This is a genomic window from Mitsuokella sp. AF21-1AC (assembly GCF_003458855.1).
Classification (GTDB): Bacteria; Bacillota; Negativicutes; order Selenomonadales; family Selenomonadaceae; genus Mitsuokella.
Window position 1 is genome coordinate 1 of the sequence record NZ_QRVW01000024.1, and the last position, 44,820, is coordinate 44,820.

36 protein-coding genes and 1 tRNA gene are annotated in these 44,820 nt (G+C 55.2%); 34 read left to right on the forward strand and 3 right to left on the reverse strand.

All coding sequences use genetic code 11. The annotated features are described in order from the left end of the window. Positions 1–170 precede the first annotated feature (170 nt). The 16 genes from DWX75_RS09030 (at position 171) to DWX75_RS09105 (ending at position 16,059) form a co-directional block, all read left to right on the forward strand. Entirely contained in the window at positions 171–2,198 is a 2,028-nt protein-coding gene (locus tag DWX75_RS09030; RefSeq protein WP_118016000.1) for a GGDEF domain-containing phosphodiesterase, read from the forward strand. Positions 2,199–2,272: 74 nt separating this feature from the next. Next, positions 2,273–2,950, forward strand: coding sequence for a response regulator transcription factor (locus DWX75_RS09035; protein WP_118016001.1), 678 nt, complete (start codon positions 2,273–2,275; stop codon positions 2,948–2,950). Next, positions 2,950–4,257 carry a cell wall metabolism sensor histidine kinase WalK gene (locus tag DWX75_RS09040; RefSeq protein WP_199497578.1) on the forward strand — a complete coding sequence of 436 codons (1,308 nt, stop codon included), beginning with the start codon at positions 2,950–2,952 and terminating at the stop codon, positions 4,255–4,257. The genes DWX75_RS09035 and DWX75_RS09040 overlap by 1 nt, the downstream gene beginning before the upstream one ends. A gap of 112 nt (positions 4,258–4,369) precedes the next feature. After that, positions 4,370–6,418, forward strand: a complete 2,049-nt coding sequence (locus tag DWX75_RS09045) for a BglG family transcription antiterminator (RefSeq protein WP_233519554.1) — start codon at positions 4,370–4,372, stop codon at positions 6,416–6,418. A 227-nt stretch (positions 6,419–6,645) separates the two neighbouring features. Next, on the forward strand, positions 6,646–7,116 hold the full coding sequence (locus DWX75_RS09050; protein ID WP_118016004.1) for a PTS sugar transporter subunit IIA: 471 nt from the start codon (positions 6,646–6,648) through the stop codon (positions 7,114–7,116). 79 nt (positions 7,117–7,195) lie between these two features. Continuing rightward, positions 7,196–7,480, forward strand: a complete 285-nt coding sequence (locus DWX75_RS09055) for a PTS sugar transporter subunit IIB (protein ID WP_118016005.1) — start codon at positions 7,196–7,198, stop codon at positions 7,478–7,480. Between the two features lie 48 nt (positions 7,481–7,528). Then, complete coding sequence (locus tag DWX75_RS09060; protein ID WP_118016006.1) at positions 7,529–8,791, forward strand: PTS galactitol transporter subunit IIC; 1,263 nt, start codon at positions 7,529–7,531, stop codon at positions 8,789–8,791. A 100-nt stretch (positions 8,792–8,891) separates the two neighbouring features. Next, positions 8,892–9,932 carry a galactitol-1-phosphate 5-dehydrogenase gene (locus DWX75_RS09065; protein ID WP_118016007.1) on the forward strand — a complete coding sequence of 347 codons (1,041 nt, stop codon included), beginning with the start codon at positions 8,892–8,894 and terminating at the stop codon, positions 9,930–9,932. A gap of 12 nt (positions 9,933–9,944) precedes the next feature. After that, entirely contained in the window at positions 9,945–10,982 is a 1,038-nt protein-coding gene (locus DWX75_RS09070; RefSeq protein ID WP_118016008.1) for a zinc-binding dehydrogenase, read from the forward strand. Positions 10,983–10,994: 12 nt separating this feature from the next. Then, positions 10,995–11,453 carry a ribose 5-phosphate isomerase B gene (gene rpiB / locus DWX75_RS09075; protein ID WP_118016009.1) on the forward strand — a complete coding sequence of 153 codons (459 nt, stop codon included), beginning with the start codon at positions 10,995–10,997 and terminating at the stop codon, positions 11,451–11,453. A gap of 3 nt (positions 11,454–11,456) precedes the next feature. After that, positions 11,457–12,149, forward strand: a complete 693-nt coding sequence (locus DWX75_RS09080; RefSeq protein ID WP_118016010.1) for a ribulose-phosphate 3-epimerase — start codon at positions 11,457–11,459, stop codon at positions 12,147–12,149. A 19-nt stretch (positions 12,150–12,168) separates the two neighbouring features. Continuing rightward, positions 12,169–12,990 carry a transketolase gene (locus DWX75_RS09085; RefSeq protein WP_118016011.1) on the forward strand — a complete coding sequence of 274 codons (822 nt, stop codon included), beginning with the start codon at positions 12,169–12,171 and terminating at the stop codon, positions 12,988–12,990. After that, positions 12,990–13,907 (forward strand): transketolase family protein, encoded by a 918-nt coding sequence (locus DWX75_RS09090; protein WP_118016012.1) that lies wholly within the window; start codon positions 12,990–12,992, stop codon positions 13,905–13,907. The genes DWX75_RS09085 and DWX75_RS09090 overlap by 1 nt, the downstream gene beginning before the upstream one ends. Before the next feature lie 86 nt (positions 13,908–13,993). Continuing rightward, complete coding sequence (locus DWX75_RS09095; protein ID WP_118016035.1) at positions 13,994–14,671, forward strand: transaldolase family protein; 678 nt, start codon at positions 13,994–13,996, stop codon at positions 14,669–14,671. 36 nt (positions 14,672–14,707) lie between these two features. Beyond that, the gene (rpe, locus tag DWX75_RS09100) at positions 14,708–15,352 is read left to right on the forward strand and encodes a ribulose-phosphate 3-epimerase (protein WP_118016013.1); all 645 of its coding nucleotides are present in this window, start codon (positions 14,708–14,710) and stop codon (positions 15,350–15,352) included. A gap of 284 nt (positions 15,353–15,636) precedes the next feature. Further along, on the forward strand, positions 15,637–16,059 hold the full coding sequence (locus tag DWX75_RS09105; protein WP_118016014.1) for a hypothetical protein: 423 nt from the start codon (positions 15,637–15,639) through the stop codon (positions 16,057–16,059). A gap of 102 nt (positions 16,060–16,161) precedes the next feature. On the opposite strand, the gene DWX75_RS09110 is transcribed toward DWX75_RS09105, so the two are convergent. Next, on the reverse strand, positions 16,162–17,328 hold the full coding sequence (locus DWX75_RS09110) for an FprA family A-type flavoprotein (protein WP_118016015.1): 1,167 nt from the start codon (positions 17,326–17,328) through the stop codon (positions 16,162–16,164). Between the two features lie 232 nt (positions 17,329–17,560). On the opposite strand from DWX75_RS09110, the gene DWX75_RS09115 reads away from it, so the two are divergent. From DWX75_RS09115 to nifJ, 5 genes are all read left to right on the forward strand, one after another. After that, a complete protein-coding gene (locus tag DWX75_RS09115; RefSeq protein WP_118016016.1) occupies positions 17,561–18,829 on the forward strand; it encodes an efflux RND transporter periplasmic adaptor subunit in 1,269 nt (422 codons plus the stop codon). Continuing rightward, positions 18,826–21,903, forward strand: a complete 3,078-nt coding sequence (locus DWX75_RS09120) for an efflux RND transporter permease subunit (RefSeq protein ID WP_118016017.1) — start codon at positions 18,826–18,828, stop codon at positions 21,901–21,903. Before DWX75_RS09115 ends, DWX75_RS09120 begins: the two co-directional genes overlap by 4 nt. Positions 21,904–21,974: 71 nt before the next feature. After that, positions 21,975–22,051 (forward strand) — tRNA-Pro (locus DWX75_RS09125). A 254-nt stretch (positions 22,052–22,305) separates the two neighbouring features. Further along, a complete protein-coding gene (locus DWX75_RS09130) occupies positions 22,306–23,688 on the forward strand; it encodes an amino acid permease (protein ID WP_118016018.1) in 1,383 nt (460 codons plus the stop codon). Positions 23,689–23,886: 198 nt separating this feature from the next. Then, positions 23,887–27,411: a pyruvate:ferredoxin (flavodoxin) oxidoreductase gene (nifJ, locus tag DWX75_RS09135; protein ID WP_118016019.1), complete on the forward strand. Its 3,525-nt coding sequence runs from the start codon at positions 23,887–23,889 to the stop codon at positions 27,409–27,411. A 71-nt stretch (positions 27,412–27,482) separates the two neighbouring features. Here nifJ and DWX75_RS09140 read toward each other — a convergent pair whose 3' ends face one another. Next, complete coding sequence (locus tag DWX75_RS09140) at positions 27,483–28,265, reverse strand: ZIP family metal transporter (protein ID WP_118016020.1); 783 nt, start codon at positions 28,263–28,265, stop codon at positions 27,483–27,485. A gap of 134 nt (positions 28,266–28,399) precedes the next feature. Here DWX75_RS09140 and DWX75_RS09145 point away from each other — a divergent pair, with 134 nt between their 5' ends. The 6 genes from DWX75_RS09145 (at position 28,400) to DWX75_RS09170 (ending at position 35,184) form a co-directional block, all read left to right on the forward strand. Then, positions 28,400–28,828: an EamA family transporter gene (locus DWX75_RS09145; protein WP_118016021.1), complete on the forward strand. Its 429-nt coding sequence runs from the start codon at positions 28,400–28,402 to the stop codon at positions 28,826–28,828. A gap of 17 nt (positions 28,829–28,845) precedes the next feature. Next, entirely contained in the window at positions 28,846–31,761 is a 2,916-nt protein-coding gene (locus DWX75_RS09150) for an insulinase family protein (RefSeq protein WP_118016022.1), read from the forward strand. 136 nt (positions 31,762–31,897) lie between these two features. Continuing rightward, positions 31,898–32,785 (forward strand): 4-hydroxy-tetrahydrodipicolinate synthase, encoded by an 888-nt coding sequence (dapA, locus tag DWX75_RS09155; protein WP_118016023.1) that lies wholly within the window; start codon positions 31,898–31,900, stop codon positions 32,783–32,785. Between the two features lie 154 nt (positions 32,786–32,939). Then, positions 32,940–33,602, forward strand: coding sequence for an L-serine ammonia-lyase, iron-sulfur-dependent subunit beta (gene sdaAB, locus DWX75_RS09160; protein ID WP_118016024.1), 663 nt, complete (start codon positions 32,940–32,942; stop codon positions 33,600–33,602). A 22-nt stretch (positions 33,603–33,624) separates the two neighbouring features. After that, entirely contained in the window at positions 33,625–34,509 is an 885-nt protein-coding gene (gene sdaAA / locus DWX75_RS09165; RefSeq protein WP_118016025.1) for an L-serine ammonia-lyase, iron-sulfur-dependent, subunit alpha, read from the forward strand. Positions 34,510–34,617: 108 nt separating this feature from the next. After that, positions 34,618–35,184: a coenzyme F(420) biosynthesis enzyme gene (locus tag DWX75_RS09170; RefSeq protein ID WP_118016026.1), complete on the forward strand. Its 567-nt coding sequence runs from the start codon at positions 34,618–34,620 to the stop codon at positions 35,182–35,184. 52 nt (positions 35,185–35,236) lie between these two features. On the opposite strand, the gene DWX75_RS09175 is transcribed toward DWX75_RS09170, so the two are convergent. After that, positions 35,237–36,064 carry a transglycosylase domain-containing protein gene (locus DWX75_RS09175; protein WP_118016027.1) on the reverse strand — a complete coding sequence of 276 codons (828 nt, stop codon included), beginning with the start codon at positions 36,062–36,064 and terminating at the stop codon, positions 35,237–35,239. Between the two features lie 221 nt (positions 36,065–36,285). Between DWX75_RS09175 and argC the strand changes: the two genes are divergently transcribed. The 7 genes from argC to argH all read left to right on the forward strand — a co-directional run bounded on the left by argC (position 36,286) and on the right by argH (position 44,662). Beyond that, positions 36,286–37,320, forward strand: a complete 1,035-nt coding sequence (argC, locus tag DWX75_RS09180; RefSeq protein WP_118016028.1) for an N-acetyl-gamma-glutamyl-phosphate reductase — start codon at positions 36,286–36,288, stop codon at positions 37,318–37,320. Positions 37,321–37,361: 41 nt separating this feature from the next. Beyond that, positions 37,362–38,576: a bifunctional glutamate N-acetyltransferase/amino-acid acetyltransferase ArgJ gene (argJ, locus tag DWX75_RS09185; protein ID WP_118016029.1), complete on the forward strand. Its 1,215-nt coding sequence runs from the start codon at positions 37,362–37,364 to the stop codon at positions 38,574–38,576. A gap of 65 nt (positions 38,577–38,641) precedes the next feature. Continuing rightward, positions 38,642–39,526 carry an acetylglutamate kinase gene (gene argB / locus DWX75_RS09190; protein WP_118016030.1) on the forward strand — a complete coding sequence of 295 codons (885 nt, stop codon included), beginning with the start codon at positions 38,642–38,644 and terminating at the stop codon, positions 39,524–39,526. A 110-nt stretch (positions 39,527–39,636) separates the two neighbouring features. Continuing rightward, a complete protein-coding gene (locus tag DWX75_RS09195; protein ID WP_118016031.1) occupies positions 39,637–40,845 on the forward strand; it encodes an acetylornithine transaminase in 1,209 nt (402 codons plus the stop codon). Positions 40,846–41,000: 155 nt separating this feature from the next. Beyond that, entirely contained in the window at positions 41,001–41,933 is a 933-nt protein-coding gene (gene argF, locus DWX75_RS09200; protein ID WP_118016032.1) for an ornithine carbamoyltransferase, read from the forward strand. Positions 41,934–42,026: 93 nt separating this feature from the next. Further along, complete coding sequence (locus DWX75_RS09205) at positions 42,027–43,238, forward strand: argininosuccinate synthase (RefSeq protein WP_118016033.1); 1,212 nt, start codon at positions 42,027–42,029, stop codon at positions 43,236–43,238. Then, the gene (gene argH, locus DWX75_RS09210) at positions 43,235–44,662 is read left to right on the forward strand and encodes an argininosuccinate lyase (RefSeq protein ID WP_118016034.1); all 1,428 of its coding nucleotides are present in this window, start codon (positions 43,235–43,237) and stop codon (positions 44,660–44,662) included. Before DWX75_RS09205 ends, argH begins: the two co-directional genes overlap by 4 nt. The last annotated feature ends 158 nt before the right edge of the window (positions 44,663–44,820 follow it).

Sequence of the window (44,820 nt, forward strand, 5' to 3'; positions counted from 1 at the left end):
GGGCCAGAGCAAACCACCAGTTTAACTGGTGGTTTTGATTTGCCGCTTTTCCGTCTGGGAAGGATTCTGGTTTCGCATAGCGAAATTATTTAAGATAGAATATGCGAGTATTTGTGAGGAAGAATTGCGTGACAGGAAGCATCTTTCCTGCTGGGAAAGGCTGATCGAACATGGTTATGAAAACACCAATCAGGAGCCAGGAAGTGGGACACATCCTGGCGGAATTATCCAAGCGGTATGATCTGGTACGCATGGTGAATCCGGAAGAATGCCACACCTTCCGCATGAACGATGAGGGGAAGATGACGTATGGGCCCGCCTGCTATTCGGTCTGGCACAGCACAAACCGCTGCCGTGACTGTACGAGCCTGCGGGCGTTGAAGACGGGAGTCGAACTTCATAAAACGGAAATCAAGGATGGCGATCTTTACGAAGTCACGTCGCGCCCCGTGGAAATCCTGCGCGATGATGAACTGATTTATCCGTGCGTCATCGAGATGATACGTATCCGGAGGGGGAAGGGCATGAAGCAGGATCATCATCATGCCGTGCTGCACGAGAAATACAAGCCGGAACGATTTGCCGAGCTCCTGCAGAAGGCCATGCAGGATTTTCCGTACGGCATGGTCTGGTTCGATAAGGAAGGCCGCTGCCTTTATGCCAACAGTGAGGCGTTCCGGCTGTTCCGCGTTGCGGATGATCTGCAAAAACTTGCCGGCATCCTGAAAAATTGGATTCAGCAGGATATGCTGGCCGGCTGTCAGGCGGCATCCTGGATTCAGTCGTATGAAACGGGGGTGGAGAACAAGGCGATTTCCATCAGCCGTTATCCGCTGCATGATCCCGATGGCGGCGTGGTCGGCAATTATTTCCTGCTGCGCGACTGCACGCAGGCACAGAAGAATATCGACCTGGAGCATTTTGGCACGCTGCATGACAGTTTGACGGGGATCTGCAACCGTTATGGCTTTTATCGGCAGGCGCGTCATTGTCTGGAATCGTATCCAGAAGAAACATATTGCCTGGCCGGCTTGAATTTCTGCGATTTCAAGCTCATCAACAATTTCTACGGACTCACGAAGGGGAATGAACTCCTGTCCCGCATTGGCACGATGCTGCGCCGGCATTATGAGGGCGATGATGAGGTGGCCTATGGACGCATCCAGGATGACCGCTTTGCGCTGCTGATTCCCATAAGGCGGTTTCGTCCCGAGGAATTCCTGCACGATGTGGAACAGATCATGCAGAGCCTCCGGCCAAGCAATCTCGTCCTGCAGGTGACGGTGGGAATCTGTCGTGTGGAGGATGCGGAGACGCCAATCTCCATCCTCTGTGACCGGGCATTCCTCGCGGCCGGTTCTCTTGAGAAACGGGAAAGCAGCGGCTTTGTCTGGTATCAGGAGGATATGCTGGCCGATAAATTGCATGATCAGGCCATCCTGGCCCGTTTTGCCGAAGCAATACAGAACCAGGAAATGAAGATTTTCCTGCAGGCGCAGGTGGATGCCAGGAGCGGACGCGTGATCGGAGCGGAGGCCCTGTCGCGCTGGCGCCGCGATGACGGCTCAATCATCCCGCCCGCGCTCTTCGTGCCGGTATTGGAGCAGCATGGCAAGATCTGGCAGCTCGATCACTGGGTCTGGGAACAGTCCTGCAGTCTGCTGCGCAAATGGCAGGGGACGCCTCTCGAGGACTGCACGCTGTCGGTGAATATTTCCGTCAAGGACATGTATTATCTGGATCTCTATGAGGTGTTCACGCAGCTGGCGCAGCAGTACGGCATCAACCCGGCCAAGCTGGAACTTGAGATCACCGAGACAGTTTTCATGGATAAGCCGCGCGAGGCCATGGCACTCATCCGACGCCTGCAGTCGTATGGCTTCCGGATTGCCATCGATGATTTTGGCAGCGGCTATTCGAGCCTGCGCCTGCTCAAGGACATCCAGGCGGATATCCTCAAAATCGATATGGAATTCTTGCAGAAGACCGCGCATCATCGGCGCAGCCGCATCATCCTGCAGGCCATCATTTCCCTGGCACAGGCGCTCTCGATGCCGACGGTCGTGGAGGGCGTGGAAACGAAGGAGCAGGTGGAATACCTGCGCGGTATCGGCTGCACGACGTTCCAGGGGTTCTATTTCTCGCAGCCGATTCCCGTGACGGATTTTGAAAAACATATGCATGAGGACTGGGCATAAGAGGGGCTGCTTCAGCCTTTTTTCACGCAGGACGTGTATATATAGAAACAGATTTTGATTTTAGGAGTGATAGTATGCGGGTTTTGCTGGCAGAAGACGATAAGAGGCTCGGCAAGCTGATCCAGTATATGCTGGAGCAGAACGATATCCAGGTGGAATGGGTGACGAATGGCAGTGACATTTATGAATACGCCATGTATACGGACTACGATATCCTGATCCTTGACTGGATGATGCCGGGCGAGACGGGCGTGGAGGCCTGCAGCCGCCTGCGCAAGGACGGTTATGAGAAGGCTATCCTGATGCTGACAGCCAGGGATTCGGTCGAGGACCGTGTGACGGGGCTCGATGCCGGTGCGGACGATTACCTTGTCAAGCCGTTTGAATTCGCCGAGCTCATGGCACGCCTGCGGGCTCTCGGGCGCCGCAGCACGCAGAAAATCCAGCAGGATGTGGTGGAAGTGGGCGAGTTCACGCTGAACCGTACGGCCAAGGTCCTCAAGAAGAAGGATCAGGTCATCCAGCTTTCTCCGCGCGAATTCCAGATTTTCGACCTTCTGGCGCAGAACATCGGCATTGTCGTGCCGCGTGACATCATCCTGGACCGCATCTGGGGCCTTGAATCCGATGTCAGCTCTAACAACATCGATTCGTATATGAAGATCCTTCGCAAGAAGCTGGATCTCGGGGATGGCGGCACGGTCATCAAGACGGTACGCGGCGTCGGCTACAAGCTGGAGGCTAAGAGCTGATGGCCAAGAACCTTTTTGGCAGCAGCCGCCGCAAGCTGACTCTTTTGTATTCTGTTGTCATGATCGTCTTTCTCGCCGTGCTGATTTTTGTCATGCACAAGACGATGGAATGGGCCATCACCTCGGAACAGGCGCGGGAGCTCATGGATACGGCCAGCAATGTTGTAGAGGCCGAGGAATACTTCAATCAGCATCCGGAGCTGGCTCTTGACGACAGCGTTGCCTACAAGAGCACGAATGATCGCCTGTTTTTCTACGTTTTCGATGATGACGGACGCCTCTTGAACTTTGCCCGTGCTTCGTTCCGCATCGAGCCGTTCATCCTCGATACCATCCGCAAGCGCAACGTGGCAGAAGGCGAGGTCGTGGTGCTCAGCAAGCCGGGCAGTGACGGCTCCTCGAAGGCACGCATCATGATGACGGCACAGCGCGTCAAGAACGATGACGGCAGTGCTTCGCAGACGGTCTATGTCGGCAAGGATGTCACGGCTATGTACAACGGCATGGAGAAGGCGACGTATGCCCTGGCCTTCCTGGGTTTCCTGGCCCTGATTGTCGCGGCCATGGTCGGCCATATCCTGTCCGGCCGGGCGATGGTCCCGCTGAAGCAGGCGTATGAAAAGCAGCGCCAGTTCGCAGCCGATGCCTCGCATGAGCTGCGAACGCCGCTGGCGGTCGTCATGGCCTCGGCAGAGCTCCTGCAGAATGATCCTTCCATTCAGTCCCCCTTCCTCAAGCAGGTCATCGAGGATGTGCGCGATGAAGTCAAGAAGATGACGAAGCTCGTCAGCGACCTCCTCGTGGTCGCGCGCAGCGACAACAAGGTGCTAAAGATGCGGCCGCAGAATTTCAACCTGTCTTCGCTGATCGAGCAGACGGCGCGCCTCATGCAACCTCTGGCTGACCAGAAGCACATTGAGGTCAAGGCCGCAGGACTGCCGAAAGTCGAGATCCAGGCCGATGAGCAGAAAATCCGTCAGCTTGTCCTGATTCTCGTCGACAATGCCGTCAAGTATACGCCTGAAGGCGGCAGGGTTTCCGTGGAGTATCGTCCGGCCGAGAAGGGGAAGGTGCGCTTTGCCGTCATCGATACGGGCATCGGCATCGCAAAGGAAGACCAGGCGAAGGTCTTTGATCGCTTCTATCGCGTCGATAAGGCACGTTCCCGCGAGATGGGCGGCAACGGCCTGGGCCTGGCTATCGCACAAGAAATCGTACACTTGCACAAGGGCCGGATTTCCATCCAGAGTGAACTCGGCAAGGGGACCACGTTCCTCGTTGAACTGCGCACTAAGATGAAACCGTAAAGATGAAAACGTGATATTGCAGAAAAATCCTGCTGGAATGACGAGTTTTGGCAGGATTTTTTTATGATTGTCTTGAATATATATAAGATTATATAAGCATGTCAGCTTCGTAGTGAGAGCAATCTGTGCTATCGTAACAATCTTGCGGGAATCATGTCGCTGTAATATTTTGTGCCACAGATGCTTCTGGCTGAAGCGGGGATGCAATCTGTCGCAAGGCAGAAGGGAGATTGGGGTGTCTATGCGGAAACAGGAAAGAGAAAAGAAAATCATGGAAATGCTCCTGGAAAAGAGCAATGGCCTCACTGGAGATGAGATTGCAAAACAACTGGGATGTTCTTCACGTACGGTGCGTTCGGATATCAAGGCAATTACGGAAAAACTGGCCCCGTTTGGCAGTCATATCATTGCTGCGCCCAATAAAGGGTATCGCCTGATCCAGATGGATCAGGAAGAAGATCTCCTGCATGCTGTCACAGAAGAAGAGCATGGCATTGGCCATGAGAGCGTCAAAGAACAGCAGAATTATATCATCAGTCGTTTCCTGATTTGCTGCCTGCAGGATAAGTCTATTACGCAGATGAATCTTGCAGATGATATGTATCTGGGAATTTCTACCATCAAGAAATATCTGGGCGAGGTGAGAGGACGCTTCCAAGAATACGCCCTGTCCATCGAGCAATATCGCACCGATGGCTTGCGGTTGGCTGGTGATGAAGGCAATATCCGTACGTTTTTTGTTGATTTCCTGCAAAATGTACGCGATACGGCAATCTTGACGATTCTCTTCGACAAGGTCAGCCAGAAAGATATGGAGAATATCCTGATGGGGATCCCGAGCCTGCGCAAGTTGCAGCTCACTGACACGGCACGCCAGAGCCTGATCGTCCAGTCGGCCCTTTCCATCTATCGCTCGGAACACGGGCATCTCCTGGAATGCCCGGCCAGTTTGGCCCAGAAGCTGGAGAATACCTTTGAATACGTTTGTGCCAAGGATGTAGCCAATGAACTCTTCCGCTATATCGGTGTGGACCTTTCCTATAGTGAGGTCTTCTACTTGACCAGGTGCCTGCTGACGAGTAAGAAACTCTTGGACATCGGCGATTCCATCAACGATGAACATATGGAGCAGCTCGTCGAGAAAGTATTGACTGCCGTAGATGACCAGTTCGGCTATGATTTCCGTTCGGATGATTATCTGAAAGATGGTTTGATTCTTCATTTGCGCATCGCCATTGCCCGTGTTAACTTCCGGGTAGCCATACGGAATGAGATGCTGGAGACGGTCAAGCAGGACTATCCGCTGGCGTTTCAGATTGCCGTATATGCGGCGCAGGTCATGCGGGATATTGAAGGCATCGTCTTCAATGAAAATGAAATTGGGTATATCGCGCTCCACTTTGGTGCGTCCATGAGCCGCCGGGGGATGGAAGAGGAAGCGAAGCCCAAGCGGGTTTATATTGTCTGTTCGGCAGGCCTGGGCGTTTCTATCATGCTGAGAGCAAAAATCCAGGAATACTTCCACTCGGATATCCATGTCCTGGGCGTACTGCCCGCGTACAAACTGACAGATGAGATGATTGAGGAAGCGGATTATATTTTCTCGACCGTACAGGTCCCATTTCCTTCGCCTAAAATCATACGCGTTAATCATATGTTGCGCAAAGAAGATATTGCCCGTATCCAGCGGGTGGTATTCCACCGCAATGCCGATGTACAGGCTAAGGAAATTCAGGAGTTTTTCCATGCTTCTTCTTTTTTTGCCAATAAGGATTTCAAGACGCGCGATGAATGCCTGGATTTCTTGACAGATCAGGCGATGCAGTCGGGGTATCTGGATCAGAAGGGCAAAGTTTCTGTCTTTGAACGTGAGAAGATGAGTTCTACGGCCATCGGCGATTTGGCAGCCATCCCGCATGCGTTCAATACGGCAAAAGCGGTTTCCAATATTTCCGTATTGCTCCTGCAATCTCCAATCGATTGGGGCGGCATGCCGGTACAGGTCGTCTTTTTATTGAGCATCGAACAGCGGAAAGCCGCGGTCTGGGAAAAGGTTTTCCTGAAGCTGTATGACTTCATCAAAGAGGGCCACGGCATTGAACGATTGCTGAAATATCGTTCTTATGACAAGTTTATAGCGGATTTTGAAGCGGTTTTATGACCGCTTTTTTATATTAGGGAAATACGGAAAAATAGCGGAAAATCCTTGTATTCCAAAGCGTTGTCTCAGTTTTCTAAATATGGAAAACAAGAAAAGATTTTTAAATTTCCGCAATAGCGGAAAGAGGTGCAACTATGCGGAACTGGATTGTTTTGTTATACTAAAGACAATTCAAGAGCAATCGAGAATAAAAAATAAAATCAAGATGAAGAAAGGGGGCAAGACATATGAGTATTTCAATCGAAGAAGATCTCGTCCTGCTGGATGTCTCAGCAAAAGACAAGTTCGACTTGCTGAGCCAGGTGGCAGATCGTCTTTTTGAAAAGGGATATGTCAAGTCAAGTTATAAAGATGCAGTAATCGCTCGTGAAAAGATTTTCGCGACGGGCCTGCCGACCGTTCTGGGGGGGGTGGCAATCCCACACACGGATGTCGAGCATGTTGTCAGCCCTGCCATCTGCATGGCTCGCCTGACTTCGCCAGTTGATTTCGTCATCATGGGCGATGATAAAGAAACGGTTTCCGTTGATTTCGTCTTCATGCTGGCCATGAAGGAAGCACATGCTCAGATTGAGCTGCTGCAGAATCTGATGGGGATTTTGCAGGATGAAGAAGCCCTGCGCTTTGTAAAAACAGAAAAGTCGGCAGCTAAGATTGCCGCTTTCGTAAAAAAGCGTCTGGATGGCACGGCAGAATGATGATTCATCCCAGATGATTCCGTAAGCTATCATTTAAATCTATCATAATCATATTTCGTTTATCAAAGGAGTGTTTATCATGTCGAAGAAACAGGTACTCGTAGCGTGTGGCACTGGCATTGCAACCTCCACAGTTGTGTGCAAGAGAGTGGAGAAGCTCTTAAAGGATAATGGCATCGATGCGGACGTCATTCAGTGCAAAGTGGCAGAAGTCGGGGGATATGAGGATACGGCAGATCTCCTGGTAACGACGACGATTCCGCCGCGTGAGTACAAGATGCCGGTTGTAAAAGCTGTCAACTATCTTACCGGTATGATGACGGAAAAGACCGATAAACAGATTCTGGATGTCTTGAAGAAATAAGTTGCGTTTCATTAATTCTATTATTTATTTATAGATTGGAGGACTATCATGGTATTAGAAGTCGTACAATTTATTTTGGGCCTCGGACCAACGGTCATGCTGCCAATCGTCATCACGATTATCGGCATGTGCTTCGGTCAGGGATTCAAAAAGGCATTCCGCTCTGGTGTCACCATTGGTGTTGGCTTCGTCGGTATCAACCTCGTTATCGGCCTTCTGACGACGAACCTCGGTGATGCAACGCATCAAATGGTTACGCGTTATGGCCTTGAGCTTTCCATCATCGACGTCGGCTGGCCGGCAGCCGCTGCAATGACTTGGGCATCTCCGGTGGCAGCCTTCATGATTCCAATCTGCATGTTCGTCAACATCGCAATGCTGGTAACGAAGCTCACGAACGTTGTCGATATCGATATTTGGAATTATTGGCACTTTGCAGCAGCATCTGCTACGGTTTTCGTTCTGACTCAGGGCAACTGGATTTTGGCAATTATTGCAGGTATTTTGTATGAGATGGCCGTCTTGAAGATTGCAGACTGGACGTCTCCGATGGTTCGCGATTATTTCGGCATGGAAGGCCTTTCCTTCCCGACAGGTTCTACTTGCGCACAGGGCTTGATTGGTATTCCTATTGTTAAAGTTATTTCTAAGATTCCGGTTATCAAAGATCTCAAGGCTGATCCAGAGGCCATTCAGAAACGCTTCGGTATCTTCGGTGAGCCGCTTATGATGGGCTTGTTCCTCGGTGTTCTCCTCGGCATCCTCGCTGGTTATCCTCTGGCAAAAGTTCTTCAGCTTGGTGTTATCATGGCAGGCGTCATGTTCCTGATGCCGCGCATGGTTAAGATCCTCATGGAAGGTCTGATTCCGGTTTCCGAGTCCGTCAAGGAGTTCCTCCAGAAGAGAGATCTTGGCAAGGGCAGAGAGCTTACCATCGGTCTTGATGCTGCTGTCGCAGTTGGTCATCCGGCCGTTATCGCTACGGCACTCGTGCTGGTACCGTGCACGCTGTTCCTCTCCGTTGTCATTCCTGGCAACCACGTTCTGCCGTTCGGCGATTTGGCTACGATTTGCTTCTATGTCGCCTTTATCGTCGGTGCTGCAAAAGGCAATATCGTTCATTCCGTACTCGCTGGCATGATCGTAATGGGCCTTGCACTCCTCATGGCTACGAACATCGCAGAATTCCATACGGGCATGGCCATTCAGGCAAACTTCCAGATGCCTGCTAACACGACTGAGATTTCCAGCTTGGATCTCGGCGGTAACTTCCTCAACTGGATTGTTATCAAGATCTTCCAGTTCTTCTAATGTAAATTCTCTATATGTGGGCGTCAGCTTAGCTGGCGCCTTGCATATTGAAGGGATAAAAGTAGAGGTTTTATCTTGAAAATAAGGAGGCAATGATTTTATGAAAGCTGGCGTTTTCTACAAAGAAGGAGACATTCGCTTCGATGATTTCGCTGATCCTGTATGCGGCGATGATGATGTCATTATTAAAGTCAAGGCTTGTGGTATCTGTGGTTCCGATCCTCCGCGTATCCTGAATCTTTGGAAGTATCCGCGTCCGCAGGTTCCTGGCCATGAGTTTGCCGGCACGATTGCGGAAGTTGGCAAGAATGTAAAGAACTTTAAGCTCGATGATACGGTCGCAGCTCAGCCGTTGATTCCCTGCCGCAAATGCGAGAATTGCGAAGAAGGCCATTTCTCCATGTGCAACGACATGCAGATGCTTGGTGCGGACCTGCCGGGCGGTTTTGCCCAGTATGTGCGTGTTCCGGCTACGAACATCCAGCATGTTGAATGCGAGAATTTGGAAGAGGCTGCTCTCCTTGAGCCTTGCGCCGTTGCGCTGTATGGTGTTCTCGGCATTCGCCCGGAGATTGGTGATACGGTAGCCATCCTGGGATGCGGCACGATTGGACAGCTCGTCCTTCAGTGGTTCCGTCTTGCCGGTGTTCATCGCATCATCGCGGTGGATATCTCGAAGAAAAAGCTCGAAGAAGCCAAAGCTCTCGGTGCGGATATCTGCATCAATGGCATGGAACAAGATACGGTGGAAGCTGTCCTGGAGGCAACGCATGGCAAGGGCGTAGACATCGCCATGGAAACGGCTGGTTCGAAGATCACGCAGGAACAGTGCCTGCTGGTCACGAAGAAGCGCGGCCGCATCGGTTATCTCGGCATTGCCCGCTCGGATATCCTGCTGAAGGAGAAATCCTTTGAGAGCATCTTCCGTCATGAACTGACGCTGCGCGGCTTCTGGAATTCGTACGGCAGCCCGTTCCCGGGACCGGCCTGGATGAAGAGTATCCGTGCCCTGGAAGATGGCAAGATTAAGTTCAAGCCTTTGATTTCGCATCGTTTCCCGCTGGAAAAGGTAAGCGATGCCTTCAAGATGATCAAAGATCGTAAGGAAGAATATAACAAGATTTTGTTTGTTATGGACTAAGGAGGTTTACTCATGAAAGCACTTGTAAAAATGGAGCCGGGCGCAGGCCATTGGGAAGTTATTGATAAACCGGAGCCAGTTCCAGGTGAAGGCCAGGTCAAGATTAAAGTTGAATACATCGGTATCTGCGGCAGTGATCTGCATACGTATGAAGGACATTACAATGTTAATGCAAAGGGCCTGACGATTGGTCATGAGTTTGCAGGCGTTGTTGCTGAAGTTGGTCCTGGCGTCACGAATGTCAAGGTCGGGGATCGTGTAACGAGTGAAACGACCTTTACGGTTTGCGGTAAATGCCGTTACTGCAAGGAAGGCCTTTATAACCTTTGCCCGACGCGCAAAGGCCTGGGTACGCAGCAGGATGGTGCCATGGCGCAGTACGTACTGGCACGTGCCAAGAGCTGCCATATTCTGCCGGAGAATGTGACGACGCGTCAGGCCAGCATCACGGAAGCTGCCTGCTGCGCACATCACGGTGTAGCAAAAGCCAAGATTAACCCGGGCGACATCGTCCTGGTACTTGGCCCTGGACCAATCGGCCTTCTGACGGCACAGTGTGTTATGGCCAAAGGCGGCCGTGTCGTCATGACGGGACTTACGCAGGATGCCGGACGTCTTCAGATTGCCAAAGAGAAATTTGGCGTAGAATATATCGTTGATGTTCAGAAGGATGATGTCAAAGCACTGGTCAATAAACTGACGGATGGCTATGGTGCCGATGTTTGCTACGACTGCACGGGTGCTGTTCCGTCCATGCAGCTCGGCATGGATCTCCTGCGCAAACAGGGTCAGTACGTTCAGATTGGCCTCTTTGCAAGAGATGTCGTGGAAGTCGATTTCTCGAAGATCATTCAGAAAGAGCTGGTCGTTTCCGGCAGCCGCAGCCAGAATACGCATGACTGGGAGCCGACGCTCAAGCTCATGAGTGAGGGCAAGATTAATGCAGACAAGATGATCACGCATGAGGTCGGCATCGATGAGTGGGATAAAGCATATCACCTGCTCAAGAGCGGTCAGGCAACGAAGATTGTCATGCATCCGATCGGTTGAGGAGGCTGTATCATGAAACCTGTCATTGTTATGGCATCGGATCATGCCGGCTTCCACATGAAAGAGTTTGTGAAAAAGCAGCTTGAAGATGCCGGTTATACGGTAGAAGATTACGGTACGCATAGTGAAGAATCCGTTGATACAGCTCCATACGCTTTTCGCGTCGGTGAAGAGGTCGCAGCGCATCCGGATGAAAAGAAGGGCATCCTGATTTGTGGAACAGGCCTTGGCATGTCGATTGCTGCCAATAAGGTAAAGGGCGTTCGTGCTCCGCTGGTCCATGATCTTTTCTCAGCCAAGATGACGGTCGAACACAATCATGCCAACGTTCTTTGTATGGGAGCCCGTGTCATTGCACCGAATATGGCTTGGGAAATCACGAAAGTCTGGCTGGCAGCGAAACCGTTATGCGGCGGTAAGTATGAACGCCGTGTCCAGCAGATCACAGATTACGACAATAAGCGAGGCTGAAGTATGGGCAGAAAAGCAGGATTTTCTGTTGATACTCCCAATCTTTCGGCGTCGGTATCGTGCATGGATCTCGGTCACATTGCTGATGAGATTGAGTATGTGGAAGCAGCTCCTGTACGGTTCTGGCATTATGACATCGTGGATGGGAAGTTCAACCGTTGCCTGATCCTTGGCGATCAGCTCTATGGATATCTGGCTGCCCATTCGGACCTGCCCATCGAACTACACATTGCAGCGTATGATCCCTTGCGGTACGTTGAACTGTTTTCGCGGTTCCGCCTGGATTATGTGGCTGTCCATGCGGAGGCAATGGATGAACCGAATCACGTTTTTGAAAAAATCCGCGAGTTCGGTGCAGAACCGGTGCTGGCCTATCGCGCCGAGACACCTCCGGGTGCTGATTTTGAAGCGTTGGCTTCGCAGTGTGCATGGATCTTGAAACTCACCGTGAATCCGGGATTTTCCGGTCAGACGATGCAGGAGTCGGCTTTGAAGCACATCCGTATGATGCGGAAGCGCTTAAAGGCGGCGCATTTGACTCAGCCAATCCAAGCCGATGGCAGTGTAAATCTGAAGATGATTCGCAAAATGCACGAAGCAGGAGCAAATTTGTTCACAGGAGGGACTAGCGGCCTCTTCCGCCAAGGAAAGACGGTTCGTGAAAATGCAGAAGCTCTCTTGTGTGCTGCAGAATGAAAATGAAGGAGAAGATAGCATGGCAAATGAAGAAGCGATAAAGCGCGCTCGTCACCTGCGTGCCAATATCGTCCGCATGCTTACAAAAGCGGGCTCAGGGCATCCGGGTGGATCCCTTTCGATTATCGACATCTTGAATGTCCTTTATTTCGAAGAAATGAACATTGATCCGAAGAATCCGAAAATGGAGGATCGCGATCGCTTTGTTCTCTCCAAAGGACATGCTGCACCGGCACTTTATGCCGTACTGGCAGAAAAAGGTTATTTCCCGGAAGAAGAACTCTGGAAGCTCAGAAAGACGGGCGCAATCCTCCAGGGGCATCCGGACATGAAGAAGATTCCGGGCGTGGATATGTCAACGGGTTCGCTGGGGCAGGGCCTTTCGGCTGCTAACGGCATGGCTATTGCGGCCAAGCTGAATAATAAATCTTACCGTGTTTATGCTGCTGCCGGTGACGGTGAGATCCAGGAAGGACAGATTTGGGAAGCGGCTATGAGTGCAGCTCATTACAAGCTTGACAATCTGATCCTGTTTGTGGATTGGAATGGACTCCAGATCGACGGACCGAATGACGAAGTTATGACGGTGGCTCCGATTGATGCAAAATTCCGTGCTTTCGGCTGGAATGTCATCTCCATCAACGGTCATGATTACGATGCTATCCGTGGCGCCATCGCTGCCGCAAAGAGCGTGAAAGGCAAACCGACGGCAATCGTTGCGGCGACGGTCAAAGGTAAGGGTGTATCCTTTATGGAGAATCAGGTTGGCTGGCATGGCAAGGCTCCGAATGAAGAGCAGTGCCAGGAGGCTCTCAAGGAACTGGAAGGAGGCGAGGCGTAATGGCAACAGCAACACGCGCAGCTTACGGCAAGTTGCTTGAAACGGAATTGTATCAGAACAAAGATATCGTCGTTTTGGATGCGGATCTTGGCAATGCAACGAAATCGATTGCCTTCAAGAAGGTTGCGCCGGAACGTTATTTGGATATGGGTATTTCGGAAGCAGATATGATGGGAACGGCAGCAGGTCTGGCGACTTGCGGCAAGATTCCTATCGCCAGCACGTTCGCAATCTTTGCAGCTGGCCGTGCTTTCGAGCAGATCCGCAACTCCATCTGCTACCCGCGTCTCAACGTCAAGATTGCTGCAACGCATGCAGGTCTTACAGTAGGTGAAGATGGCGGCAGCCATCAGGCAATCGAAGATATCTCCCTGATGCGCAGTCTGCCGAATATGACGGTCATCAATCCGGCGGATGCCAAGGAAGCGGAAGAAGCTATCAAGGCAGCCATCCAGTATTATGGTCCGGTTTATATCCGTCTGGGACGTGCCGCTGTTCCGGATATCCATGATGAGCATTATCAGTTCAATTGGGGCAAGGGCGAAGTCCTCTCCGAAGGTGATGATGTTGCTCTCGTGGCAACGGGCATCATGGTTGCTAAAGCGATGGAAGCTGCTAAAGAATTGGCAAAAGATGGCATTCATGCCCGCGTAATCAATATCCACACGATCAAACCTCTGGATGAGGAGCTGATTATTGAGACGGCCAAGAAGACGGGCCACATCGTGACGTGCGAAGAACACAGCGTCATTGGCGGTCTGGGTTCTGCCGTGGCAGAAGTGCTGGCAAGGAATTGCCCGACGCATCAGGATTTCATTGGCGTTCAGGATGCTTTTGGTCAGTCCGGCAAGCCGGCTGAGCTCCTGGAGAAGTATGGTTTGACGGTGGAAGCAATCGTTAAAGCGGCGAAAAAATAAGTGAAGCGGTGCCTCTTGTTTTCGTTTGATTGCGAAAGCAAGAGGCATTCTTTTCCTTAGCAATCAGGATGGGGGGATACACGAACATGAAGTTAGTGATTGATGATGCGGATATTCCAAAAATTAAACATATCTGGGAATATTATCCTTGTGCTGGTGTTACGACCAATCCTAGTATTTTGGCAAAAGCCGGCAGACCGCCATTTGAAGTGTTGCGGGAGATCCGCTCAATCATTGGTCAGAAAGCGGAACTCCATGCACAGGTCATTGCCAGCGATGCAGACGGAATGTTGCGTGATGCGGAGCGCATTCGCAAGGAACTTGGCGAACATACTTTTGTCAAGGTGCCGGCTGTACCGGAAGGCTTCAAAGCCATGAAGGCGATTCACAAGGCGGGAATTCAGATTACAGCGACAGCTATTTATACGCCGATGCAGGCATATCTGGCCGGTATGGCAGGTGCTTCCTATGCAGCCCCATATATCAATCGCATTGACAATATGGGATACGATGGTATTCACGTTGCTTGCGAGATTCAAGATATCTTTATAAAAAATGAAATACCATGCCAGATCCTGGCTGCAAGTTTCAAGAACAGCCAGCAGGTTCTGGCTCTTTGCAAAGAAGGTATTGGTGCTGCCACGGTTGCTTGTGATGTCATTGAGAGTTTTGTCAAGAACGCGGCAATTGATGCAGCGGTAAAGGCATTCCAAGATGATTTTGCGGGTCTGGTCGGATCTGCAAAAACGATGGCTTCATGCTGAACATGCCGATAGGAAATAAAGAAAGGGGAATTTGATATGATTAAAGTCGCGCCGTCTATTTTGTCGGCTGATTTTGCTGCATTAGGAGCAGAGGTCCAGAGAGCCGATCAGGCAGGAGCCGATTATATTCATATTGATGTCATGGATGGGACATTCGTGCCCAATATTACATTGGGATCTCCTGTAGTAAAAGCGCTTCGTAAAGTGACGAAAAAGCCTTTTGATGTTCATTTGATGGTTGAACATCCGGAGACTCAGATTGATGCCTTTGCTGATGCTGGCGCGGATCTCATTTCGTTTCATGTTGAAGCGGCAAAACACAGCCATCGCATTGTACAGCAGATTAAGTCATATGGCATCAAAGCTGCTGCCGTATTGAATCCTGGTACGAGTCTGGCTAGTATCGAGGAAATCCTGGGGGACCTGGATATGGTGCTTCTCATGACGGTTAACCCAGGCTTTGGCGGTCAAAAATTCATTGAGAGTCAGCTGGAGAAGATACATCGCCTTCGTCACACGATTGATGAGATGCAATATGATTGCGATATTGAGGTTGATGGCGGGATTAATATAGTAACAGCAGAACAGGTACGAGAGGCTGGAGCTAATGTGTTGGTCGCAGGATCTGCTATTTATGGTGCAACAGATATGAAAAAAGCGATTGATGGCATTCGTGGATGATATAAATATCGGTATTATTTATTTAAAATGAAAAAATGATAATAAGTAATATTTGATACAGAATGAATCGAAAAAAATCCTGTTGAATTTTCCAGATTCAGCAGGATTTTTCTATTGTTGTGACGAAAATGTAATTGTTAAATAGCGAAAGTTTCCAGGCAAGGATTTCAGTACAGTACAGATAGAGCAGGCGCATTGCAGAAGAAACAGACCAGACAAGTGAGCAAGGTGGATGGTTAGTATCGTATAATACTCGGCTAGGTACGGCTGCCAGGAGGTCGGTCATGAAAAAGGTTGGTTTTGATGAACGGTTGGATGACATCATGGTCTGTGCCGCAATCCGCTTGCAGAAGCGGATGACGATGGCGTCTTCTTTCCGGAGTCTCGTGAGCTATCTGACGCGCGTCGGACTCTGGGAGGATATGGGCGTGCAGAGGATCCAGGGGATGAGCCGCACGGAGCTGGAGGATCGTGCGGTCATGGCTCTGGCGAGACGCTTGCGCCGGGCGCGCAAGTCCGGCACGTTGCGTGCGGCACTGCAGCAGCTCAACATGCAGGAGCTGCTGCAGCCGCGCGCAAAGGAACGCGCGCGCCAGCAGAGGACGCCGGCTGCGCTGCGTCTTATCGTGGGGGAAGCTCCGTATCACGGGGGCCTGTCCGTCCGGAAAGCGAGGTGTCCCCAAAGAGCCTTGCGCCTCGTCCGCTGAGCAGGAAGCGGTGCGAAAACAGCAGGAAACAAAATAAATGCCGTGCTGGCGATGAAACCGGCACGGCATTTTTTCGTGACAGATTTTTGGTGGGAAGAGTCTTTACTTGCAGATTGCCTGCACGGCAGCCATGAGCTTCTGCAAATCTTCGGCCGAGGGAACGTTGGCCTGGCGCTGCTTTTCGAGTACGATCTCGCAGCCGGCAGCCTTGAGCTCTTCTTCGACGAGACCGATGCTCTGTCCGCCCCAGCCGTAGGAACCGAAGGCAAAGGCCTTGCGTCCCTTCGGTGCGAGGCCCTTCAGGTAACAGAGGAAGCTGGCGATCGTCGGCATCATCTGATTGTTGATCGTCGGCGAGCCGACGGCAAGGTATTTGCTCGTGAGGATTTCCGTCAGGATATCGGAGAGCGCGTTTTCCTTGACATCGTAGAATATGGCCGGGATGCCCTTCTGCTGGAAGGCTTCGGTGATGGCACGTGCCATCATCTCCGTGGAATGCCACATGGTGTCGAAGACGACGACGGCGCGGTCCTCGAGCTTACCGGTAGACCACTCCTGATAAAGATGAAGGATTTCCTTGACGTGGCTGCGCCAGATGAGGCCATGACCCGTCGCGATCATGCTGATATCGAGATCATGCAGGGCCTTGAGGGCTGCCTGTGCCTGACGGCCGTAGAGCATGAGGATATTCGCATAATACTTCTTGGCTTCAAAGAAGAGAGTCGGCAGGTCGTTGTCGTCGTCGTAACGGCAGCCCGAGGCAAGGTGCTGGCCGAAGGCATCATTCGAGAACAGGATGGTTTCTTCCGGACAGTAGGTGACCATGCTGTCCGGCCAGTGCAGCATCGGCGTCGGGATGAACTGCAGCGTGCGCTGGCCGATGGAGAGCGTGTCGCCGGCCTTGACGCCGATGTAGGGCAGTTCGCCGTAATGGGCCTTGAGGCCCTTGAGACCGTTCGGCAGGCTCGTGATGATCTTGGCATTCGGGCAGTGCTGCATCATGAAGGGGATGGCACCGGAATGATCGGGCTCGACGTGGCTCGAGACGATGTAATCGATCTTGGCCGGATCGATGACGGACGCGATGCGCTCGAGGAGCTCTTCCTTGAACGGTTCTTTGACGGTATCGATGAGGGTGATCTTTTCATCGAGGATCAGATAAGCGTTATAGCTGGAGCCACGGCTGGTCTCGTACCCGTGGAAGCTGCGCATGGACCAATCAATCGCGCCAACCCAATAGATGTCTTTGCGGATTTCAACTGCTTGCATAATGTACCCTCTTTCCTTTATCTTCTTCTATCGAATCAATAAACGGCAGATATTCGTTACGCATCTTATTTTATATCGACTGCTTTGCTCTTGTAAACATGCAAATTATGAAAATAACGGCCAGATAACGAAAACGTTTCGAAAAATTTATTTGTCAGCAGACATTAAATGCGGTAGGCTAAAGGCAGTAGTAAGAAGGACAGGAGAGACAGGAAAGGCAGGATCGTACGATATGCGGCATAAGATCACACAACTCAATCGCAGGAAGGCAATCCTTTCCGGGTTGGCGTGTCTGCTGGTGCTGGTACTGGCACTTTACGGATTTCTCGGGCAGAGCAGGAATCAGAAGGTGAAAATCGCTCATGGAAAACCGCTCGTCAAGGTCGTGACCGTGAACCGAGCGGATATGATGCGCCATATCAATTTATCGGGGCAGACCGTGGCAGATGCCAATATACCACTGGCGCCCAAGTACACGGGGCGTGTCACGGAGGTTCGCGCCAGACTCGGTGACGAAGTCCGGGCAGGCGATGTATTGATGGTCCAGGATACCGGTGACCTCGACATCTCAATTGCCGAGAACGATGCGGCGGCCGGAGCGGCGCAGGCCGATGCACGCGAAGCCGTGGCATCCTATGATGCCAATTACCTCAAGGCACGCAATGACCTGGAGCTCGAGACGAGCAAATACGAACGCAATCAGTATCTCTTCTCCATCGGGGCCATCTCGCAGGATACACTCGACAGCGTCAAGCAGGAATACCTCGCCTCGCAGGCAGCCTTCAATGTGCTGGCAGACCAGGTGCAGAACGGAGATGCAGCGAGCGTCCAGTCCAAGCAGTACACGGCGGAGAAGGCGGAGCGCGCTACGGATGCCCTGCGCCGTCAGCGTGAGGACATGTATCTGCGAGCCCCGCGCGATGGTGTCATCGGCTACCGCAATGTGGAAGCCGGCGCCATTGTCTCGGCGGGCACGAAGGTGTTTTCCCTGGTCGACAACAGCCATATCAATGTAGACTGCACGCTGTCGGAGAGCGATGCGGCCATCCTCAAGACCGGTATGGTCGTGCAGGTGACGATCGATGCACTTGGCACGGACTACCCGGGGCGCATCGTTTACGTCAGCCCGGCCATGGACGATACGAGCAAGACGTATCAGGTGCGCATCGAGCTTGAGGCGGCTGCCGATGATATGAAGGCCGGTCTTTTCGCGCATACAGACATCGACATCCTGCAGCGTCCGCAGACCCTTTTCGTGCCGAAGGAAGCCGTGCTTTCGCGCAACGGGCAGCAGATCCTGTACGTCCTGAAACCGGACAGGAAAGTTGAGGAGCGCGCGGTGCGCATCGGTCTCATGAATGATGAAGCAGAGGAAATCATCGAAGGACTCGAGGATGGCGAGGTTGTCGTCGTGACGAATCAGGACAAGCTCAAGGACGGCACGGCCGTCGATGCGATGCCGTATGACGGCACGGACGATACGGCGGGGGATGCATCATGAACATCACGCGCCTTTCCATCAAACGCCCTGTTGGCATCTCGATGATTGTCGCCTTTTTCGTCGTGCTGGGACTTTACAGCTACTACCGCCTGGGCGTGGAACTCCTGCCGGCGCTCAATACGCCGTATGTCACCATTTCGGTCAAGTATCCGGGCGCCAGTGCAGAGTCCGTTGAGCAGGAAGTCGTCAAGCCCGTGGAAGATGCCGTATCATCCGTCTCGGGCGTCAAGAAAATCACGTCAACGGCCAGCTACGAACAGGCGCGCGTCAGCCTGGAGCTTGAGTTTGATACAAATGCCGATACGGCGGCCATCGATGCCAGCAAGAAGGTCGAGGCCATCAAGAACAAGCTGCCCGATGAGGCGGATTCGCCTGTCGTCGTCAAGCGTGACCTCAATGCGAAGCCTGTCGTGGAGCTGGCCGTTCTTTCCAACAAGAGTTTGGCGGAGACGTATACGGAAACGGAAAACGTCTTTTCGGAAATCATCCAGCAGGCAGGCGGCGTTTCGGAAGTACAGCTGCACGGCGGACGCGACCGCGAGGTGGCCATCGAGGTCAACCGCGACAAGATGGCTGCCTACAAGCTGACGCTGACGCAGATCGCTTCTGCCATCCGCAACGAGAATCAGCTGCTGCCGTCGGGCTCGGTCTACACCGAGACGACGAAATCCGATGTGCGCGTCATCGCTCAGTTCAAGAAGGCATCGGATATCGAGAAGGTACAGGTCACGAATACGGCGGGAGAGAAGATCCCGCTGACGTCGGTGGCAACCGTCAAGGAACAGGATGCCCGTGCTGACCGTTACGGCAGGCTCAACGGCGAGGATGCCATCAATGTGCTGATCTACAAGAACAGCGATGCCAATGTCGTGGAAACGGCCAACAACATACTCAAGAGCGTGGAGAAACTCCGCCAGTCGTATCCGGATTACCAGTTTGTCATCGTCTCGAACGATGCGGATTACGTCAATGCCTCGCTGCACAGCACGATGGGCACGCTTATCGAGGGCCTCATCACGACGGGGCTCGTGCTGTTCTTCTTCCTGCGCGGCTGGCGCTCGACGGCTGCCGTCATGATTGCCATCCCGACGTCGCTGATCTCGACGTTCTTCGTCATGTACCTGTTCGGCTTCACGTTCAACATGATGTCGCTCATGGGCATGACGCTCTGTGTCGGCATTCTCGTCGACGACTCCATTGTCGTGCTCGAGAATATCGTGCGGCATCTGCAGCTCGGCGAACCGCCGGATGAGGCTGCCGAGAACGGCCGTACCGAGATCGGCATGGCAGCCATCGCCATCACGCTGTGTGATGCGGCGGTCTTCATGCCAATCGCGTTCATGCAGGGCATGACCGGGCAGTATTTCCGCCAGTTCGGCCTGACCATTGTCTTCGCGGGACTCTTTTCGCTGTTCGTCTCCTTTACGTTGACGCCGATGCTGGCCTCGCGCTTCTTCCGCGGCGGCTATCATCCGCCGGCATCGCGTGCCTTTGCATTCATGGACCGCATCGAGGATTGGGCCGTTTCCCGCTATGACCATATCCTGCAATGGAGCCTGGCTCATGAGAAGAAACTGCTGCTTTCCATCCTATCCATCTTTGTGGCCGTCATTTCTCTCGTGCCGCTTGGCTTTGTGGGCATGGAATACATGCCGCAGACGGATGAATCGAGCTTCACTGTCAGCATCCAGGCGCCGACGGGCTCTTCGCCGGCTGAAACGAACCGCGTGGCGGAAAAGATTGAAGCCAAGCTGGCCACGATTCCTGAGATCAAGTACTACATGACGCAGGCGGGCGGCTCTACGGCTTATGAAGGGCGCATCAAGGTGCAGCTCGTCGACCGCAGGGAACGCGATCGCACGGTCTGGCAGGTGGCCAATGAGGTGCGCCAGCTGGCGGGAGAGATCAAGGAAGCCGATGTGCGCGTCGCGGAAACGCAGACGAATGTCGCCGGCACGACGAGCGGCGGCGGGGCCAAGGGCGGCAGCGGCGCCCTGCAGATCGAGTTGCGCAGCAATGACAATGCGGCGCTTGACGCCGCGACCGAGAAGGCCATGAGCATCCTCAAGACGCAGGTGTCCGGCGTCACCGATGTCAATTCGTCGTACACGGAGGGCATGCCGGAACTCCAGCTCACGGTCAACCGCGAGAAACTAAAGGCATACGGCACTTCGCTGGCCGATGTCGATACGGCCTTTGCCTCGGCCATCTCGGGGCTCTCGGCCGGCGAGCTCAAGAATGATGTGACGAATGGCGGGCAGGACACGAGCATCAAGGTGCGGTTCAGCAATGCGGACAGCTACAAGGCATCCGATGTATCGCGCGTGCCGCTCTCAGCCTCCGGCAAGCTCATCTATCTCGGCGATGTGGCCGATATCCACAATGGCCGCGGGCCTGTGAGCATCCGCCGCGTCGACAAGCAGCGCTCGGTCGCCATCGGTGCGAATCTCAGCGGCCGCCCCGTCGGCGATGTCATGAAGGATGTCCAGGCTGCCTTCCAGAAGGAGGGGCTGGGCGAAGGCGTGACGTATCAATTCAAGGGACAGGCCACGAATATGAATGAAACGTTCTCGGAACTCTTGTCGGCGCTGTTTTTGGCACTCGTGCTCATCTACATGCTGCTCGCGGTGCTCTATGAATCCGTCATCACGCCGTTCATCCGCATGTTCTCTCTGCCGCTCGGACTCATCGGCTCCATCCTGCTGCTGTTCCTCACGCACAACACGCTGAATCTCTTCTCGCTCATCGGCATACTCGTGATGGATGGCATCGTCGCCAAGAACGGCACGCTGCTCATCGATTACACGCTGACGCTGATGGACAGGGGGCGTTCGGCGCGTGAGGCCGTGATCGAAGCCGGGCGGGTGCGCCTCAAGCCAATCTTCATGACAACGATCACGATGATGGTGGGCATGACGCCGATGGCGCTCGCGATGACGCCGGGATCGGAGTCGCGCTCATCGATGGCCTGGGTCATCATCGGCGGCCTGCTGACCTCGACGGTTTTCACGCTGATTGTCATCCCCATCATCTTCCTGTTCTTTGCCGAACACACGAAGAAAAAGCGTCTTTAAAAATTTTTGGCAGAAATTTTATTTTAGGGGTTGCATTCGCCTGCGTTCCGTTATATAATAGTCTACGTTGTCGGGATGTGGCACAGTTTGGTAGCGCGCATCGTTCGGGACGATGAGGCCGCAGGTTCGAATCCTGTCATCCCGACCATTTTTAGAACGTAAGACCAGTCTGCAGAGGCTGGTCTTTTTTGTGTATAAAAAACATGCATAGGCAGCTACATGAAGCCGCTCATCGAGCACGGCCATGTCTGGTCTTTTTTGTGTATAAAAAACATGCATAGGCAGGGCAGGAAGACGGTGCATGGTGTTTTGACAGGCTGCAAAATGACATAAGGAGTGGTCAGACGTTTGCTCATTATGTTATAATGTATACCTGTAAATAAAGGTAAGGAGTTGTTTCATTTGAGAATCTTCCGTACAAAGAGCATCGCTGCGTACAAGCAGGATGCCTCGCGGTCGCACCTGCGGCGGGCCATGGGCTCGCTCGATGTCACGCTGCTCGGCATCGGCGTCATTGTCGGCACGGGCATTTTCGTGCTGACGGGTGTAGCGGCTGCCAAATATGCAGGACCGGCACTCATGCTGTCCTTCCTGATCGCCAGCATCGCCTGCGGTTTCGTCAGCATGGCGTATTCCGAGCTGGCTTCGATGGTGCCGGTGGCGGGCTCCGCCTATGCCTACGCCTATACGTCGGTCGGCGAGTTCTTTGCGTGGCTTGTCGGCTGGAACCTCGTACTTGAGTATTCCGTGGGGGCGAGTGCTGTCGCGGGCGGCTGGTCTGCTTATGTCGTCGGCCTGCTGAAGACGGCTGGCGTGGAACTGCCGGCCGCCTGGACCACGGTGCCGGCCGATGGCGGCGTGATTAACCTGCCAGCCGTTCTCATCACCTTGTTCCTGACGTTCTTGCTTGTGCGCGGCGTACGCGAGAGCGTCACGGTCAACAAGGTACTCGTCGGTGTCAAGCTGGCGGCGATTTTCCTGTTCCTGTTTCTCGCGGCGCCTTCCGTCGATCCGGTGAACTGGGAGCCCTTCATGCCGTTTGGCTTCTCGGGGGTCTCGGCTGGTGCCGCTGTCATCGTCTTCGCATATCTCGGCGTCGATTCGATTGCGACAGCGGCAGAGGAGACGAAGAACCCGGCTCACGATATGCCGACGGGCATCATCGCGTCGCTGCTCATCTGCACCGTGCTCTACATCGCGGTGACCGCTGTCATGACGGGCAATGTCCCGTATACGGAGCTCGACAATGCAGAGCCCGTGGCCTTCGTGCTGCGCCAGCTCGGCTACCGTTTCGGCTCGGCACTTGTCGGCACAGGAGCGATTGCCGGCCTCACGACGGTGCTGCTCGTCATGATGTATGCGCAGACGCGCGCCTTCTTCGCGATGAGCCGCGACGGCCTCATTCCGCAGGCGGTCTGCAAGGTCCATCCGCGCTATGCGACGCCGCATCGCATCACGATCATCGTCGGCATTGCCGTCGCCGTCATCAGCGGTTTCACGCCCATCAATGTCATCGCCGAGATGTGCAGCGTCGGCACGCTTTTCGCGTTTATCGTTTCGTCGGCCGGTGTGATGCTCATGCGCAGGAAGTATCCGGATCTGCCGCGTCCGTTCCGCTGCCCCGCCATTTATGTCGTCGGCACGCTCGCAATCGTGAGCTGTGCGTACATCATGTACAACCTTTCGTCCATGACGTGGGAACGCTTCTGGATTTGGAGCGCGCTTGGCATCGTGATTTATTTCGCCTACGGCTATCGTCACAGCCGCCAGAATCGTGCTGACTAAGAAAAATTTAAGAATCACTTTCCATGCGGATTATTGTTTACAAGTTTTTGTATAGAAGGTATAATGAAGCTTGATGGATGACCATCAAGTTCATTAAGTTTTTCTATTGTCGATTATCGAATGCTATCGCTTTGTTCGATAAACAGCGATAGTAGCGATAAAGGTAAAATCTTCATCAAGAGGGGAGCAATCACAAACATGAGCAAAAAGATGAAAACCATGGACGGCAACACAGCTGCCGCCTACATCTCCTATGCCTTCACGGACGTAGCGGCCATCTACCCGATCACGCCGTCTTCGCCTATGGCTGAGCATGTGGATGAAATGGCTGCCAGGGGTGCGAAAAACCTGTTCGGCCAGAAGGTTCGCGTCATCGAGCTGCAGTCCGAGGCTGGTGCGGCTGGTGCCGTTCATGGTTCGCTGCAGGCCGGTGCACTCACGACGACGTATACGGCCTCTCAGGGCCTCCTGCTGATGATCCCGAACCTCTATAAAGTTGCCGGCGAGCTGCTGCCGGGTGTGTTCCACGTCAGTGCCCGCGCTTTGGCGGCCAATTCGCTGAACATCTTCGGCGATCATCAGGATGTCATGGCAGCGCGCCAGACGGGCTGCGCCATGCTGGCAGAAGCCAGCGTCCAGGAGGTCATGGATCTCTCCGCCGTTGCCCATCTCGTGGCCATCAAGGGCCGTGTACCATTCATCAACTTCTTCGATGGCTTCCGTACCTCTCATGAGATCCAGAAGATCGAAGTCGTTGATTATGAAGATCTCGGCAAGCTGCTCGACTGGGATGCCGTCAAGGCCTTCCGCCGCCGTGCGCTGAACCCGGATCATCCGGTCATCCGTGGTTCGGCTACGAACCCGGATGTCTACTTCCAGTCCCGTGAAGCTGCCAACAGCTATTATGCGGCACTGCCGCAGCTCGTGGAAGAGGCCATGGCTGACATTGCCAAGATCACGGGCCGCGAGCATCACCTCTTCGACTACTATGGTGCTGAGGATGCCGAGCGCATCATCGTGGCCATGGGCTCCGTCTGCCAGGCAGTCGAAGAGACGGTTGACTATCTCAATGCACATGGCGAGAAGGTCGGCCTGCTGAACGTACATCTCTACCGTCCGTTCTCGATTGAGCACTTCTTCAAGTTCCTGCCGAAGACGGTCAAGAAAGTCGCTGTCCTCGATCACACGAAGGAACCGGGTTCCCTCGGCGAGCCGCTTTACCTCGATGTCAAGGCTGCATTCTATGCATCGGATCTGCATCCTGTCATCGTCGGCGGCCGTTTCGGCCTCGGCGGCAAGGACACGACGCCGGACCAGATCTTCGCCGTATTTGAAGAGCTCAAGAAGGATGCGCCGAAGAATGGCTTCACGATTGGCATCGAGGATGATGTGACGAACACGAGCCTCGCACCGGTCATGAGCGATGTTGACCTGACGCCTGAGGGCACGACGGCCTGCAAGTTCTGGGGCCTCGGCTCCGATGGTACGGTCGGTGCCAACAAGAGCGCCATCAAGATCATCGGCGACAAGACGGACATGTATGCTCAGGCTTACTTCGCCTATGACTCCAAGAAATCGGGCGGCATCACGATGTCCCATCTGCGTTTCGGCAAATCGCCGATCACGAGCCCGTATCTCATCAACAAGGCAGACTTCATCTCCTGCTCGCAGCAGTCCTACGTTTACAAATATGACTTGCTGGCCGGACTCAAGAAGGGCGGCAAGTTCCTCCTGAATACGGTATGGAGTGATGAGGAGCTCACGAAGCACCTGCCGGCCTACATGAAGCGCTACATCGCGAAGAACGGCATTGAGTTCTACACGGTCAATGCCGTTGAGATCGCGAAGGAGCTCGGCCTCGGCGGCCGCTTCAACATGGTCATGCAGTCCGCGTTCTTCAAGCTGGCTGCAATCATCCCCATCGATACGGCTGTCAAGTACCTCAAGGATGCCGTCGTCACGTCGTACGGCAAGAAGGGTCAGAAAGTCGTCGATATGAACAACGGTGCCATCGACAAGGGTATCGAGGCTCTGCATCGCGTCGAGGTCCCGGCCTCCTGGGCTGAGGCTGAGGATGCACCGGCTGAGAAGCATGATGTACCGGCTTTCATCACAGACGTACAGAATGTCATGAACCGCCAGGAAGGCGACAAGCTGCCGGTATCGAAATTCCATGGCGATATGGCTGACGGCACGTACCCGGTCGGCGGCGCTGCCTATGAGAAGCGCGGCACGGCCATCAACGTTCCGGTCTGGAACACGGAGAAGTGCATTGGCTGCAACAAGTGCTCCTATGTCTGCCCGCATGCTTCCATTCGTCCGGTCCTCACGACGGATGCCGAGCGCGACGCTGCTCCGGCAGGTTTCCCGTCGAAGGATCTCCGTACGGTCAAGGATTACCACTTCACGGTGGCTGTCTCCACGATGGACTGCCTCGGCTGCGGCAACTGCGCACAGGTCTGCCCGGTCAAGGCTCTCGATATGACGCCGCTTGACGATGAGCTCAAGGCAAAACAGGCTTACTTCGATTACGGTGTCGATGCAACGAAGGTTGCTCCGAAGAAGAACCCGATGAAGAAAGAGACGGTCATCGGTTCGCAGTTCGAGCAGCCGCTGCTCGAGTTCTCCGGTGCCTGCGCCGGCTGCGGCGAGACGCCGTATGCAAAACTCATCACGCAGCTCTTCGGCGACCGCATGATGATTGCCAATGCCACGGGCTGCACGTCCATCTGGGGCGGCAGTGCTCCGGCTATGCCGTACACGAAGAACGTCAAGGGCCATGGCCCGGCTTGGGCAAACTCCCTGTTCGAGGATAATGCGGAGTTCGGCCTCGGCATGTTCCTCGGCACGCAGTCGGTCCGCAACGGCCTTGCCGATGATGCCAAGAAGGCCATCGAAGCTGGCCTCGGCAGCGAGGACCTGCAGGCGGCCCTCAAGGATTGGGTGGAGAACCTCGAGAACGGCAATGGCACGCGCGACCGTGCTGACCGCCTCGAAGCTCTGCTCGCAGCCGAGAAAGGCGAGGATGAACTCCTCAACAAGCTCTACGAGAACCGCGACTACTTCGTCAAGCGTTCCCAGTGGATCTTCGGCGGCGACGGCTGGGCTTACGATATCGGCTACGGCGGTGTCGACCACGTCCTCGCTTCCGGCCAGGATGTCAACGTCTTCGTCTTCGATACGGAGGTTTATTCCAACACGGGCGGCCAGGCTTCCAAGGCCACGCCGGCTGCCGCCATCGCACAGTTCGCTGCTACGGGCAAGAAGACCCGCAAGAAGGATCTCGGCATGATGGCGCGCACGTATGGTTACGTCTATGTCGCTCAGGTCGCCATGGGTGCTGACCAGAATCAGCTGCTCAAGGCCATCACGGAGGCAGAGGCTTACCATGGTCCGTCCCTCATCATCGCGTATGCACCGTGCATCAACCACGGTATCCGCAAGGGCATGGGCTGCAGCCAGCTCGAGGAGAAGCTTGCTGTCGAGTGCGGTTACTGGGCAAATTATCGCTACAACCCGCAGCTCGTCGGCACGGACAAGAATCCGTTCAGCCTCGATTCGAAGGAGCCGGATTTCTCGAAGTTCCAGGACTTCCTCATGGGCGAGAACCGCTACATCAACCTCAAGCGTTCCTTCCCGGAGGCAGCCGATGCGCTGTTCGAGAAGACGCAGCATGATGCGCAGATCCGTTACAACAACTACAAGACGCTCGCAGGCAAATAATCTTTGCCGGTCATAATAGAAGGGCCATCCAGTCACAACGGCTGGATGGCCCTTTTTCGTATCGTATTGGATCACCCCAGGATGGTATCGAGTGCCATCATGAGCGTGAAGCCGGCAGTGAAGGTGATGACGCCGACGTTGGAATGCTCGCCGGCACTCATCTCGGGGATGAGCTCCTCGACGACGACGTACATCATGGCACCGGCGGCGAAGGCCAGCAGGTAGGGCAGTACCGGCACGACGAAGCTTGCGGCGAGTATCGTCAGCGCGCCGCCAATCGGCTCGACGACGCCGGAGAGCACGCCGCTCATGAAAGCCTTGCCGCGGCTTGCGCCGCCGGCTGCGAGCGGCATCGAGATGATGGCGCCTTCCGGGAAATTCTGGATGGCGATGCCGATGGAGAGCGCGAGCGCTGCAGAAAGGGATACGCCGGCGCTGTCGGTGAGCCAGCCGGCCAGCACCACGCCGACGGCCATGCCCTCCGGGATGTTGTGAAGCGTGACGGCGAGCACCATCATGGCATTTTTGGAAAGCGAGCTTCTGGGACCCTCAGGGTCTTCGGCGTTCATGTGAAGATGGGGGATGATGTGGTCGAGAGCCAGAAGGAAGAGCGTGCCGAACCAGAAGCCGGCGATGGCTGGCAGGCTGGCATAGGGGCCGAGTTCCTGGCTTTCCTCGATGGCTGGCATCAGAAGGCTCCAGATGGAAGCGGCTACCATGATGCCAGAGGCAAAGCCCGTGAGTCCCTTCTGCACGTGCGGCCGCATGGCCCCGCGCATGAAGAAGACGCAGGCTGCGCCGAGCGTCGTGCCGAGAAAAGGGATGGCCAGTCCCTGCAGGATTTCAAGTTGCATAAAAACCTCCTTTTTTTATAAAACAATACCTCTTTGCTATTATTATACCGGAGCAGGCAGGATTTGACGATGGCTGGAGAGAATAATTCTGTTTATGGTATACTAGGGAAAGACATCTTTCAGGAGGGATATGTATGGAGTCTTGGCTTTTTTATGCGCTGCTTTCCGCCATCAGCGCAGCCTTCGTTTCAATTTTTGGCAAGGTCGGCTTGTCCGGCGTGGACAGCAACGTGGCTACGGCTATCCGTGCCATCATCATGGCACTGTTCCTGGTGGGCGTGGTGGCCGCACAGGGCAATCTCACGCATCTATCGGATGCGTTCTCAGATAAGCGGGGACTTTTGTTCATCGCACTCAGCGGCATCGCCGGTGCGACCTCCTGGCTTTTCTACTTCATGGCGCTCAAGACGGGCAATGTTTCCCAGGTAGCGCCCATCGATAAACTCAGCGTGGTCTTTGCCGTCATCCTGGCCGTCCTGATTTTCGGTGAGAAAGTCAGCTTGGTCCACGGCCTTGCCATTGGCATGATTGCCGTCGGCGGCCTGATCCTCGCGATATTTTGAAAGGAGTCGTTCATTTTATGACCAACGGTACACTTATACATGGTTTCCAGCTGCTGCACAAGATCTTTGTCAAGGAGGCCGATTCGACGGCCTATACCTTTGAGCACGTCAAGAGCGGTGCCCGCGTCTTCATCCTGCAGAATGAGGATGACAACAAGGTCTTTTCTATTTCCTTCCGCACGCCGCCGACGGATGATACGGGCGTCGCGCATATCGTGGAGCATTCGACGCTCTGCGGCTCGCACAAGTATCCGCTCAAGGAACCGTTCGTCGAGCTCGTCAAGGGCTCGCTCAACACCTTCCTCAACGCGATGACGTATCCGGACAAGACGATGTATCCGGTGGCCAGCCGCAATGACAAGGATTTCCGGAACCTCATGGATGTCTATCTCGACGCCGTCTTTTATCCATCCATGTGCCAGAATCCGCAGGTGCTCATGCAGGAGGGCTGGCATTATGAGATCGAGAAGCCGGAGGAGCCCCTGCGCTACAGCGGCGTGGTCTATAATGAGATGAAGGGGGCGCTGTCGGCCCCCGATGATCTGCTCGAAAGCCGCATCATGCATTCCCTTTATCCCGATACGACGTATGGCCATGAATCGGGCGGCGATCCCGAGGCCATCCCGGACCTCACGCAGGAAAAGTTCGTCGCATTCCACAGCCGTTATTACCATCCGTCCAACAGCTACATCTATCTGTACGGCGATATCGATATCGAAGAAAAGCTGGCCTATCTCGATGAAGAATACCTGTCGCATTTTGACCGCATTCCGGTGCCTTCGCGCATTGACCGCGAGCCGGCTTTTGCAGCTTTCCGCCGCATCGATACGACGTATCCCGTCAGCGAGGAGGACGGGACGGCGGAAAAGACGTTCCTCGCGCTCAACTGGTCGGTGGGTGAATCGCTCGACCCCAAGACCATGATGGGGCTCGAGATCCTGGAGCATGCGCTGCTGCGCACGCAGGCGGCCCCCCTGCGCAAGGTGCTCATCGACGCCAAGCTCGGCAAGGATGTCGACTCCCTCTTTGAGGATGATATGCTGCAGCCGTTCTTCAGCATTGTCGTCAACAATGCGGAGGCGGAGCGTGCGGAAACGTTCCGCGCGCTGACGCTTGAGGCCATGCAGAAGCTCGTGCACGACGGCATCGATAAAGAACTCCTTGAGGCGTCCATCAATCTTCTCGAATTCCGCCTGCGCGAATCGGACTTCGGTTCGGCACCGAAGGGACTCATCTACGGCATCCGCATCATGAAGAGCTGGCTCTACGATGGTCAGCCGGAGACGTATCTTTATTACGAGGATCTGCTGCGCGAGATGAAGGCGGGCCTTGCAAGCGGCTACTTTGAGCAGCTGCTCGAAACGTATTTCCTGAAGAACAGCCATCAGACGCTGCTCGTCATGGCCCCAGATACAAAGCTTGCCGCCCGCCGCGAGGCCGAGCAGGAAAAGATCCTGGCTGAAAAAAAGGCCGCGATGAGCGCAGAGGAGATCGATCAGGTCATCGCCGCCACGCGCGCGCTCAAGGAACGCCAGCAGAGTCCGGAGACGGAGGAAGCTTTAAAGAGCATTCCCGTACTGAAGCTCTCGGATATCCGCAGGCAGACGGACCGCCTGCCCTTGGCCGTGCGTGCCGCTAAAGGAGCGGAGGTTCTGTTCAGCGATATCGAGACGAATGGCATCGCCTATCTGAATTTCTACTTTGATGCCAGCGCGGTGCCGCAGCAGGAAATCCCGTATCTGTATCTCCTGGCCGGCTTCCTTGGCATGGTCGACACGGAGGAGCATACGTATGCGGAACTGGCCAATTTGCGCAATCTGCATACGGGCGGCATCACGGCGGATGTCATCGCGTATACAAAGAAGGATCAGCCGGATTCGCTCATGCCTAGGCTGCGCGTCCGCGCCAAGGTACTCGTTGAGAAGCTGCCGAAGCTCATGGAGATCCTTACGGAAACGCTCACGCGCAGCAAGTTCGTGGACGGCAAGCGCGTCAAGGAAATCCTGGAGCAGGGACAGGCTGGCATCGAACTCGATCTGCAGCGTTCGGCCAACCAGATCATCATCGCGCGCATCGCATCGTATCTTTCTGCAGCCGGCTGCTACTCGGAGGAGGGCGGCCTCAAGATGTATCCGTTCCTCAAGCAACTGCAGCAGGATTTTGACGCAGGTCTCACGAACATCCAGCAGGCCTTTGCCGACATCATCCCGCGCGTCTTCAACCGCCGGAACCTGACGATTAGCGTCACGATGAAGGAAGCGGATTACGGATGCTTCACAAAGGCCTTTGGCACTCTGTGGCAGTCCCTGTCGGCAAATGCATACGAGCCGCAGGCATACCACTGGGATATCGAGCCGCGCAACGAGGGGCTGACTTCTTCGAGCCGTGTGCAGTACGTCGGCAAGGGTGCGAACTTCCTGCGCCTCGGCTACCGGTATACGGGCAGCATGGCCGTGCTCGAAACGCTTCTGCGCTACGATTACTTCTGGACGAAGATTCGCGTCCAGGGCGGTGCCTACGGTGCGTTCACGGGCTTCAACCGCAACGGCTTCATGTATTTCGGCTCGTACCGCGACCCGAATCTTCGGGAAACGCTCGAGGTATTTGACGGCACGGCTGATTACGTGCGCCATTTCACGGCATCGGAGCGCGAGATGAACAAATTCATCATCGGCACGATGAGCGGCATCGATGCGCCGCTGACGCCGATGATGAAGGGCGATATGGCGGCGACCTGCTATCTGCGCGGCATCACGCAGGAGGACCGCCAGCGCCGCCGCGATGAGGTGCTCGGCGCCCGCCAGGAGGATATCCGCGCACTGGCCCCGCTGATTGACAGCTGTATGAAGGAAAATGTGTATTGTGTCTTTGGCAATGAGGAGAAGATTCGCGAGGAGCAGGACCTCTTCGGTACAGTAAAACCGGCACTTTGAGGCCTTTTTAGGGGACATTTGTACATACAGGGCAGCGTTGACTTTCTCAGGTGGACATGGGATAATAAGTAGAACGACACGAAATCAGTCAAGGTACTGCGGCTTGGTTCCGCAGATAGACGAGGAGGCTTTTTGGATGAAACAGACAATTTTCCAGGGCGCAGGTGTAGCCATCATCACGCCGTTCACGGAAGATGGCATCAACTTTGAAGAGCTGGGCCGCATCATCGAAGACCAGATTGCAGGTGGCACGGATGCCATCGTCATCACGGGCACGAGCGGCGAGTCCGCCACGATGACGGACGAAGAGCACAAGGCTGCCATCAAGTATGCCGTCGATAAAGTCAAGGGCCGCATCCCCGTCATCGCGGGCACGGGCTCCAATGAGACGTCGTATGCCATTCAGCTTTCCCAGTATGCGGAGAAGGCCGGCGCCGACGCCCTGCTCGTCGTCACGCCGTATTACAACAAATGCACGCAGAAGGGCCTCGTCGCACATTACAGGGCCATCGCCGAGAGCGTCAGCATCCCGATCATCCTCTACGATGTGCCGTCGCGCACGGGCGTTGGCATCCAGATCCCGACGTATGTCGAGCTCGCCAAGATCCCGAACATCGTGGCCGTCAAGGAAGCCAACGGCGACCTTTCGAAGATCCTGCGCCTGCGCGCAGCCTGCGGCGACAGCCTCACGGTCTATTCGGGCAATGACGACCAGATCATCCCGATTCTTTCGCTCGGCGGCAAGGGCGTCATCTCCGTCCTGTCGAATGTCGCACCGCGCGACACGCACAACATGTGCCAGTACTATTTTGACGGCAAGGTCGAAGAGGCTGCCAAGCTCCAGATCGAGTACACGGACCTCATCGATGCGCTGTTCTGCGAGGTCAACCCGATTCCGGTGAAGGTTGCCATGCGCAAGCTCGGCTACGCGGCAGGTCCGCTGCGCATGCCTCTTTCCGAGATGGAGCCGGCTCATGAGAAGCAGCTGGAGGACGCGCTGCGCAATCATGGCCTGATCAAATAAGCATGTCATTTGTGCGGCAGGAGTTTCTGCTGCTCTAAGAAAAGCCTTCGGAGAGGAACGCTGCCCTTCTGGTGTACTGCTTCTCCGCAAGGCTTTCTTTTATGCCCTGTTTACTGGCCGTTCCTCGTTCAGCGGGGGCGGAGGAGGTTTTTTTATGCATGGTGTATTCGATATCGTCGGCCCGGTGATGATCGGGCCGTCGAGTTCCCATACGGCCGGTGCCGTGCGGCTCGGGCTCATGGCCCGCAAGATCCTTGGCGAGCCTGCGGTGCGCGCCGATATCAACCTGCACGGTTCGTTTGCCCAGACGTATCGTGGTCACGGCACGGACAAGGCGCTAGTCGCCGGCATCCTGGGGTTTTCCCCTGACGATGAGCGCATCCGCGAGGCCTTGTCGCTCGCGAAAGAACAGGGGCTTTCCTACAAGTTCCAGAAGGTCAACCTCGAGCAGGCGCATCCGAATACGGCCGTCATCCATCTGACGGGCGTTTCGGGGCGCACGGCGCGCGTTCGCGGTTCGTCGGTGGGCGGTGGCAATATCCGCATTACGAATATCGATGGCTACGAGGTCGAGCTCACGGGCACGTATCCGGCGCTCATCACGATTCATCGCGACCGCCCGGGCGTCATCACGAAGGTCACGCAGGTACTGGCGCGCTACGAGGTCAACATCGCCTTCATGCGCGTTTCGCGCCACAGCCGCGGCGAGATGGCGATGATGATCCTCGAGCTTGACGAGCCACTGGCCGATGAGGTACTCGAGGAATGCCGTGAGGTCTATGAGGTGGAGCACGCCTTCGGCATTCCGGCCATCTGATGATTTTTAGCGGAGAGAAGATATGATACAATTCAATTTCAATACGATTGCCGAGCTCATGGATCTCGCGGAGAGCCAGCAGGTGCCCGTCCATGAGATCGTGCTGGTCCGCGAGATGCACGATTCCCAGCGCACGCGTGAAGCCGTCCTGCAGGAAATGGCGCGGAACTGGCAGGTCATGCAGGATTCCATCGAGCGCGGCATACGCAATACGGAACGCTCGGTCAGCGGCATGACGGGCGGCGATGCCAGGAAGCTCTACGCGTACCGGCAGAAGGGCTATATGGGCAAGGCTGTCCTGTCAGCGGCGGCTTATGCCGTGGGCATCAGTGAGGTCAACGCCGTCATGGGCCGCATCGTGGCCTGTCCGACGGCTGGTTCCTGCGGCATCGTGCCCGCTGCGCTCTACGCCGCCAAGAAGGAAAGCGACCTGAAGGACGACGACATCGTGCTGGCTCTCCTGACGGCTGCCGGCATCGGCATGGTCGTCGACCAGAATGCCTCGATTGCCGGCGCTGCCGGCGGCTGCCAGGCGGAATGCGGCACGGCGGCAGGCATGGCGGCGGCCGCGCTTGTCGAGCTGGCGGGCGGCACGCCTGCGATGATTGGCAATGCGACGGCACTGGCCATCAAGAATCTCCTGGGGCTTGTCTGCGATCCCGTCGCGGGCCTTGTCGAAGTCCCCTGCGTCAAGCGCAACGGCTTCGCTGCCGTCACGGCCATGCTCGCGGCCGATATGACGATGGCGGGCGTCACGTCAGTCATCCCCGTCGATGAAGTCATTGCGGCCATGAATGAGATCGGCCGTGCCCTGCCGAAGTCCCTGCGCGAAACGAGCGAAGCGGGCCTTGCCGTCACGCCGACTGCGAAAAAGATCGAAGCGAGAATCTATCCGGTGCAGGGCTGACGATGCTCTCCTGGCTGAGGAAAGTCTTGCGTATCTTGCCCGGGCAGTGTAAAATGAGGATAACACTGCGAGATGATTCGCAAGATTATGTGCAAGGAGAGATATGATATGAGAAAAATCGTCCAGATGCTGCTCATCGCCTGCCTGGTCGTGCTTGGCACGCAAGTGGCTTTTGCAAATTCGGATAAGGTCACGGTCCAGGAGGGAGCAGATCTCGCTTCCATCCATCGCCTGGCCATCGGCTCCCCGCTGTATCAGCAGGTCGATCCGAAATCCCCGAACAAGGAGATGCTGACGCAGATCGTTTATGATTCGAGCCACGTTGCCCGCTGCTACGTCATCTCGTACGATACGATTGCCCAGAACATCAAGCAGAATCACAACATCGACCTCAAGGCTCTGGATCGCCGCACGGCAGCCAAGAGCTTCAAGGAGTATGTCGGCAATTATGCCGATGCCTACGTCATCCTGACGGTAGCCAACGACAGCCGCACGACCTTCTTCTTCGATGTCTACAAGGCCGGTACGAACCAGCTGCTCTACACGTATGAGATTCAGGCCAACCGCAGCGAAGCCGATACGGTTGCTACGTACACGAATCTTTCCGAGCAGTTCTACAAGCATTTTGAGCGTTCCGCCGTGGAGCAGCAGAAGGACAACAGCAAAAAGCAGTAAGAAAAAAGACAAGATGCCTTTGTGCACCTTGTCTTTTTTTAGATTGTTCTGCTCAGTGAGCCAGATAAATCGGCTTGATCTTGGCGTCTTCCGCGATGGTCTTGTCGATATAGCCGGCGCGGACCATCGCATCGAGGACGACGAACTGGCGTTTTTTTGCCATCATGAAGTCCACGTAGGGGGAGTACAGGGACGGCGCGTTGGGCAGCCCCGCCAGCATGGCGGCTTCCGGCAGCTGCAGTTCACTCGGACGCTTGCCGAAGTAGCCTTCGGCGGCCTCCTCGATGCCGTAAAAATTCGAGCCGTAGTAAATGGTATTGAGGTACATCTCGAGGATTTCATCCTTGGAATAATTGAATTCCATGGCAAGCGAGAGCAGGAATTCTTCTGCCTTGCGGCCAAATGACCGTTCATGCGTCAGGAAGAGGTTCTTGACGAGCTGCTGGGTGATTGTGCTGGCTCCTTCATCGATCTCTCCCTGCTGCAGGTTGACGAGCGTCGCGCGCATGATGCCTTCGATATCGAAGCCGTGATGGTCGTAGAAGCGCTTGTCCTCAACGGCGACGACGGCCTGCTGCATCGAGGTGGGGATCTCGTCGATCCTGGTATAGTGGCTGCGGTCAAGCCGGCTGTTCACGGCCCGCTTGAGGAAGACGATGCGCGAGAGACGCTCACTTATCGTATCGTCGCTGTCATCCGTCAGAGTATTGGAGGGCGGGTGCTGTTCGGGACGGGGCAGGAAATCGCCTGCAGCCTGCCAGGTATGTGCGGAGAAGATGGCCAAGCCGCCGGAAAGGAAGTACGCGCCCAGGAAGACGCAGAGCAACAAAAAAAGAAAGCGGACCAGCCGCTTTGGCGAACGTCTTCTTCGTTTTTTCATCGTTTCGGGTTCACTCCTTTGCTTCTATAACATTATAGCACCCGTTTTGCATTTCGTCAGCAGGGAAAGAGAGGGCACCTGACAGGTGTGAAGGAAACGCTGACGAAATTTATTTGTAAATGTGTAAAATAGGGGTTGAAAAAATATACATGAAAGATGTATAATTATAAACATCAACTCAAGGGGAGGCAGGTGGCCGCCCCGGAAGGAGGACGAAGGTCATGAAAGTCAGTGTTCTAGGCGCGACCGGCTATGCCGGCGCGGAACTGCTGCGCATCTTATACAGCCATCCGGAGGCAGAGGTGGTGCATATCACATCGGAGAGCCATACGGGAGAGCCCATTGCATCGCTCTACCCGCATCTGCGAGGCCTGTACGACATGAAGCTGGAAAGCATGAAGGACATCGAGGCCATCGGCAGGGACAGTGATTTCGTATTCATCGGTCTGCCGCATGGCCATGCGATGGCCGTCGGCAAGGCCCTCAAGGATCTGCCCGTGCGCATCATCGACCTCGGTGCTGACTACCGCTTCCGCGATACCTCCGTTTACGAGGCGTGGTACCATGTACCGCACACGGATCCGGAAGCGCCGCGCGTCTACGGCCTGGCGGAACTTTACCGCGAGGAGATTCGCGATGCCAAGATCATCGGCAATGCCGGCTGCTTCACGACGGCCAGCATTCTCGCGCTCGCGCCGCTCGCACGCCAGCACCTCATCGATGTCAACACCATCATCGTTGATGCCAAGTCCGGCGTTTCGGGCGCAGGCCGATCACCGAAGCAGGCCAATCATTTCCCGGAGCTCTACGACAATTTCCGGGCGTACAATGTGGCGCATCACCGCCATACGCCGGAGATCGAGCAGGCCATGGAAGACCTTTCGGGCGAGAAGAGCGTCATCAATTTCACGCCGCATCTCGTGCCGATGTCACGCGGCATCCTCGCGACGTGCTACGCCACACTCAAGGAGGGCGTCGAGCCGGAACTCGTCGATGCGGCCTATGAGAAGATCTATGGCAAGGAATTCTTCATCCGGCTGCTCGGCCGCGGCGGCTATCCGTCGACGAAAGAGGTCCGCGGTTCGAATTTCTGCGATATTGGCTGGCACATCGACGAGCGCACGCACCGCGTCATCGTGCTCTCGGCCATCGACAACCTCGTCAAGGGGGCTGCGGGCCAGGCCGTGCAGAACTTCAACATCGCCTGCGGCTTCGATGAGAAGACGGGCCTTGATTTCGTTCCCATGTACCCTTGACTGTTCTCAAGCACATTCATGCCATTTCAGGAGGAATTTATATGTTATTCAGTGAAGCAAGTGCCAAAGCGGGCGTCACGTTCCCGCAGGGCTTTCAGGCAGCCGGCGTCAAGGCCGGCATCAAGAAGAGCGGCAATCTCGATGTCGCTGTGATCTATACGGAGAAGGAAGCGGCAGTAGCCGGCACGTTCACGCAGAATGCCGTGGCGGCGGCTCCGGTCTTCGCTTCGAAGAAGGTCGTCGCGACGGGCACGGCACATGCCATCACGGCCAATGCCGGCTGTGCGAATGCCTGCACGGGCGAGCAGGGCGAGAAAGACGCTGCGGCCATGCAGAAAATCACGGCCAAGGCGCTCGGCTGCCAGCCTCTCGATGTCATCGTTGCCTCGACGGGCGTTATCGGCGTCAATCTGCCGATGGACAAGATGGAAAAGGGCATTGAGCAGGCCGTCAAGGAGCTTTCGGCAGATGGCAGCGTCAATGCCGGCAACGCCATCATCACGACGGACACGTATTCCAAATCGTGCGCGACGGAAATCGAGCTCGGCGGCAAGAAGGTGCGCTTCGGTGCCATCGCCAAAGGGTCGGGCATGATCCAGCCGAACATGGCCACGATGCTCTGCTTCATCACGACGGATGCGGCCATTGACAGCAAGCTGCTGCAGAAGGCACTCTCTGAAGTTGTCGAGGTTTCCTTCAACATGATTTCCATTGACGGCGATATGAGCACGAACGACATGGCCATCGTCATGGCCAACGGTGCGGCCGGCAATGCGATGATTACGGCCGAGAACGAGGATTATGAGACGTTCAAGGCAACGCTCAAGGCAATCTGCCAGGGCCTTGCCAAGCGCATTGCGTCGGACGGCGAAGGCGCGACGAAATTCCTGACGGTTCATGTCACGGGCACGAAGTCTTTTGCCGATGCCAAGACAATCGGCATGAGCGTCGCAAAGAGCCCGCTCGTCAAGACGGCGTTCTTCGGCGAGGACCCGAACTGGGGCCGCGTCATCTGTGCCGTCGGTTATGCCGGTGTGCCGATGGATCCCGAGAAGACAGTTGTGAAGTTTGGCGGCATTCCCGTCTATGCTGGCGGCGTCGGTGCGGAGTACGATGAGGAGGAATTGCGCAAGGTCATGGCCGAGCACGACATCGTCATCGACATCGATATGGGGGAAGGCACGGAGGAAGCGACCATCTGGACCTGTGATTTCTCCTATGAATACGTCAAGATCAACGGCGAGTATCACACCTGATTGCAGGCTGTGTCGGAACAAGACGCCGCAGGAAGCGCGGAAGCTGGAAAGGAATGTCGTATCGCATGTTTGAAGCAAAGGATAAGGCGGCCATCCTCGTCGAGGCCCTGCCGTACATCCAGGAATTTTATGGCAAGACCATCGTCATCAAATACGGCGGCAATGCCATGGTCAATGACGAGCTGAAGGAAAAAGTCATGCAGGATGTCGCGCTGATGAAATACGTCGGCATCCGCCCGGTCATCGTGCATGGCGGCGGTCCGGAAATCACGGAATTCCTGCAGAAAGTCGGCAAGGAATCGTCCTTCGTGGCCGGGCTGCGCGTCACCGATGCCGAAACTGTCGAGATTGCCGAGATGGTCCTCGACGGCAAGGTAAATTCGGAAATCGTAACGCTCCTCAACCGCCGCGGTGTTCACGCCGTCGGCCTGTCGGGCAAAGATGCCGGCCTCATAGAGGCCCAGAAGAAACTGGCCACGGTTTACGAGGGTGAGGCGGAGAAAAAGGTCGATATCGGCTATGTCGGCTCGGTGGCGAAAATCAACACGAGCCTCATCGAGGATCTGCTCGATCAGGATTACGTGCCGGTCATCGCGCCGATTGGCGTCGGCCGGGACGGCGAGAGCTACAACATCAACGCCGATTACGTGGCAGCCGAGATTGCCGGCGCGCTGCAGGCGGAGAAGCTCCTGCTGCTGACGGATATCGAGGGCATCTACAAGGACTTCGAGGACAAGTCGTCGTTCCTTTCGACGCTGCATCTGCCGGAGGCACGCGCCTACATCCGCGATGGCATCATCAAGGGCGGCATGATCCCGAAGGTAGAGGCCTGCCTGACGGCACTCGAGAAGGGAGCGGGCAAGACGCACATCATCGACGGGCGTCTCGATCACTCCATCATTCTCGAGATCTTCACTTCCAAGGGTATTGGCACGCAGGTCGTGCGCTGATGTTGCAGCTGCCTGGGAGAAAACCGGATGCTTCTTCCAGGCAGTTTTTGCCGATTGGACCGTTATGTGTAGCCGGAGAAAATCCGGATAAAGATAAGGATGCGATTTTTATGCAGGAAACGGATAAAGAAATATTTGCCAAGGACGAACAGGATTATCTGCCGGTGTTCAACCGCTATAAGATTGTCCTTGACCATGGCGAGGGAGCGTATCTCTGGGATAACAACGGCAAGAAGTACCTCGATTTCCTCGGGGGCATCGCCGTCAATGTACTCGGTCATGATTACGGGCCGCTCGTCACGGCGATTGCTGAGCAGGCAAAGAAGCTCATTCATTGCTCGAACCTCTACTACACCCAGCCGCAGGCTGATGCTGCCGCAAAGCTCGTCGAGCTCTCGGGTCTCGACAAGGCGTTCTTCGGCAACTCGGGTGCTGAAGCCAACGAGGGTGCCATCAAGATTGCGCGCAAGTACGCGCATCAGTTCGACCCGGAGAAATCCCAGATTATCACGGCCTGGGACAGCTTCCACGGCCGCACAATCGCGACGCTGACGGCGACGGGCCAGACTAAGTATCACGAAGGGTTCGGCCCGCTGCCCGACGGTTTTGACTACGTCCACTACAATGACATCGATGAACTCGAAGCCATGATGAGCGACAAGACGGCTGCCGTCCTGCTCGAGACGATCCAGGGCGAGGGCGGCGTCTACACGCCGAAGGACGATTATCTCAAGAAGGTTCGTGCACTCTGCGACAAACATCATGCGCTGCTGATTTTCGACGAGATCCAGGCGGGCATCGGCCGCAGCGGCAAGTTCTTCGCCTATGAGAAGTACGGCGTCAAGCCGGACATTGTGACGCTGGCCAAGGGCCTGGCGGGCGGCGTGCCCATCGGTGCCTTCATCGTCACGGATGAAGTCGCGAAGGCCTTTCATGCCGGCGACCACGGCACGACGTTCGGCGGCAATCCGCTGGCCTGTGCCGCTGCCAATGTCGTGCTCGACACGGTGCCAAAACCGGAGTTCCTCGCGCATGTCGAAGAGGTCGGCAGCTACTTCAAGGGCCAGCTCGAGAAGCTCCAGAGCAAGCATCCGGCGTTCATCACGGAGGTGCGCGGCGAAGGCCTGATCCTGGGCGCCGAGCTCGCTTCGGCGGAGCACGGACGCGATATCGTCAATGACTGCCTGGCAAAGGGCGCCATCATCAACTGCACGGCTGGCAAGGTACTGCGCTTCATCCCGCCGCTCATCATCACGAAGGAACAGGTCGATACAGTCATCCGGACGCTCGATGAGGTACTGGCACATTACGAGCAATGACGCGCAAACTGCATCAATCCGTAAAATTTATGGTACGGTACAACGATTTGCATATAAATGCAAAAAAAATGCATATCTACACTTTTCAAGCGGCCATAATTGATGTATAATATGCAGTAAACACGGACATCTATTACAGTGTGGGAGGTCATCCAATGTTGAAAGGAAAAGATATGTTATCCATCCACGATCTTTCGGTGGATGAGGTACAGGAAATCCTGGCACTTGCCAAGGAACTCAAAGCCAAACAGAAAGCTGGTATTCCGCATCAGCTGCTCAAGGGGAAGACGCTCGGCATGATTTTCGAGAAGTCCTCGACGCGAACCCGAGTCTCCTTTGAGACGGGCATGTACCAGCTCGGCGGACAGGCTCTTTTCCTTTCCAACCGCGATCTCCAGCTCGGGCGCGGCGAACCCATCCGTGATACGGCCCGTGTGCTTTCCCGTTACCTCGATGGCATCATGATCCGCACGTACGGCCATGACCGTGCGACGGAGATGGCCAAATGGGCGGACATCCCCGTCATCAATGCCCTGACGGATCTTCTGCATCCCTGCCAGGTCCTCACGGACCTTCTGACGATCCAGGAGTACAAGGGCAAGGACCTCAAGGGCCTCAAGATGGCTTATGTCGGCGACGGCAACAACATGACGAATTCCTTCCTCTATGGCTGTGCCAAGGCCGGCATGACGTTTGTCGCCGCGACGCCTGAGGATTATCGGCCGAATGCCGAAGTCGTCAAGAATGCTCTCGAGGACGCCAAGGAGACCGGTGCTTCACTCAGTCTCGTCACGGACCCGAAGGAAGCTGTCAAGGACGCGGATATCGTCGTGACGGATACCTGGGCCAGCATGGGACAGGAAGCCGAGCACGAGGAGCGCAAGAAGATCTTCGCTCCGTATCAGGTCAATGCTGAGCTCCTGAAGGGAGCGGACAAGCGCGTCATCGTCATGCACTGCCTGCCGGCTTACCGCGGGGAAGAGATCACGGCCGACGTCTTCGAGGCCAATGCGGATGTCATCTTTGACGAGGCGGAGAACCGCCTGCACACGCAGAAGGCCATCATGGCACTGACCATGGCGGACTGACCGTATTTGCCGTTTGCATCGTGAAATCGCCTGCTGAAGGGACCTTGAGGGAAACCCGCAGCGGGGGAGATATAAGAAAAGAGGTTATTTATTATGGCTAAGATCAAGAAAGTCGTACTCGCTTATTCTGGCGGTCTGGACACCTCCGTTATCATTCCCTGGCTCAAGGAGCATTACGATGGCTGCGAAGTCATTGCCTGCTGCGCCGATGTCGGCCAGGGCGATGAACTCAATGCCGTTCATGACAAGGCCCTGAAATCCGGTGCTTCCAAGGTCTACATCGAAGACCTCAAGGAAGAGTTCCTCAAGGAATACGTCTGGCCGACGCTCAAGGCCGGTGCTGTCTACGAGGACAAGTACCTGCTCGGCACGTCGTTCGCACGTCCGATCATCGCCAAGAAGCTCGTCGAGATTGCCAAGAAAGAGGGCGCTGACGCCATCGCTCACGGCGCTACGGGCAAGGGCAACGACCAGGTCCGCTTTGAGCTGACGGTCAAGGCACTGGCTCCGAACATCACGCTGATCGCTCCGTGGCGTGAGTGGGATCTCGATTCCCGTTCGGCTGAGATCGAATACGCCAAGAAGCACGGCATCCCCATTGCCACGGAGAACAAGACGTACTCCATGGACCGCAACATCTGGCATCTCTCCCATGAGGGCTCTGATCTCGAGGATCCGGCCAACGAGCCGCACAACAGCATGTTCCTGATCTCCAAGGCTCCTGAGGATGCACCGGACAAACCGGAATACGTCACGGTTGACTTCGAGAAGGGCGAGCCGGTTGCTGTCAACGGCAAGAAGATGGACCCCGTCGCTCTCTTGACGGAGCTCAACGAGATCGGTGCGCGCAACGGCGTCGGCATCGTCGACATCTGCGAGAACCGCCTCGTCGGCATGAAGTCCCGCGGTGTCTATGAGAATCCGGGCGGATCCATCCTCTACTATGCACATCGCGAGCTCGAGTATCTCTGCCTCGACCGCATGACGTTCCATTTCAAGCAGCATGTCGCTGTCCGCTTCGGCGAGCTCGTTTACGACGGCATGTGGTTCTGCCAGCTGCGCGAGGCTCTTTCGGCCTTCGTCGACAGCACGCAGCAGACGGTTACGGGCACGGTCAAGCTCAAGCTCTACAAGGGCAACATCATTTCCGCCGGTTCCACGAGCCCGTATTCTCTCTACAGCAAGGAATTCGTCACATTCGAGCACGATGACGTTTACAACCAGGCTGATGCGACGGGCTTCATCAACCTCTTCGGCCTGCCGCTCAAGGTACGTGCCCTGATGCAGGAGAAAACCCAGAAATGAGTGAAGCAATGTGGGGAGGCCGGTTCTCCAAGACGACTGACGAGATGATCAACGAGTTCCAGGCCTCCATCAATTTTGACAAGCGCATGTATCATGAGGACATTGCCGGCTCCATCGCGCACGCGACAATGCTCGCGAAATGCGGCATCATCTCGGAGGCGGACAAGGATGCCATCGTCAAGGGCCTCAAGGATATCCTGCAGGAGATCGAGGCGGGGAAATTCGAGTTCTCCGTCGACCTCGAGGACATCCACATGAATATCGAGAAACGCCTGACCGAGGCCATCGGCGAAGCCGGCGGCCGCCTGCACACGGCGCGCAGCCGCAACGACCAGGTCGCTCTCGATACGCACATGTACATCCGCCGTCAGGTCGTCGAGGTGCAGAAAGAGATCGAGAATCTCCAGCGCGCACTCGTCGAGACGGCAGAGAAGTACAGCGATGTCATCATGCCGGGCTACACGCACCTGCAGCGTGCGCAGCCCATCCTTTTCTCGCATCATCTCATGGCGTACTTCTGCATGCTCTCGCGTGACTTTGCCCGCTTTGAAGGTGTCTACAAGCGCGCGGACATCATGCCGCTCGGCGCCGGCGCTCTTGCGGGGACGACGTTCCCGATTGACCGCCCGTATGTCCAGAAGCTCCTGAACTTCGAGAACATCTACAACAACAGCCTCGATGCTGTCAGCGACCGTGATTACATCATGGAATTCCTCGCAGCAGCTTCGATCCTCATGGTTCATCTCTCGCGCCTGTCCGAGGAAACCATCCTCTGGTGCAGCCGTGAGTTCCACTTCGTCGAGCTCGACGATGCGCACTGCACGGGTTCCTCGATGATGCCGCAGAAGAAGAACCCCGATGTTTCCGAGCTCGTGCGCGGCAAGACGGGCCGTGTCGTCGGCCATCTCATGGCCATGCTGACGACGGTAAAGGGTCTGCCGCTTGCCTACAACAAGGACCTCCAGGAAGACAAGGAGGGCATCTTCGACGCCATCGATACCGTGAAGTTCAGCCTGGCTGTCTACGCACAGCTGATCCGCGGCATGAAGGTGCGCAAGGAAGTCATGAAAAAGGCCGTGACGGAAGATTTCTCGAACGCCACGGATCTTGCTGATTACCTCGTCAAAAAGGGCATGCCGTTCCGCAAGGCTCATGCCGTTTCGGGACAGGCCGTCCATGACTGCATCGAGAAGGGCATCTATCTCGAGGATATGAGCCTCGAGGACTTTAAGAAGCTCTCGCCGCTCTTCGGTGAGGACATCAAGGAAGCCATCAGCCCCGAGACGTGCGTAAAGAACCGCAATTCGTTCGGCGGCACGTCGTACCAGCAGGTTGAGCTCCAGCTCAAGGCAGCCAGGGAACTCCTGGCTGCCGAACAGGAAGTCTCTGACCAGGCTGCCAAGCAGCAGGTACGAGTCAAATAAATACCTCAAACGATCAGGAGTCCCTGGTGAGTCAATCGATTCATCGGGGACTTTTTATCAAAATCTCGCTTTCTTCTTCTTTTCAGAATCATTCCTTATACTAGAGTTCAGATTTTTAAAGGAGCATTCCTGTAATTAGGAAATAGCGCCTTTGTGAA

Excerpts from the sequence above, each read along its gene's own strand:
- DWX75_RS09175 (WP_118016027.1), bottom strand. The coding sequence starts at position 36,064 with ATGAAAAAACGAAGAAGACGTTCGCCAAAGCGGCTGGTCCGCTTTCTT.
- DWX75_RS09110 (WP_118016015.1), bottom strand. The coding sequence starts at position 17,328 with ATGCAAGCAGTTGAAATCCGCAAAGACATCTATTGGGTTGGCGCGATT.
- DWX75_RS09205 (WP_118016033.1), top strand. The coding sequence starts at position 42,027 with ATGGCTAAGATCAAGAAAGTCGTACTCGCTTATTCTGGCGGTCTGGAC.
- nifJ (WP_118016019.1), top strand. The coding sequence starts at position 23,887 with ATGAGCAAAAAGATGAAAACCATGGACGGCAACACAGCTGCCGCCTAC.
- DWX75_RS09035 (WP_118016001.1), top strand. The coding sequence starts at position 2,273 with ATGCGGGTTTTGCTGGCAGAAGACGATAAGAGGCTCGGCAAGCTGATC.
- DWX75_RS09065 (WP_118016007.1), top strand. The coding sequence starts at position 8,892 with ATGAAAGCTGGCGTTTTCTACAAAGAAGGAGACATTCGCTTCGATGAT.
- DWX75_RS09170 (WP_118016026.1), top strand. The coding sequence starts at position 34,618 with ATGAGAAAAATCGTCCAGATGCTGCTCATCGCCTGCCTGGTCGTGCTT.
- DWX75_RS09150 (WP_118016022.1), top strand. The coding sequence starts at position 28,846 with ATGACCAACGGTACACTTATACATGGTTTCCAGCTGCTGCACAAGATC.
- argC (WP_118016028.1), top strand. The coding sequence starts at position 36,286 with ATGAAAGTCAGTGTTCTAGGCGCGACCGGCTATGCCGGCGCGGAACTG.
- argB (WP_118016030.1), top strand. The coding sequence starts at position 38,642 with ATGTTTGAAGCAAAGGATAAGGCGGCCATCCTCGTCGAGGCCCTGCCG.
- sdaAB (WP_118016024.1), top strand. The coding sequence starts at position 32,940 with ATGCATGGTGTATTCGATATCGTCGGCCCGGTGATGATCGGGCCGTCG.
- DWX75_RS09140 (WP_118016020.1), bottom strand. The coding sequence starts at position 28,265 with ATGCAACTTGAAATCCTGCAGGGACTGGCCATCCCTTTTCTCGGCACG.
- DWX75_RS09040 (WP_199497578.1), top strand. The coding sequence starts at position 2,950 with ATGGCCAAGAACCTTTTTGGCAGCAGCCGCCGCAAGCTGACTCTTTTG.
- DWX75_RS09030 (WP_118016000.1), top strand. The coding sequence starts at position 171 with ATGGTTATGAAAACACCAATCAGGAGCCAGGAAGTGGGACACATCCTG.
- DWX75_RS09095 (WP_118016035.1), top strand. The coding sequence starts at position 13,994 with ATGAAGTTAGTGATTGATGATGCGGATATTCCAAAAATTAAACATATC.
- DWX75_RS09120 (WP_118016017.1), top strand. The coding sequence starts at position 18,826 with ATGAACATCACGCGCCTTTCCATCAAACGCCCTGTTGGCATCTCGATG.
- argF (WP_118016032.1), top strand. The coding sequence starts at position 41,001 with ATGTTGAAAGGAAAAGATATGTTATCCATCCACGATCTTTCGGTGGAT.
- DWX75_RS09085 (WP_118016011.1), top strand. The coding sequence starts at position 12,169 with ATGGCAAATGAAGAAGCGATAAAGCGCGCTCGTCACCTGCGTGCCAAT.
- sdaAA (WP_118016025.1), top strand. The coding sequence starts at position 33,625 with ATGATACAATTCAATTTCAATACGATTGCCGAGCTCATGGATCTCGCG.
- argH (WP_118016034.1), top strand. The coding sequence starts at position 43,235 with ATGAGTGAAGCAATGTGGGGAGGCCGGTTCTCCAAGACGACTGACGAG.
- DWX75_RS09060 (WP_118016006.1), top strand. The coding sequence starts at position 7,529 with ATGGTATTAGAAGTCGTACAATTTATTTTGGGCCTCGGACCAACGGTC.
- DWX75_RS09050 (WP_118016004.1), top strand. The coding sequence starts at position 6,646 with ATGAGTATTTCAATCGAAGAAGATCTCGTCCTGCTGGATGTCTCAGCA.
- rpe (WP_118016013.1), top strand. The coding sequence starts at position 14,708 with ATGATTAAAGTCGCGCCGTCTATTTTGTCGGCTGATTTTGCTGCATTA.
- DWX75_RS09195 (WP_118016031.1), top strand. The coding sequence starts at position 39,637 with ATGCAGGAAACGGATAAAGAAATATTTGCCAAGGACGAACAGGATTAT.
- DWX75_RS09145 (WP_118016021.1), top strand. The coding sequence starts at position 28,400 with ATGGAGTCTTGGCTTTTTTATGCGCTGCTTTCCGCCATCAGCGCAGCC.
- argJ (WP_118016029.1), top strand. The coding sequence starts at position 37,362 with ATGTTATTCAGTGAAGCAAGTGCCAAAGCGGGCGTCACGTTCCCGCAG.
- dapA (WP_118016023.1), top strand. The coding sequence starts at position 31,898 with ATGAAACAGACAATTTTCCAGGGCGCAGGTGTAGCCATCATCACGCCG.
- DWX75_RS09115 (WP_118016016.1), top strand. The coding sequence starts at position 17,561 with ATGCGGCATAAGATCACACAACTCAATCGCAGGAAGGCAATCCTTTCC.
- DWX75_RS09070 (WP_118016008.1), top strand. The coding sequence starts at position 9,945 with ATGAAAGCACTTGTAAAAATGGAGCCGGGCGCAGGCCATTGGGAAGTT.
- DWX75_RS09080 (WP_118016010.1), top strand. The coding sequence starts at position 11,457 with ATGGGCAGAAAAGCAGGATTTTCTGTTGATACTCCCAATCTTTCGGCG.
- DWX75_RS09090 (WP_118016012.1), top strand. The coding sequence starts at position 12,990 with ATGGCAACAGCAACACGCGCAGCTTACGGCAAGTTGCTTGAAACGGAA.
- DWX75_RS09105 (WP_118016014.1), top strand. The coding sequence starts at position 15,637 with ATGAAAAAGGTTGGTTTTGATGAACGGTTGGATGACATCATGGTCTGT.
- rpiB (WP_118016009.1), top strand. The coding sequence starts at position 10,995 with ATGAAACCTGTCATTGTTATGGCATCGGATCATGCCGGCTTCCACATG.
- DWX75_RS09055 (WP_118016005.1), top strand. The coding sequence starts at position 7,196 with ATGTCGAAGAAACAGGTACTCGTAGCGTGTGGCACTGGCATTGCAACC.